Consider the following 55,517-nt stretch of genomic DNA (forward strand, 5'->3'; position numbering starts at 1 on the left):
GCAGCTCGTCGTCAGCTCGCTGCGGTCGGGCTTCTCGCTGACGCAGGCGCTGGACGCCGTGGTCCGCGACGGCTCGCCGGGCCCGCTCGTCGACGAGCTCGGTCGCGCGCTCGGCGAGGTCCGGCTCGGCGCCGACCTGGCGGACGCGCTGGAGCGGGCCGCCGCGCGGGTCGACAACCAGGACCTCGGCTGGGCGGTGATCGCGATCCGGATCCAGCGCGAGACCGGTGGCAACCTCGCCGAGACGCTCGAGACCGCGGTGGACACGCTGCGGGAACGCGACCGCCTGCGCCGGCACGTCCACGCCCTGTCGGCCGAGGGCCGGCTCTCGTCGTACATCCTGATCGGCCTGCCGTTCGTGCTCGCCGGGTGGATGTTCCTGATCCGGCGCGAGTACCTCAGCGTCCTCTGGACCACGTTCCCCGGCCTGGTGATGCTGGTCGGGGCCGGGCTGCTGATGGTGCTCGGCGCGTTCTGGATGTCCCGCTGGCTGAAGGTCGAGGTCTGAGCATGCTGCTGTTGATCGGTCTGGTCGCGATGGCCGGCGGGCTCGCGATCGCGGCGGTCGTGCTGGCCGCGGGGCCGAACGACGCGGTCGCGCGCACGATCAAGACGGTCGACCAGGGGTACCGCGTCGCGGGCGCGGACACCGTGCCGGGCGCGGCGCGGCCCGGCGTGCTGCCCCGGCCGGCCTACGCCCTCGGGCGCGCCGTGGGCCGGGGCGGGGTGTCCGCCTGGCTGACCCGGCGGCTGGACCAGGCGGGCAACCCGACCTGGCTCGGCGTCGAGACCGTGACCGCGTACCAGGGACTGCTCGTGGTCGTCGGTGCTGTCGTCGGGCTGGGCCTCGCGGTGCTGGCGGCGGCGCCGGTGACCTGGCTCGTGTGGGCGGTGGTCGGCGCGGCCGTGGGCTATGCGGCCCCGGCGCTGCTGGTGCTGCACCTCGCGCAGGAGCGGCAGGAGCTCGTGCGGCGCACGCTGCCGGACGTGCTGGACACCCTGGTGGTCACCGTCGAGGCGGGGCTCGGCTTCGAGGCCGCACTGGCCCAGGTGGTGCGCAACGGCCGCGGGCCCATGGTCGGCGAGTTCGCCCGGGTCCTGCACGAGATGCAGATCGGCCGGGCCCGGGTCGACGCCCTGCGCGAGATGGCCGCGCGGACGACCGTCACGGAGCTGCGGGCGTTCTCGTCGGCCGTCGTGCAGGCGACCACGCTGGGCATCCCGATGGGCAAGGTCCTGCGCGCGCAAGCGGCCGAGATGCGGCTGCGCCGCCGGCAGCGGGCCGAGGAGCTCGCGCAGAAAGTGCCGGTGAAGATCCTCTTCCCGATGGTCTTCTGCATCTTCCCGGCGCTGTTCGTGGTCGTGATCGGGCCGGCGATGGTCAAGATCCTGGAGGCGTTCCGTGGCTGACGCGCGCGTCCGGTCAACCCGCCTGGGGCAGGTCACCGCCGCCGGTGGTCTTGGCGCGCACGCGGGCGACGTAGGTGCGCACGGTCGACTCGCCCACGCCGAGCCGCTTCGCCACGGCGGCCTGGCTGAGCCCGGCCCGGACCAGCTCGTAGACCTCGCGCTCGCGCGGGCTGAGCACCGCCGCCCGGTGGTGCCGCAGAGCCGCGTTCAGCGTGTGCGCCGAGTAGCTCACGCCGCCCGCGAGGCAGGCGCGGATGGCCGCCGCGACCTCGACGACACCGGCACCGCGGTCGACGTACGCCGCGACGCCGGCGGCCATCGCACGCTCCAGCAGCGCGTGCCGGGCCGGGCCGACGAGCAGCACCGGCAGGCGCGGCCGGGTGGTGCGCAGCTGCTGGGTGAGCGTGATCCCGTCGCCGTCGGGCAGCCGCAGGTCGACGGTCACGACGTCCGGGGCGAGCGTCGCGACGACCCGCCGGGCCTCGAGCGCGGACGCGGTGCGACCGGCGAGCTCGGTGTGGGCGAGGGTGGCGACGGCGCGGCTGATCGTGAGCTGGGTCGTCGCGTTGGCGTGGATCGCGAATACCGTCGCCAATGCACCACTCCGATCCGGTCGGTCCCTTCCTTAGCCCCGTATGAAGTCCTGTCGACGGTACTTGACGCCGCCGTTCGTACGCCTATCGCAGGCTTAGGTGGTGGTTAGGTCTTGCTTAAATCGCCTGGGTGATCCATTGCGGACAGCGGGAGGGAGGGATTGTGGACGAGGGCACGCTGCTCGGCGCGCGGTACCGGCTGACGAGCCGGCTGGGCGCCGGGGGCATGGGCGTCGTGTGGCAGGCGTACGACCGCGTCCTCGACCGAGATGTCGCGATCAAGCTCCTCGCGCCGCAGTTCGCCCGGGACGCCGAGTTCCGCCGCCGGATCCTGGCCGAGGCGCGGGCCGCCGCGCGGCTCAGCCACCCGCACATCGCGAGCGTGTACGACTACGGCGAGAGCGACCGGCGGCCGTACGTGGTGATGGAGCTGCTGCACGGCCGATCGCTGGAGCAGCGGCTCAAGCGGGGCGCGGTCGGCGTGGAGCCGGCGCTGCGGATCTGCGCGGAGGTGGCGTCCGCCCTGGCGGCCGCGCATGCCCGCGACGTGGTGCACCGCGACGTCAAGCCCGGCAACGTGATGCTGCCGGCCGGCGGCGCGAAGGTCGTCGACTTCGGACTCGCGGCGGTGGCGGGGGCGCACGACGTGATCGAGGGCGACCAGCTCCTCGGCACGCCCGCCTACCTCGCGCCGGAACGGCTCGACGGCCGCCCGGTGGTCGCCGCCACCGACGTGTACGCGCTCGCCCTGCTGCTCTACCGCCTGCTCGCGGGCCGGTTGCCGTGGACCGCCGAGACCAGCACCCAGATGCTCGAGGCACACATCTATCTGGAGCCCGCGCCGTTGCCGAACCTCCCCGGCGTGCCGCCGGTCGTCCGCGACCTGCTCCAACGCTGCCTGCGCAAGGAACCCGACGACCGCCCCGTGAGCCGCGAGGTGACCGTCACGCTGGCCCGGGCGGCGGGCGTGCGGGTCCCGCTGGACGGACTCGAGGAGCCCGAGGACGACGGCGAGGAGCCGGGGCCGGAACCGGCCGCCGGCTCCCGGACGACCGCCGACCGCCGCCTGCCAACCCGCGGTGCGCCGCGGACGGGCCGGGAGCCGTTCGCGGCCCGGGTCGGCACCGACCTCGACATGTCGCTCGACCACGTCAGCCTGCGCCGGCAGGCGAGCGCGATGCTGCGCGGTACGGTCGGGTTCGACCTGGCGATCTGGGCGGTGCTCGACCCGGCGACGCTGATGTGGGCGGCGTGCGTCGTCGACGGTGGACCGCACGACCACTCGCTGGAACGGGAGCTGTTCGCCAACGAGTACGGGCAGGACGACGTGCTGCGGCTCGTCGACCTGGCCGGTGACCAGCGGATCGGCACGCTGGACGACGCCACCCGTGGCGATCCGGAACTGAGTCCCCGGTTCCGGTCCGTCCTGCGGCCGCGCGGGTTCACCGACGAGCTGCGCCAGTCGTTCCACGACGCCGACGGGACGTGGGGCGCGCTGCTCGCCTACCGGGCCGGTGGCCGGTTCTCGGCCGAGGACGTCGCCCAGCTCGCGCCGGCCGGGCGGCTGCTCGGAGCGGCGCTGCACAACGCCCTCGCGCGGGGAAACGCGGCCACCTCGCCGCAGGCCGAGCCGCCCCGACCGGCGCCACCGCCGCAGCCGCCCCGGGTCGCCCGGTTCCGCCTGCCCAGGCAGCGCCGCGCCCGCCCCGACCTGGCGCCCGCGCCCGTCTCACCGGCGACGCCCGAGGCACCGGACTCCGAGTCGGGCCGCCTGGTGCTGGCCGCGGACGGTCGCCTGCTCGACGTGACCGCGTCCGCCCGCGGTGTCCTCGACGCCGTGGAGCTGGACCGGGTCGGCAGCGCGGTCGCGAAGGGCCGCCGCACCGGCCTCATCGACACCTCCGGCGGCCTGCGGTTCGACGGCCGCTGGTTGGCCTTCCACGCCGTCGACCTGGAGAGCGCGATCGCCGTGACCGTGGGCCGGATCCGCCCGCACGAGATCAGCGCGTTCGTCGTCCGGGCGCGTGGCCTGCAGCGCTGGCACGGCAGGCTGCTCGGCGCGGTCGCCCGCGGCCGCAACACCCGCCAGATCGCCCGCGAGCTGAGCCTGTCCGTGTACGCGGTCGAGGACGGCCTGACCGAGCTGCTCACCGCGTTCCGCGCGGGGAGCCGGGCCGAGCTGCTGTCGAGCCTGTTCTTCGACCACTACGTGCCGTTCCACGCCTCGGACGTCATCCTCTCGGGTTGACGACGGGAGTCGCGGCGACGGCCTCCCCGTCGTCGTCGGGGGCCGAGGTCTCGGTCGGCTCCGGCGACTCCGGTGCCTCCGCGGACGGCGTCGGTTCCGGTTCGGGCTCCGGCGACTCCTCCTGCGCCGGCGGGTCCCCGCCCTCCGCCGGCGGCGGATCCGCGGTCGGCTCGCCGGCCGGCGGCGCCGTGGCGCCCGTGGCCGGCCCGCCGCCGGCGGCCGGCCGGCCGGTGGGGGTCGAGGTGGCCCCGGCCGGGCCGCCGGTGACCGGCTGCTCCCCGCCGGTGCCGCCGGACGGGTCGACGCCGGTGGGCGGCTCCGCGCCGCTCGTCGTCGCTGGGTGGTCGGGCGGGTTGGCCTCGCCGGGCTGCTGAAGGAGGCCGCCAAGTCGGCCAGCAGGACCTCGTCGTCGTCGACGGCGTGCGTCACCGCGGTTGCCCCTCTCATTCGTAGCGCAGCGCGTCGATCGGGCGCAGCCCCGCCGCGCGGTGGGCCGGGACGCTGCCGAAGAACAGTCCGATCGCGACGGACACGCCGAGCGCCAGTGCGATCGAGCCCGGCACCACGGCGGGTTGCACCCCGGCGATGGTGAACCGGCTGCCGGCCAGCGCGACCAGCACACCCAGGCCGCCGCCGAGCAGGCTGAGCATCGTCGCCTCGGCCAGGAACTGGGTCGCGATCGCGCCGCGCGGCGCGCCGAGCGCCTTGCGGATGCCGATCTCCCGGGTTCGTTCGGTGACTGTGACGAGCATGATGTTGGTGACCCCGAGCCCGCCGACGAGCAGCGAGATGCCGGCGACCGCGCCGAGCAGCGTGGTGAACGTCTGCGCGGTCTCCGACTGGGTCTCCAGGAGCTGGGCCGCGTTCTGGATCCGGTACGGGCTGGCGTCGCCGGTGGCCGGCAGCTTGGCGGCGAGGATCGCGTCGACCTGGGCCTGGGCCGCGTCGACCCGCTCGGGGCCGGCGGCGCGGACCAGGATCGAGGTGATCGGGCCGTACCCGGTCAGCGTCTGCCGCACCGCGGTGACCGGCGCGATCGCGATGTCGTCGGCGTCGGTGAAGCCGGCGGCCGAGTTCCGCGGCGCGAGCACCCCGCTGACGGTGTAGAGGGCGCCGCCGACCGTGACCTCCCTGCCGACCGGGTCCGTGCCCGGGAACAGCTCGTCCGCGGCGGTCCGGCCGAGCACCACCACGCGCCGGGCGCGGGCCAGGTCGTCGGCGGTGAAGGCGGCGCCGCGGGCGACCGGGGTGTTGGCGGCGGCGAAGTACGCGGCGTCCGTGCCGACGAACTGCGGCACGGCGTGGTCCGTGCCGGCGTAGGTGACCGTCGTGGCGGCGCTGACCACCGGCGAGGCGGAGAGCACGTCCGGGGCGAGCACCGGATCGGCCAGCGCGGCGGCCAGCGGCATGGTCAGCACCCCGTTGCCCTGCACGGTCAGCGTGTTCGTGCCCAGCGCCTCGATCCGGGCGCTGACCTGGCGGGCCGACCCGGTGCCGACGGCGACCAGCAGGATCACCGCGGCGACCCCGATCAGGATGCCGAGCATGGTCAGCCCGGAGCGCAGCTTGTTGGCGGCGATGCCGCGCAGGGCGAAGCGGAGGGTCTCGCGGACGGTCACGCCGGCACCCGCGCGTCCTGCCGGTCGTCGGCGACCACGGCGCCGTCGCGCAGCCGCACCAGCCGGCTCGCCCGGTTGCCGACCTCGACCTCGTGCGTGATCACCACGATGGTCCGGCCGGCGGCGCTGAGCTCGTCGAAGATCGCGAGCACGTCCTCGGTGGCACGGCTGTCGAGGTTGCCGGTCGGCTCGTCGGCGAGCAGCAGCGCCGGCTCGGTGACCAGCGCCCGGGCCACCGCGACCCGCTGGCGCTGGCCGCCCGACAGCTCGCCGACCGGCCGCCCGCCGAGCCCGTCGAGCCCGACGGCGCCGAGCACCGCCTCGAGGTCGCCGCCGCTCACCCGCGGGCCGCCGAGCCGGGTCGGCAGCAGCACGTTGCCGGCGACGGTCAGCGTCGAGAGCAGGTTGTAGGACTGGAACACGAAACCCACGCGGTCGCGGCGCAGGCGGGTCAGCGCCGCCTCGCGCAGCCGGGTGATGTCCCGTCCCGCGAGCCGCACCCGGCCCGCGGTCGGCCGGTCCAGCCCGGCCAGGCAGTGCAGCAGCGTGCTCTTGCCGGAGCCGGTCGCGCCCATCACCGCCACGAACCGACCCGCGGGTACGGCCAGCGACACGTCCCGCAACGCCCAGAGCCGCTCGCCGTACCGCCGCCCCAACCCCTCCGCCACCACCGGTTCCTCAGTCATGCGACCAGCGTCGCGGCCCGCGCCGGTCGGGACGACCGGGCCGGCCGGCCAACCGGTGGTGCGGTCAACCGCACCGCCGATCGGGTTTCCGGCTCCCTGCCGCTGGGCAACGGAGTCCGGCATGACGTGGGTCGACTCGGTGCGCGATCGGGCGCGCGACACGCTGCGCACCGCCGGACGGCGGGGCAGCCCGCCGCCGTTCACGCCCGACCAGCGGCTGGCGCCGCCCGCACCGCCGGCGGTCGTGGTGGTCGACAACAAGGAGCCCACCGTCGACGACGGCATACCGCGCGGCGTCCGGGTCGCGGGCGCCTGGGCGTGGCGGATCGTCCTGTTCGTCGCGGCCGCGTACCTCCTGTTCCGGGTGATGGGACTCCTCCGGATCGTGCTCATCCCGGTGGTCGTCGCCATCCTGCTGGCGGCGCTGCTCGAACCGGTCGCCGCGGCGATGCGCCGGCGCGGGATGAACAAGTCGCTGGCCGCGGCGCTGGTGCTGTTCGGCGGCCTGATCGTGGTCTTCGGTGGGCTCAGCCTGATCGTCCAGACCTTCATCTCCCAGTTCGACGACCTCTCCGACCAGGTCGGGCAGGGGATCGACGAGGTGCAGACCTGGCTCGCCAACAGCCCGCTGCACATCTCGCAGAGCCAGGTCAGCGAGGCGATCGAGCAACTGCAGAACCAGTTCATGGACAACCGGGACAGCCTCGCCACCGGCGCCCTGAGCACGGCGACGACGATCGGCGAGGTCGCCACCGGTTTCCTGCTCGTGCTCTTCACCCTCTTCTTCTACCTGCGCGACGGCGAGTCGATCTGGACGTTCCTGTGCCGGCTGCTGCCCCGGGGCGCGCGGGTGCCGGTGGCCCGGGCCGGCCACTACTCCTGGCACACCCTCGTCTCGTACGTCCGGGCGACGGTCCTGGTCGCGTTCATCGACGCGGTCGGCATCGGGATCGGGCTCGCGGTGATGCGGATCCCCCTCGCCCTCCCGCTGGCGGCGCTGGTCTTCCTCGGCGCGTTCATCCCGGTGATCGGTGCCACCGTCAGCGGCGCGGTCGCGGTGCTCGTCGCGCTGGTCACCCAGGGGCCGATCAGCGCGCTGATCGTGCTGGCCATCGTGATCGGGGTGCAGCAGCTCGAAGGGCACGTGCTGCAGCCGCTCATCATGGGTCGCGCGGTGGCGCTGCACCCGCTCGCCGTCATCCTGGCGATCGCGACCGGCGTCGTGGTCGGCGGCATCGTCGGTGGCCTGGTCGCGGTGCCGATCCTCGCGGTGGCCAACACGGCGGTGCGCTATCTCGCCGACCACCCGACCGGGGAGCCGACGCCGGACCGCGAGCCACCCGGCACCGAGCCCACCGACGACGACGAAGCCGACGAGGGCGACACGACCGCCGAGACGGCGGCCGTGCCCGACGTCGAGTCGTCGGTCGACCCGCCACCGGCCCGGGCCTGAGCGGTCAGAGCGCCGCGATCGCCTCGTCGATCGGGGTGTCGCCGCCGGTCACCTCGAACTGGCGGCGCACGGCCAGGTTGCCGGTCACCAGCGCGGCGATCACGGCGGCGACGTCGGCGCGCGGGATGCTCGCGCGGCCCACCGTCTCGGCGACGGTGACCTTGCCGGTGCCGGGCTTGTCGGTGAACCCGTCCGGCCGCAGGATCGTCCAGTCGAGCTCGCTGCGGCGCACCGTGGCGTCGGCGGCGCTCTTGGCCTCCAGGTAGACCTCGAAGTCGTCGTCGAGGGTCGGATCGAACTCGTCGGCGCCGATGGCGGAGAGCAGCACGAACCGGCGCACGCCCGCAGCGGCCGCCGCGTCGGCGAGCAGGATCGCCGCGTCCCGGTCGACCGTCCACTTGCGAGCGGGTCCGCTGCCCGGGCCGGCGCCCGCGGCGAACACGGCCGCGTCGGCGCCGGAGAGCACCGCGGCGACCGCGTCGCGGGACGCCTTCTCCAGGTCGAGCACGACGGGCTCGGCGCCGGACGCCGCCACCTCGTCGGCCTGCGCGGCGTTACGGATGATGCCGACCGGCGTGTGGCCGGCGTCCGCGAGCCGCCGGTTGAGCAACCGGGCCACCTGCCCGTGGCCGCCGGCGATGACGATCCTCATACCGGCGACGCTACCCCGGCGGCGGTGCGGCTCCGGGCTGGGCACGCGCGTAGCGGGCGGGCGGCTCGCCGACCACCGCCGTGAAGTCGCGGGTCAGGTGCGCCTGGTCGGCGTAGCCCAGGCGGGTGGCCAGGGCCCCGACGTCGAGCCCCCCGCCGTGCGCCGCGGCGGCGGCCGCCGCCTCGTGGAGCCGGTAGCGGCGGATCACCCACTTCGGTCCGACTCCGACGTGGTCGGCGAAGAGCCGCTGCATGCTCCGCGCGCCGATGCCGAACGCGGCGACGAGCTGGTCCACGCGGGTGACGGTGCTGTCCGCGGCGGCGCGCGCGGCGATCGCCTCGACGGTCAGCGCGGCGGGGTCGGGCCGGGCCGGTGCGCGCCCGCCGAGGAAGCCGTCCAGCAGGGCGGCGGCGCCCGCGTCGTCGGCCGCCAGCACCGCGTCCGGGTCGAGGCCGGTGCCGAACACCTCGTCGACCCGCAGGACGCGGTCGGTGATCGTCGCGACCGGCGCGCCGAGGAAGGGCCGGAAGCCGGTGGGCCGGAACCGCACCCCGAACACCCGCCCGGTGCCGGTCAGCACCTCGGTGAAGCGGCCGCGGGGCACACCGGTGACCCGGCAACGCCCGGGCAGGAAGGTCAGGTTCACCGCGGGGTACGGCAGCACGTGCTGCTCGTGCGCCGGCTTCCCGCGCAGGTCCCAGTGGATGATCCAGTAATGCGCGACGTACGGCGCGAGGACCTCGGCCGGCGGCCTGGTGCTGAACCGGAACGCCCGGTGCGCCCGGTCGGCGTGCAGGATCCCCGACATCGACCCAGCGTATGTCGCGTTTGTTCAAGCGGTCCGCGCGCCCGCCCGCCTAGCGTGACCCGTATGCACCTCGACTCCGTGATCTCCGAAGCGGCCGGGCGCACCGGCGCGGTCCTGCACGCCGTCCGCCCGACCGACCTGGCCGCGCCCACGCCGTGTGTCGACTGGGACGTCCGCACGCTGGTCAACCACGTGCTCCAGGTGGGCAGCGCGCTGGCCCTGGCCGGGCGGGGCGGGCCGGTGCCCAGCGAGCTGTGGACCGCGGAGCTGATCGACGCGGGGTTCGCCACCCGCTTCGACACGGACTCCGCCGCCGCGCGGACCGCCTGGGCGATGCCGCCGGCGGGCCCGATCACGTTGGGCACGTACGAGATGCCGCCCGGCGCCGTCGCCTCGATGCTGGTCACCGACCTGACCATCCACGGCTGGGACCTCGCCCGGGCCACCGGCCAGGACTACGAACCGGATCCCGCCGCGGTCGAGCTGACCAACCGCTTCATGGTGGAGATGGCCGAGCAGGGCCGCGCGATGGGCATCTTCGCCCCGCCGGTGCCGGTCGCGCCGGACGTGGGTGCGTTCGCGTCGGTGCTCGCGGGCAGCGGTCGCGACCCGGGGTGGCGGCCCCGCTAGCAGCGAACCGGACGCGGAGGGACAAAGCTCGCGCGGTACGCTTGTGTCGGATATGACCGAAATCCGCACGCCCGACCAGCGGCTCCGCGTCTTCGTCAGCTCCACGATGAACGAGCTGGCGGATGCCCGCGTCGCCGCGCGCCGGGCGATCGAGCAGCTGCACCTCACGCCGGTCATGTTCGAGCTGGGCGCCCGGCCGTACCCACCGCGCGATCTCTACCTGGCCTATCTGGCGCAGAGCGACGTGTTCGTGGCGATCTACGGCGAGAGCTACGGAACGGTCGAGCCGGGCCGGGACGTCTCGGGCCTCGATGACGAGTTCCTGGCCGCCGGCGACATGCCGCGGCTCGTCTACGTGCAGCGTCCCGCACCGCACCGCGAACCCCGCCTGGCGGAGATGCTGGAGCGGGTCGCCCGCAGCGGGCCGGCGCCGCAGATCTGGGCGGCGGACGTGTGCGACGCGCTGAGCCCGTGGCGCGAGGAGATCGACAGCCTCGCCTCCGGCACCGAGCAGCAGATGACGGCGAAGACCGCCCCCGCGCAGGCGAAGGAGAACCTCGTGCGGCTGCTCGGCGGCGCGGAGAAGGCCAGTGAGGACGCCCGGGCGCTGGTCGCACGGGCCGGGGTGCCCGACGTCGACGAGGGCGACGTGGTCGCCGACGGGTTCGTCGGCTCGCTGGCCGGGGTGCGCGACGCCTACGGGAAGGCCAAGCGGCAGATCGAGGGGCTCGACACCGGCCCCGCGTTCTACGACGGCGTCGCGGCCACGGTCGAGACCCTCAACAAGGAGTACGACGCCAGCGCGCTGGACACCAGCAACCTCGACTCACCGGAGCTGGCGCGCGCCTTCGACGAGGTCCCGGAGTGTCGCTGACGCCGCGGCAGCTCTCGCTGTTCGGCGTCGAGGCCCGCGAACCCACGCCGGGAGACCTGGCGGGCCTGCTCGCCGGGCCGGGCCAGGTGGTGCGGATGGGCGGGACGGCCCGCGTCTCGGTCGTCGTCGACGCCGGCTGGCGGGTGCACGTGCTGGTCGCGGAGCTCACCCTGCGCGGGCTGGCACCGACCTGGTCACCGACCGAGGTCGAGGGGCACCTGGGCGTGCGTACCTCCTATTCGACCGCGTTGGCCGCCCTCGGAGTGGCGTGGTTGCGGGGCGCGGTGAAGCGACCACCGCCCAATTTCTTCCTCGATGGGCGAAGACTGCGCCTTTGGGCGGCTGCTGCCGGTGCGCCGGATGAAGCCGGATATGCCCTGCGGCTCGGCGCGAACGACGAGGGACAATGGGATCAGGTCGGTGCCGCGCTGGCGGCCGTCGGCCTGCCCGCGGCGTTGCTCGGCCCGCGCGCCGGCGGGCCGGCCTACCGGGTGACCGGCCGGCGCCGGCTGGCCCGGCTCGCCGAATTGGTCGGAGATCGTCCAGCACCCGCCCCGCAGGAATGCTGGCCTGGGTGAACGCGTTGTTCAGCTGTTCGATCGACACCGGTTCCGGTGCGGTGGCACCCGTCACCCTTCGACCTGGGTGTACGGTGTCGCCGTCCACCGTGACGCTGCGCCGTGGTATGGGTCGCCTGCGTATCGCGACCTTCCCGCCGGGCCGCGCGTTACCTTGGACATCCACGAACATGTGAGGGAGTGCAGTGCCGAGCAATGCCAGGAGCACCCGTCTGGTCATCGTCGAGTCACCGGCGAAGGCCAAGACGATCTCGGGCTATCTCGGCCCGGGCTACGTGGTGGAGGCCAGCCTGGGCCACATCCGTGACCTCCCGCGCAACGCCGCGGACGTGCCCGCCAAATACAAGGAGCTGCCCTGGGCCCGGCTCGGCGTCGACGTCGACAACGGGTTCGCCGCGCTCTACGTCGTCTCCGCCGACCGCAAGCAGCAGATCAGCAAGCTGACGAAGCTGGCCAAGGAGGTCGACGAGGTCTTCCTCGCGACGGATGAGGACCGCGAGGGCGAGGCGATCGCCTGGCACCTGCTCGAGACCCTCAAGCCCAAGGTGCCGGTCAAGCGGATGGTCTTCCACGAGATCACCCGCCAGGCGATCCAGGCCGCCGTGGCCAACCCGCGCGACATCGACCGCGACCTCGTCGACGCCCAGGAGGCGCGGCGCATCCTCGACCGCCTCTACGGCTACGAGGTGTCGCCGGTCCTCTGGAAGAAGGTCATGCCGAAGCTCTCGGCCGGCCGGGTCCAGTCGGTCGCGACGCGCATCGTGGTCGAGCGCGAGCGCCAGCGGATGGCGTTCCGTTCCGCCGACTACTGGGACATCCAGGCGCTGCTGGCCGTCGACGCGGCCGCCGCCAAGGAGGGCCCGCGCACCTTCACCGCCAACCTGGTCGCGCTCGACGGCGACCGGGTCGCCACCGGCAAGGACTTCGAGCCCACGACGGGCCGGGTGAGGCCGGGAGCCGCGGTGGTGCATCTCGACGCCGACGGCGCTCGGGGCCTGGCCGCCCGCCTCGACGGGCGGCCGTTCACTGTCACCCGGGTCGAGGAGAAGCCCTACCGGCGCAAGCCGTACGCGCCGTTCATCACCTCGACGCTCCAGCAGGAGGCGGCCCGCAAGCTGCGCTTCTCCTCGCAGCAGACGATGCGCACCGCGCAGCGGCTCTACGAGAACGGCTACATCACCTATATGCGTACCGACTCGGTCAACCTGTCGGAGACCGCCATCGCGGCGGCCCGCCGGCAGATCGCCGAGCTGTACGGCCAGGGCAGTGTCCCGCCGGAGCCGCGCCGCTACACCGGCAAGGTGAAGAACGCCCAGGAGGCGCACGAGGCGATCCGCCCCTCCGGCGACACCTTCCGCACGCCCGGTGAGCTGGCCAACGAGCTGTCGGCCGAGGAGTTCAAGCTCTACGAGCTGATCTGGCGCCGGACCATCGCGTCCCAGATGACCGACGCGGTCGGCCAGTCGGTCTCGGTGCGCATCCGCGCCGTCTCGACCACCGGCGAAGAGGCCGACTTCGCGGCGACCGGCAAGACCATCACCGACCCCGGCTTCCTGCGCGCCTACGTGGAGTCGTCCGACGACGAGCACGCCGAGGCCGAGGACGCCGAGCGGCGCCTGCCGACCCTGGTCAAGGACCAGCCGCTGACCGCCGAGCAGCTCGAGGCGCTGGGCCACAGCACCCAGCCGCCGGCCCGCTACACGGAAGCCTCGCTGGTCAAGGCCCTGGAAGAGCTGGGCATCGGCCGCCCGTCGACCTATGCGTCGATCATGGCGACCATCCAGGACCGGGGCTACGTCAACAAGCGCGGCCAGGCGCTGATCCCGTCGTTCCTCGCGTTCGCGGTGGTCGGGCTGCTGGAGGGCCACTACCCACGGCTGGTCGACTACAACTTCACCGCGGCGATGGAGAACGAGCTCGACGAGATCGCCGGCGGCGACATGGCCGCCAACGACTTCCTGACCTCGTTCTACTTCGGCAGCGACGTCTCCGCCGACGGCACGATCGCGGCCTCCGGCGGCCTGAAGAAGCTGGTCACCGACAACCTCAGCGAGATCGACGCCCGCAGCGTCAACTCGATCCCGCTGTTCCGCGACGACCACGGCCGCGACGTCGTGGTCCGGGTCGGCCGCTACGGTCCCTACCTGCAGCGCGGCGCCGACCACGCGGCCGCCAACGGCAACGGCGACGGCACCGACCACGAGGACCGCGCCTCGATCCCGGAGGGCCTGGCTCCCGACGAGCTGACGCCGGAGAAGGTCGACGAGCTGTTCCTCGGCGGCAGTGGCGAGCGCACGCTGGGCACCCACCCGGAGACCGGCGAGGACATCGTCCTCAAGTCCGGCCGCTACGGGCCGTACGTCTCCAGCGGCGAGCGCAAGAGCTCGCTGTTCCGGTCGCACTCGCCCGAGACGCTCTCGCTCGACGAGGCCCTGCGGCTGCTCTCGCTGCCCCGGGTGGTCGGCAAGGACGACGACGGCGTGGAGATCCTCGCCGCCTCGGGCCGCTACGGCCCGTACGTCAAGAAGGGCGACGAGTTCCGCTCGCTGGAGACCGAGGAGCAGCTCTTCACGGTCACCCTCGAGGCGGCCAAGGCGCTGCTCGCGGCGCCGAAGACCCGGCAGCGCCGGGCCGCCGCGCCGCCGCTGCGGGAGATGGGCCCCGACCCGCTGACCGAGAAGCCGCTGGTGATCAAGGACGGTCGGTTCGGGCCGTACGTCACCGACGGCGAGGTCAACGCGTCGCTGCGGCGCGGGCAGACACCGGAGTCGCTCTCCATCGAGCAGGCCTCGGAGATGCTCGCCGAGAAGCGGGCCAAGGGTCCGGCGCCGCGCAAGAAGGCGACGAAGAAGGCGGCCACCAAGACCGCCGCCAAGACCGCCACGAAGGCCACCAAGACGGCGGCGAAGAAGACCACGGCCAAGAAGGCGACGGCCGCCAAGAAGACCACCGCCGCGGCGAAGAAGGCGGCACCGAAAAAGGCGACTGCGGCCAAGAAGACGACCGACTAGCGTCTGTTCGATGTGGTCGACCACGTCGGACGCCGATGAGTTCCGGACCGTGGTGGGCGCCGCCCTGCGCGCTCGCCCCGTCGAGAACACGCTGCTGCTGACCATCTCGGCGAAGGTGGCCGAGGTCGGTCCCGGTGCCGTCGGCGGTGCCCGGCCGGTGTTCGGCTGGCACACCGACGGCAGCGCCTACGTCTGGACCCCACCCCGGCCGTTGTTGCTCGGCGGCCCGGCGACGCCCGCGGCCGCGGTGGAGCTGGCCGGCCAGCTGGCCGACGTGCCGGGCGTCAACTCGACCGACGAGGTGGCCAAGGCGTTCGCCGAGGCCTGGTGCCGGCGCACGGGCGCCACCGCCCGGCCCGGCCTGCGGTCGCGGCTCTACTGCCTCGGCGACCTGGTCGTGCCGGAGGTGGCGGGCCACGCCCGGGTGGCCGGCCCGGCCGACCGCGACCTGCTGATCGCGTGGCTCACCGCGTGCGGCGCGGAGCTGCACGAGCCGCTCACCGCGGCCGGTGAGACCGTCGACGCCGGCCTGAGCTACGGCGCCTACCACCTCTGGGAGGACGGCGGTGCTCCGGTCGCCCTGGCCGGGATGCGCAAGCCGGCCGGCGGCGTCGTCCGGGTCGGTCCCGTCTACACGCCGCCCGAGCACCGCGGCCGCGGCTACGGCTCGGCCGTGACGGCCGCCATCAGCGCCGCCGCGCGCCCGCACGAGGTCGTCCTCTTCACCGACCTGGCCAACCCGACCAGCAACTCGATATACACGAAGATCGGCTACCACCCGGTCGAGGATCGCCAGGTCTACGAGTTCTGACGGCCCGGGTCCGGCATCCTGTCCGCATGCCCCCGAAGTTCGCGAGTGTCGACGACTACATCGACGCGCTGCCCGCCGAGCAGCAGGAGATCACCCGGCGGATGCGGCGGACGGTGCTCGACGCGCTGCCGAACACCGGCGAGAAGATCAGCTACAACATCCCGGCGGTCACCGTCGACGGCAGGGTGCTCGTCTACTACGCCGCCTGGAAGAAGTTCGTCTCGCTCTACCCCGCTCCCCGGGGCGATGAGGACTTCGAGCGCGCCGTCGCGCCGTACCGCGGCGCCAAGGACGCCCTGCAGTTCCGGTGGAGCGAGCCGATCCCGTGGGACCTGGTCGTGCGCGTCGTCCGGGTGATGCACGACCAGCGGAGCTAGCGAAGGGGCCCCCGGATCGACCGGGGGCCCCTCGTCTCGCGGTCAGCTCAGCCGAGCAGGTGTCGCACGGCCCGTTTGACCAGGTCGTTGCGCTCCGCGGGCGCGAGGCCCTCGAAGCCGAACCCGGTGTAGACGCTGTCCTGCGTGGTGATCACGGCGCCTTCCTCGAACCCGAGCTGGGTCCGGCTCCAGTCCGTGACGTTCGGTGCCGAGCCCGGCGGCGGGCCGAGCACCGTGAAGCCGCCCAGGTCCGTCTCGAACCCGGTCGACGCCACCGGCGCCCCGTTGGCCGTGATCCGCACGTCGTCGACGAACGCGGCCAGTCCCTCGGTGCCCCAGTCGGTCATGTAGGTGATGGAGACCTCGACCTGCTTGCCAGCGAACTGGGACAGGTCGGCCACCCACTCCTTCCAGCCGCCGGAGGAGCCGGTCGCCGCGTTCCAGGTGCCGGTCGTGCCCTCGGGCAGGCACGGCTCCGTGGTCGAGACGAACTCGACGTAGTGGTTGAGCTGCGGGTGCAGCCGGGCCGGCGAGTTCGCCGTGCAGCTGTCGCCCGCGTTGTTGCTGGTCTTGCCGTTGACGTCCGGCAGCGTCGTCCAGTTGTCGGTGCCCACCTCGTGCGCCTCGACGAACATGAAGTCCCAGTTCGTCTCGATGTCGTACGAGGTCATGAAGCGCAGCTCCGCCGTCGTGGCCTGGGTCAGGTCGATCGTCCGGCCGAGCCGCTTGTACGCCTCGTCACCGCGCCCGCTGAAGGCGTAGTAGTCGCCCTCGAACGGGTCGAACGGCGGCGCACCCGGTCGGACCCAGCCGACCGGCGCGGCGCTGTTGCCGAACTGCGGGAACTCGTCCTCCGGCAGGATGCTCGACGTGGCCAGGAACGACGCGGTGTGGTCCTGGTTCTGCGCGGAGCCCGGCGCGTTGAGCGTGCCCGTGAAGCCGGTGAACCGGCCGCTGCGGCCGCTCAGCGGCTGCGGGTTGCCCTCGTCGTCGGAACCCGAGCCGTCGATGTACGCGTACGCGCCCAGGTAGTACTGCTGGAAGTCGTTGAACAGCGGCAGGCACGGCGGGTCGTTCGGGTCCGTGCACTCCGGCTGCGTCGGGAAGTCCGGCTCGTAGTAGTAGGAGCCGTTGATCCCCTGTGCGTACATCGCGTACTTGCCGGTGATGAAGATCTTGCCGCCCTCGTTGACGTAGTCGCGGACCGCCAGCTCGGTGTCCAGCGCCGACTTCGCCGCGGTGCCGCCCACCTGGCCGGTCGCCCGCGGGATGATGTCGTCACCGGTCTCCCACACCACGGCCTTGTAGTGCGAGAGCACGCCCAGCGGGTGGGGTGCCTTGCGGCCGCGGGTGTCGAAGTCGTAGACGTCGCTGCTGCGCCCGGCCGCGGTCAGCGCGGCCTGCATCTCGTCGGCATACTTCGCTGACGTGCCCGTCTGCGCCGGGCTGATGCCGGTCACGTCCTCGGCCGCCAGCACCAGCACGTCGCCACCGATGTCCTGGGACACCGTGTAGGTGAAGTGCTCGCTGGCCACGTTGCCCTTGCCGGGCTTCCGGCCGGTGAACCAGACCTCGACCGAGTCGCCCTTCTTCGTGCCGGTCACGTTGCCGCGCAACTCGGCGTAGTAGTCGTGGCCCTCGTTGCCGTAGCGTTCGCCGCCCCGCCACTCGCGTACGCCCGTGGTGCGCGGGCGGCCGCCGTTGACGGTGTAGTGCATCTCCACGTCGCGCAGCGCGCGCCGGGCGGTCACCGCGACCGGCTGGCGGGTGCCGTACGAGACGTCGAACGTGTCGACGACGAAGTCCGGCGTGGAACGGCCGACCGAGGAGACCGGGTCGTCCGGGTCCAGCGCCGAGCGGCCCGTGGCGATGGCGAACGGGATGTTCTTCTCGAACTCCGCCTGGATCAGCTCTTCGTCGTCCGGGAAGATGAAGTCGCTGACGCAGTCTTCCGCCAGCCACTCGTCGTCGGGCACGGAGTTGGCCGCGGCCGCGCAGGTGCTCATCTCAGGCGTGAAGCCCAGGCCGCCCCAGCGGTGCGACAGGCCCGAGTCGGCGTCGCCGTTGGTGGTGTAGAGCTCGGCCGAGATGTCGGGGTCGTAGCCCGGCACGGCGGGGTGCTCGTCGTCGCCGGCCATCGCGATCGAGATGACGTCGTCCGGTGACGGCGTGCTGACCTGCCAGCCCACGCCGTAGAGCAGGAGCTGGGCGGCCGAGTGGTAGTTGATGAAGAACTCGGGCCGGATCTTGCTGTAGAGCGAGTGCAGCGCCTTGGTCTCCGGCTCGGAGTCCGGGCCCGGGCCACGGTAGGTGTCGCTGGTGATCTGCGGCGACGAGCCCTCGTTGTCGTAGCCCCACTTGTAGCCGAAGTTCCGGTTGAGGTCGACGCCGTCGAGGGAGGTGATCTGCCCGTCACCGTCGTTGTCCCGCAGGTTCTTGCGCCACAGCCGGTTGTCGGGGGTGAACGTGTAGTCGTAGCCGTCGGGGTTGGCCACGGGCGCGAACCACAGCTCGGTCGTGTCGACCAGCTTGGTGATCACCGGGTCCTTGCCGTAGTTGTCGAGCACGTAGTGCAGCAACCGGCGGGTCATCTCGACCGTGATCCACTCACGCGCGTGCTGCGCGCCCATGTAGAGCGTCGCGGGGCGGGAGCCGTCGCGGACGTTCTTCGCGTTCTTGGTGACGCGTACCGCGGTCATCGTCTTGCCCTGGGTGGTCTTCCCGTAGTTGACCACCTCGGCGAGCTTGGGGTAGCGGGCCGCGGTGGCGACCAGTTCGTCGCGGATGCCCCCGGGCTCGTTGTAGGGCCGGAACGCCTCCCAGCCGGCCTTCGCCTGCTCGCGGAGCACCTGCGACGCGGCCTTGCCGCGGACCTTCTTGACCTCGAGCTTGACGCCCTGGTCAGCGAGCCGGTCGGCGGACCGCTTGCTGAGCACGGCCTCCACGCGGGTGTTCGTGCCCGCGGCGCCCACGGTGACCTCTTCGGCGTCGACGCCCGCCGCGCGGAGGTCGTCAAGCTGGGCCGGTGTCACGGTCCCGACGTAGACCTCGAGGCGGTCACCCGGTTCGGGTGCCTTCGCCTGGGCCGGTGACGCCGCCATCAGCGCCGCGACCAGAGTGGCGGCGGTCGCCGCCCCCAGCCATCGTCTAGATCTCATCCATCCCCCTCGCTCATGACAAAGGGGCTCCTCGACGTCGAGGAGCACCAATGTGGAGCCTGCCGACTGTGTAGGCGTCGGTCAATGGATGGCGACCCTTGACGGATCCCTACGGTTTACGGGCGGCTACGGGAGGTCAACGACGGAGCGTGCGGACTGTGGCGGACGGCCCAGAGCGCCGCCTCGGTGCGCGACGCGGTGCCGGTCTTGCGCAGCAGGTTGGAGACGTGCACGGTGACGGTACGCACCGAGATGCCCAGCGCCCGCGCGATCTGCTTGTTGGCCATGCCGTCGCGCAGGCAGACCAGCACCTCGACCTCGCGCGCGGTGAGCTCGACGGTCGGCTCGGTCGGCGGCTCGCCCGCCGGCGCGACCAGCAGGTCGGCCACGTCGTCGGCCGGCGTGGTGGCGACCAGTTCGGTCAGCCGGTACGCGTTGCCGCCGGTGCGGTTCCACACCTCGTGGGCCGCGCCGGGCGTGATCTCCCGGTCCGGGTAGACCTGCGCCAGGACGCCCGCCACGTCGGCCGGCCGCAGCGGCCCGAGGTGCGCCCGGACCGCGCCGGGCGTGCCGGTGAGCCGGGCCAGCGTGCGCGCGACCAGCGGGTCGGCGCTCGGCCGGCTCGTGACCAGCAGCAGCGCCGGCAGGCCGGTCGCCGCAGCCAGCTCGCCGACCAGGTTGAGGCTGGCGGGGTCGAGGGCGTGCAGGTCCTCGACGACGAGCACGGCCGGGCCGGTGCCGGCCAGCGCGCGGACCACCCGGGTGGCGACGCGCAGCAGGGCGCCCGGCGCGAACCGCTCGACCGGGGCCGCGTCGTGCTGCGCGAGCCACGCCAACGCGGGGGTCGGCGCGGGCAGGCCGCGGGTGTCACGGCCGCTGAGCACGGCGGCCAGCCAGTCGTACGGCGCCGGCGAGTGGATCCGGGCCTGGCCGGTGAGCACCGTCCCGGGTGCGGGGTCGAGCTCGCCGAGCACGGCCGCGACCAGCGCGCTCTTGCCGGTGCCGGCGTCGCCGGTGACGACCGCGACCTGCGGCCCCGCGCCGTCGCTGAGCGCGGTCCAGGCGGCGGCCAGCTCGGCGCGTTCCCGCGCTCGACCGACCAGCGTCACCGGCATCACGCGCCTACCCTACGAAATACTGCGTAGAGACTGCGATCGACGGGTTTGAGATGCTCGTACGCATGCCCCGCTTGATCTTGCAGGCCGTGACCGTGACCGACGTCGGGCCGGCCCGGCCCAACAACGAGGACGCCGCGTTCGCCGGGCAGCGCCTGGTGGTGATCGCCGACGGGGTCGGCGGCATGCCGGCCGGCGAGACGGCCAGCCAGATCGTCATCGAGACCTTGCGCGGGCTGGAGAACGCGGACAGCGCCGATCCGGCGGCCGCGCTGGCCGGCGCCGTCGAGCAGGCCAACGCCCGGATCGCCGCCGAGGGCCAGGGCGCCGGCACGACCGTCACCGCGGGCCTCCTGCACGGCGACCAGCTCGGTCTGCTGCACGTGGGCGACTCCCGCGGCTACCTGCTCGCGGCCGGTGCGCCCGACATGGTCCGGCTGACCCGCGACGACACCTTCGTGCAGCTGCTCGTGGACCGGGGCGCGCTGACGGCCGAGGAGGCCCGCGGCCACCCGCGCCGCTCGGTGATCACGCAGGCGGTGCAGGGCGAGTCCTACCAGGCGGCCACGGCCCTGCTGCCGGTCGAGGCCGGCGACCGGCTGTTGCTGTGCAGCGACGGGCTCTCCGACTACGTCGAGGACGCGACGATCGGGCGTACGCTGCGCGAGGTTGCTGATCTTGATGCGTGCGCCAAGGAGCTCGTGGCGCAGGCACTCGCCGCGGGCACCTACGACAACGTCACCGTGGTGGTCGCCGACGTCGTGGCGGTCTAGACCCCGAGAACCCGCTCGGTGTACGCGTTGGCGAACACCCGCCGCGGGTCGAGCCGGTCGCGCAGCGCGACGAACTCGTCGAACCGCGGGTAGACCGGCCGCAGCGACTCGGCGTCGCGATAGTGCAGCTTGCCCCAGTGCGGCCGGCCGCCCAGCTCACGGGCGACGCGCTCGACCGCCCGGAAGTAGGGCTCGTAGGGCGCACCGACGAACTGGTGCACCGCGACGTAGACCGAGTCTCGCCCGTAGCCGTGCGACAGCGGGATGTCGTCGGCGGCGGTGAACCGCACCTCGACCGGGAACTGCACCTTGAACGGCAGCCCTTCGACGATCTTGGGCAGCTCGCTCAGCATCGTCGGGAACGCCTCGCGCGGCAGGCCGTACTCCATCTCCGTGAACCGCACCCGGCGCGGCGTGCAGAAGACCGCGTCGGACCGTCCCGTGTAGACCCGCTCGGTGAGCGCCCGCGCGGAGATCGCGTTGATCGGACCGACCGCCGCCGGCACCGCGCGGCCCAGCCGGCAGGCGCCGGCGAACACCGTGTTGGCGAGGAAGTCGTCGTCGAGCCAGCCGCGCCAGCCGGGCAGCGGGCGGTCGTCGGCCGGCACCCGGTTGTTGGTCTTGATCTGGACCCGATCGGTGTACGGGAACCAGTAGAGGTCGCAGTGGTCGTTGTCGGCGACCAGCTCCGGCCAGCCGGTCAGCACGTCGGCCAGCCGGCCGGGCCGCTCGTGCGCGCGCAGCGTGAACGCCTCGACGCACTGCAGGGTCACCTCGGTGAGCACGCCCAGCGCGCCGAGCCCGACCCGGGCGGCTTCGAACACCTCGGGCGCGTTGTCCGCGTCGCAGGTCAGCACCTCACCGTTGCCGGTGACCAGGGTCAGACCGACGACGAACGTGGACAGGCAGCCGTAGGCCGCGCCGGTGCCGTGCGTACCCGTCGAGATCGCTCCGGCGATGGTCTGCGCGTCGATGTCGCCGAGGTTGGGCAGGGCGAGGCCGTGGGTCGCGAGCAGCGCGTTGAGGGTCGCGAGCGTCATCCCGGCGGGCACGGTCACCCGGCGCCGCCGCGGGTCGACGTCGACCGGTCCGGCCAGCGCGCCCAGGTCGACCCGCACACCGTCGGTGACGGCGATGTCGGTGAAGGAATGCCCGGAGCCGACCGGCTTGACCCGCTCACCGCGGTTGGCGGCGGCCACGACGACCTGGGCCAGCTTGTCGACGCTGCCGGGTCGTGCGACGCTCCCGGCGGCCCGCTGATTGCCCGCCCAGTTGCGCCATTGGGGCACGCTGGTCATGGCTGCTCGACTCGCGGTCATGGCGGCCTCCACAATATGAACAGCATTCATATCAGTGTTCGGGGCCGCGCGTAAGAGTGTGCTCGAGATAGTCCGCGCAAATACCGCCCTTCTGCTGAATACCTCTCATCCGGGTTGCTCGTTGATCCGAGTAACGTTCCCCCCGCGCGGGGCCGAAAGAGGAAGGATGTGGTGAGGCATGACGACATCAGCCGTCACCACGGGCCCGCTGCGCCGGGTGCCGGTGCAAGGCCGCAGTGTGGCCCGTGTCCAGCGGATGCTCGACGCGTGCGCCGAGATCGTCGACGAGGTCGGCTACGAGGGCCTGACGACCACTTTGCTCGCCGAGCGGGCCGAGGTGGCGATCGGCTCGGTCTACCAGTTCTTCCCGGACAAGCGGGCCATCGTCCAGGCGCTCACGCTGCGCAACATGGAGGCCTACCTGGAGCGGCTGGCCAACCGGTTCGGCAGCGGCACGTTCGCCGACTGGTGGGAAGGCGTCGACGCCGGCATCGACGAGTACATCGAGATGCACCGCACCGTGCCCGGCTTCCGGACCCTGCACTTCGGCGACGTCGTCGACGTGCACCTGCTCGACGAGGAGCGCGACAACAACGCGGTCATCGCCGAACAGCTCGCCCGGCTGCTCGTCGAGCAGTTCCACGTGGCCGACGAGCCACGCCTGCGGTTCGCCCTGGAAATCGCGGTCGAGGCCGCCGACGCGCTGATCAAGCTGGCGTTCCGCCGCCGCACCGACGGAGACGAGCAGGTGCTCGCGGAGGCCAAGGCGCTGATCCGCGAATACCTGCACCGGCACGTCTCGGTGTAGCGCGGCCGTCAGCCGCTGTCAGAGGAAGGCGTGGCCCTCGCCGCGGTAGGTCGCCTCGGCACCCACCACGGCGTCCCCCTCGACCAGGTGCAGCTCGTTGACGTGCTCGCACAGCTCGCCGGCCTTCGCGTGCCGGAACCAGACCCGGTCGCCGATCCGCAACGGATCGGCGGCCGGGCCGCGTAGCGGGGTCTGCACCTCGCCGGCGCCCTCGGTGCCGATCAGCGTGAGCCCGGCGGGCAGCCACGGAGTCGGCTGCCGGCTCGGCTCCGTCGGTCCCGACGCGATCCAGCCGCCGCCCAGCACGGTGACCAGGCCGTTGCCCGGTCGCCGGACGACCGGCTGCGCGAAGAACGCGGCCGGGGTCGGGCGCCAGGCCGTGTAGGCGTCGAACAGCGTCGGGCCGTAGAGCCCGGAGCCGGCGGTGATCTCGGTGACCGCCGGGTCGGCGCCGGTGAGCCGGACGCTGCCGGTGCCGCCGCCGTTGACGAACTCCAGGTCGGCGACCTCGCGGACGGCGTCGACCGCGGCACCGCGGCGGGCCAGCAGCTCGCGGTAGGAGCGGCGCTGGATCGCCCGGATCGCCAGGCCCCGTGCGCGGCGGCCGGGTGGTGCGTCGCCCAGGCCGGCGATCTGTGCCTCGTACGACATGATCCCGACCAGCCGGAACGCGGGGCGCTTGGCGATCGCCTCGGCGAGCGCGCGGGCCTCGCCGGGCGCGTGCACCGGCGAGCGGAACACGCCCAGGTGGACCCGCCCGCCGGCGAGCCGGTAGGACGCGTCGAGGTCGATGCAGAGCCGGATCTCCGCGGCTCCCGTCACCGACTCGACGAAGTCGAGCTGTTCCGCACTGTCCACCATCAGGGTGACACCGGCCCGCAGCCGGTCGTCGCGGGCCAGGTCACGCAGGGCGGCGCGGTCGGCGGTCGGATAGGCGACTACGGCGTCGTCCGTAACGCCGCCGCGGACCAGCCAGTTGGCCTCGGCGAGTGTGAAGGCGAGCACACCTTGCCAGCCCGGCCGGCGCAGCACCCGGGTGAGCAGGGCGCGGCAGCGCACCGACTTGCTCGCGACCCGCAGCGGCTTGCCGGCAGCGCGTGTGACCAGGGCATCCGCGTTGGCGTCGAACGCCGCGAGGTCGACGACGGCGAACGGCGGATCGATTTCCGCGGTCGCCAGGTCGAGCCTTGCCCTTTGCGAGGTTTCGGGGGTTTTACCGGACACATCTGCACGGTAGCGGGTGGGAATGCAATGCGAAACACCCTCGTGTATTACGGGTCCTCCAGGGTGAATCGCTGCAGCTAGGGTCAGGGGAATGTCGGGGTGGGCGTGATCGTCCGCGCCGCTAAAGTGTGGTTCGGGGGAGCCCAGCGATGGGCCGGCACGCGGAGGTACGGCCATCGACACGAATGTCAGCGGCGAAGAGCTAGATCCGCCCGCCGAACGATCCCGCGCGTCCGCCACCAACCGTTCGCAGCAGGTCGACCTCTCCGGTGCGAGCGCCCTGCGGGCCGTGCTCCGCATCCGCCCGTTCCGCCGGCTGTGGCTGGTGCTCGGCGTCGCCTCCCTCGGTGACTGGCTGGGCCTGCTGGCCACCTCGATCTTCGCGTCGGCACAGGTCAGCGGCGACACGGCGAAGGGCCTCGCGTTCGGCGGCGTGATCGCCGTACGCCTGCTGCCGGCTCTTGTCCTCGGCCCCGTTGCCGGCGTGCTGGCCGACCGGTTCGACCGCCGCTACACCATGGTCATCTGCGACCTGCTGCGGTTCGTGCTGTTCGCGTCGATCCCGCTGGTCGCGCTGCTCGGCTTCTCCGGCGGGCTGGTCGTCGGGTGGGCGGCGATCGCCACCTTCATCATCGAGGCGATCACGCTGATCTGGATCCCGGCCAAGGAGGCCGCGGTCCCGAACCTGATCCCCAAGGCCCGGCTCGAGGTCTCCAACCAGCTGACCCTGATCACGACGTACGGGCTGACGCCGGTGCTCGCGGCGATCGGCCTGGCCGCGCTGGACGCCAGCGTCCGGGGCATCACCGGCACCGAGCCGGCCAACTGGGCCGAGCCCGCCCAGCTCGCGCTCTGGTTCAACGCGTTCTCCCGGCTGGCCACCGCGATCGTCGTCTTCTACGGCATCAAGGAGATCAGCGGCCGCAGCTCGCAGGAGGACCGCGAGAACACCAGCATGCTGCGGCAGTTCGTTGACGGCTGGAAGTTCATCGGCAACTCGCCGCTCGTCCGCGGCCTGGTCCTGGGCATCTTCGGCGCGTTCGCCGGCGGTGGCGTGGTGATCGGCACCGCCCGGTTCTTCACCCAGTCCCTCGACGCCGGTGACGCCGCCTTCTACCTGCTGTTCGCGTTCCTGTTCGTCGGGCTCTCGGTCGGCATCGGCCTCGGTCCGGCGATCATCAAGGACCTGTCGCGGCGGCGCTGGTTCGGCATGAGCATCGTGCTGGCCGCCGCGTCCGTGATCGTCCTGGCCGCCTCGATCCACCTGTCGATGGCGATCGTCGGCGCGGTCCTGGTCGGCGCCGGCGCGGGCATGGCGTTCCTCGCCGGCATCACGCTGCTGGGTCAGGAGGTCGCCGACGAGGTACGCGGCCGCGTGTTCGCGGTGGTCCAGACCGGCACCCGCGTGGTCCTGATGATCGCGATCGCGCTGTCCAGCCTGCTGGTCGGCGTCGGCGGCTCGCGCAAGCTGGAGCTGGCCTCGCTGGGCGTCTCGATCTCCTCGACGCGGCTGCTCCTGCTGATCGCGGGCGTGGCCGGCATCCTGTCCGGGATCAGCGCCTTCAAGCAGATGGACGACAAGCCCGGCGTCGGCGTGCTGGCCGACCTCTGGGGCTCGATGCGTGGCCGCCCGCTCTCGCCGGCCGAGCCGTCCGCCTGGCGCGGCGTGTTCGTGGTCTTCGAGGGCGGCGAGGGCAGCGGCAAGTCGACCCAGGTCACCGCGCTGGCCGAGGCGCTGCGGGCCGAGGGGCGCGACGTCGTCGTGACCCGCGAGCCCGGCGCCACCGACGTCGGGGTCCGGATCCGCGAGATGGTGCTGTCGGGCGACACCGACCTGTCGCCCCGGGCCGAGGCGCTGCTCTATGCGGCCGACCGGGCCCACCACGTGGCCACGGTCGTGCGGCCGGCGCTGGCCCGCGGCGCGGTCGTGATCAGCGACCGGTACGTCGACTCGTCGCTGGCCTACCAGGGCGCCGGGCGCACGTTGCCGGTCGAAGAGGTCTCCTGGCTCTCGTCCTGGGCGACCGGTGGGCTCAAGCCCGACCTCGTGGTGCTGCTCGACATCGACCCCACGGCCGGCCTGGCCCGGGTCGCCGCGCGGGGTGCGCACGACCGGCTCGAGACCGAGTCGCTGGCGTTCCACGAGCGCGTCCGTTACGCGTTCCTCGACCTGGCCGCCGCGGACCCGCGGCGCTATCTGGTTCTCGACGGCACGCGGCCGGCCGACGAGATCGCGCTGGCGGTGTTCGACCGGGTGACGCCGATGTTGGGTGATCCGGGCCCGGAGCACCCCGGGCCGGCCAAACAGCCCGACACCTCGACCGAGCCGGAGTTGTCGGAGCAGGAGATAGCCTCGATTGCCGAGGCGGCGCAGCGGGGCGAGCCCGACTCCGGCCCGACCGAAACGGACGAACCGGACGAAGGCCAGCCCCGGATGTCCGTGCAGCGGGCCGTACCGCCTGATCGGGAGTTGGAACCACGTGGCTGACGTCTTCGCCGACCTGGTGGGCCAGCAGGAGGCCGTCGACACCCTGCGCCGCGCTGCGGCGGGTGCGGTGGCCATCCTCGACGGCTCGGGCACCGGCGCGGCGATGACGCACGCTTGGATCTTCACCGGCCCGCCCGGCTCGGGCCGCTCGGTCGCGGCCCGCGCGCTCGCCGCGGCGCTGCAGTGCGCGACCGGGGTCGGTTGCGGCGACTGCGCCGGCTGCCGCACGACCCTCGGCGGCACCCACGCCGACGTGCGGATGGTCACCCCCGACGGCCTGTCGATCGGCGTCAACGAGATGCGCGCGCTGGTGCTGCGGGCGGCCAGCGCACCGACCGGCGGGCGCTGGCAGGTCGTGGTCATCGAGGACGCCGACCGGCTCACCGAGCAGGCCGGCAACGCGCTGCTGAAGGCGATCGAGGAGCCGCCGCCGCGGACGGTCTTCCTGCTCTGCACGCCGTCGACCCACCCGGACGACATCTCCGTGACGATCCGGTCCCGGTGCCGCGTAGTCACGCTGCGGCAGCCGCCGGCACTGGCGGTCGCGTCGGTGCTGACGTCCCGCGACGGCATCGACCCGGACACGGCGGCCTGGGCGGCCGCGGCGGCTCAGGGCCACGTCGGCCGGGCCCGCCGGCTGGCCCGCGACGTCGACGCCCGCCGCCGCCGCGAGGCGGTGCTGGCCGTGCCGCGCCGGCTGACCGGCGTGGGCGCCTGCTTCGACGCCGCGTCCGCCCTGATCGAGTCGGCCGAGGCCGAGGCGGAAGCCGCGGTGTCCGAGATGGACGCCGCGGAACGCACCGCGCTGGAGACCGCCCTGGGCGCGGGCGGCACGGGCCGGGGCGCCTCGGGCGCCATCCGCGGCGCGGCCGGGCAGCTCAAGGACCTGGAGAAGCGCCAGAAGTCCCGGGCGACGCGGGCGCAGCGGGACGCGCTCGACCGCGCGCTGGTCGACCTGGCGGGCTTCTACCGCGACGTGCTGGTCCGCACGATGGCGGCCCCGGTCGACCCGGTGCACACGGACGCGACGTCGCTGGCCGAGGCCGCGGCTCGCAAGTGGAGCCCGGACGACGCCCTCCGCCGCCTGGAAGCGGTGCTGGAGTGCCGCACGGCCATCGAGGCGAACGTCAAGCCCCGCATCGCCGTCGAAGCGATGATGCTCTCCCTCTGGAACTAGGCCCTGTTTCGTATCTGACGCCGGGCTGCGGCGGGCCCAGCCGGCGGCTGGACGCACGGCGACTTCACCCGGATACAACACCGGTATCCGGGCAAAGCCGCCGCACGCCCAGCCGCCGGCTGGACTCCGCCTCGCCTCGACCCCAGATACGAAACAGGGCCTAGTTATCCACAGGCGGACTTTCGCGTTGGTGGACGCAGCGGTACGGTTCGATGCCTGGACGACGTGTGGTGGTGGTCGCGACACGGTCGGTGAGGGAGCCGGATGCCGCCAGAGATCGACGAGAGCTGGGTCGAGAAGGCGATCGACCGCTACCGCCGCATCGAGTCCTTACGCGACGAGTTCGACCGGGCGGCGCGGGCGACGGAGGTGACGGTCCGCTCGTCCGACGGCCTCGTCGAGGTGGTCGTGACGGCGGCGGGTGAGGTGACGGAGGTGCGCGTGGTCGGCAGCCTGCACGGCCGCGGCAACCGCGACCTCTCGGTGTCCCTGACCACCACGATCGCGGCAGCTGCCGACGCGGCGCGCTGGGCGCGCGACAAGCTGCGGGCGGAGACGTTCGCTGATTATCCGCCGCTGGGGGAGCCATGACGTCGCCGTTGGAGGCGGTCGCACGCCGCCTCGACGAGCTGGCCACGGACCTGATCGGCGGCTCGGCGGCTGGGGCCGCGTCTGGCGGGGCAACCTTGGCCGGCACGGACCGACGCCCGGCCTCGGCGGGCCTGCGCACCGGGGTGGACCTCGCTCCGGCCGCCTTTGGCGGCGATCTGCCCGGTCGGCTCGGCACGTTGGGTCGGGAGCTCTATGCGCGCTGGTCGGGCGAGTTGGCCGAGCACGACCGCGCCGCAGGCGCGCTGGCCGCGCGGCTGACCGACACGGCGGCGACGCTACGCAGCGCCGGCGGCGGTTACGCCGGCGTGGAGGACGAGGCTGTTCGCCGCGGCAACGAGGCGGGTGGGTCATGACCGACGCCCTCGACCATGTCGCCGTGCCGGCGGGCGATCTGCTGGGCCGCGTCGATGACCTGCTGGCCCGCTTCGGCGCGCCCGACGACGACCCCGTCTGGCCGCTGCTGCGCCGGGTGCGTGCGCTGCCGGGTGAGGCGGTAAGCGCGCTCGCCGCCGCGTTGCGCGCGGCACCTGTCGCGTCGGCCGGCGATGAAATGCGGGCCCGCTCGGCCGCGTTCGCCGGCGCCCAGGCCGTCGCCGCCACGCCCGTGCCGTGGGATGGGCCCGCGGGCGAGGCCTACGCGGCCCACGGCGGGCGGTTGTCCGCGGACCTGGCCGCCGCCGGCGACGCCCTCTTCGCAACCGGCCGGTTGGCCGACGAGGTCGCCGACTGGATCGACCGCACCCGAGCGCGTCTGGCCCGGGTCCTCGCGGACGTGCTCGCCTCCGCGGAGGCGGTTTCGGTCGTGCTGGGCGCGGACGACGCCGCGCGGGCGGCGGCGACGATCGCGACGCGCGTCCTGTCCACCCTGGACGTCGCGATCAGCGACGGCGAAACCCTGTGGCGCCCGCCCACCGTTGGCCGCGGTGCGACGGCGGGGGCACAGTTCCCAGCCAGCTATGAGCGCATCACCCGACTGGGCGGCTGACTACCCAGCGAGATCGGGTGCGGGGTAGGGGAGCGGATGGGCCGCGGCCGGGCGTAGGCCGTCGAAGATGATGGCCAGGTAGCGCTGCCACAGGTCCGGCGGTGCGTTGGGGACGTAGCTGACCACGTAGTTCGGTGCGCACATCAGCAGGATGACGTCCGCGCCGGTCACGTCCGTGCGGATCGCGCCATGCTCGCGGGCCCGCTCGACGAGCTTCTCCACCGTGTCGAACATGCGGGTCCGCGTCTGCGTGACCTCGGCGCTGATGTCGCCGGCCTCCTGCAGGAACGACAGGTCGCGTTGCTGCCGTTGGTGTGCGGCCGCCGTCAGGAACTCGAGCAGTGCGGCTCCCGCGTCCGGGGCGCTCAGCAGCCGCTGGCCGATCGCGTCCAGCGCGTCGATGCGGTCGATGACGATGGCGGCGAGCAGGTCGTCCTTGGTGGCGAAGTGGCGGAACACCGTGCCCTTGCCGACCCCGGCCCGCCGGGCGATGTCGGCGACCGAGGCGTCCAGGCCCCGCTCGGCGAACTCATCCGCTGCCGCCGCCAGCAGGGACCGCCGGTTGCGGGCGGCATCGGCGCGGAGCGGGCGGGGCGCGGCGGTCACGCCCGCCACCGTAGCAAAGTTGACCGCCCGGTCCGGTTATTGCTAGCTTCATGACGCTAACCTGACCGCCCGGTCCGTTTATGGGAGCTCGCACATGAAGGCAGTCGTCGCCACCAGCTATGGCCCACCCGAGAGCTACACCGTGGCCGACGTGCCCGTGCCGCGACCCGGGCCCGGGCAGATCCAGGTCCGGGTCGCCGCCGCCTCGATCAACCCGGCCGACGTGCGGCTGCCGAGCGGCGACTTCCGCGACACCGTGCCGCTCGAGTTCCCGCACGTGCCCGGCAACGACTTCGCCGGCACGGTCAGCGAGGTCGGGCCGGGCGTGTCCGCGTACCGCGTGGGCGACGAGATCTTCGGCCAGGCCGTGCCGCGCGCGCTGCGGGCGATGGCGGGCGCCGCGCGGCCGTCCCTGAGCACGGGGTCGCTGGCCGAGTACGCCGTCTTCGAGGCCGACACCCCGTTCCTGGCCCACCGCCCACCCGCACTCGACGTCGAGGTGGCCGCCGCGCTGCCCACGGTCGGCCTGACCGCCCGCGCGCTGATGGCGAACGCCGCCGTGCGGCCCGGCGAGACCGTCCTGGTCGTCGGCGCCACCGGCGGCGTCGGCACCGCGGTGGTCCCGCTCCTCGCCCAGGCGAAGGCCCACGTCATCGCCACCGCGACCGACGCGGACACGGCCATCCTCCGGGCGCTCGGTGCCACCGAGACCATCGGGTACGCAGAGTCCGGCTACCCCACCGACGTCGACGTCGCGCTCAACCTCACCCTGCCGAGCGACCGGCTCACCGGCGTCGCCCGCGCCGTCCGGCCGGGTGGCAGGCTGTTGACGATCACGTACCCGGTGCCCGAACAGGCCTGGCTCGACCGCCCGGACGTCGCACTGCGGTTCGTGCTCGACATGGACGGCGCGTTCGGCGGCATGCGCGAGGTCGGCGAGCTCGCGGCCGACGGCCACCTGCCGGCCACGATCGGTCGCCGCTACCGGCTGGCCGACGGGCCGCAGGCGTGCGTCGACTTCCTGCGCCGCCACACCACCGGCAAGCTCGTGGTCACGATCGACTAGCGGATCAGCGACTCGAGCGGCGTGCCGGTATCCGCCAGCCGCGCCGGGTCGACGATCGCCCGCGAACGGATCAGCTCCTGAATCGGCGTCACGACGTCCCAGACGTTCACGTTCATGCCGGCCAGCACGCGGCCACCGGCCAGCCAGAAGGCGATGAACTCGCGCTTGTCGGTGTCGCCGCGGAAGACGACCTGGTCGTAACCGTCCGGCTCGACGTAGCCCGTGTATTCCATGCCCAGGTCGTACTGGTCCGTGTAGAAGTAGGGCAGGCGGTCGTACGCGACGTCCTGGCCCAGCATCGAGCGAGCCGCCGCCTGTGGCTGGTTGAGGGCGTTGGCCCAGTGCTCCACCCGGATGTGGCGGTCCAGGAACGGGTGGCGCGCGTTCGCGACGTCGCCCGCCGCGTAGACGTCCGGCGCCGACGTGCGCAGGCGCTCGTCGGTGACGATGCCGTTGTCGACCGCGAGGCCGGCGGCCGCCGCCAGGTCGGTGTTCGGCGTGATGCCGATGCCCACGAGGACCGCGTCGGCGTCGATCCGCGTGCCGTCCGCGAGCAGCACGCCGGCGACGCGGCCCGCGCGGCCCTCGATCGACGCGACCTGCGCGCCGGGCCGTAGGTCGACGCCGTGCTCGCGGTGCAGGTCGGCGAAGACCCGCGCCACCTCGCGGCCGAGCACCCGCAGCAGCGGCAGGTCCGCCGCCTCCAGCACCGTCACTCGCGCGCCCGCCGCCCGGCCGGCCGCGGTCGTCTCCAGGCCGATCCAGCCCGCGCCGATCACGACGACCCGGGCGTCCGGGCGGAACACGTCCTTGAGCCGCTCGCTCTCCTCGACGCGCCGCAGATAATGCACCCCGGGCAGGTCCGCGCCCGGCACCGTCAGCGGCCGCGGCGAGGAGCCCGTCGCCAGCAGCAGCTTCGCGTAACCGAGCCGGGTGCCGTCGGCGAGCGTCACCTCGTGACCGGTCGGGTCGAGGGCGGTGACCCGGGTGCCGAGGCGCAGGTCGACGTCGTGCGACTCGTACCACGATGCGGGGTGGACGTAGATCTTCTCTTTCTCGTGCGCGCCCTGCAGGTAACCCTTGGACAGCGGCGGGCGCTCGTAGGGCCGCTCACCTTCCTCGCCGATCAGCACCACCGGGCCGGTGAAGCCTTCCGACCGGAGGGTCTCCGCGGCCTTGGCGCCGGCCAATCCCGCTCCGACGATCACGTGCGTGCTGGTCATTGCCGTCCTCCCGGGTTCGTGAGCGCGAGGAACTCGCTGCGTGAGCTCGGGTCGTGGCGCAGCGAGCCGAGCAGGGTGGAAGTGATGGTCGACGAGCCCTCGGCCCGTACGCCGCGCAAGGTCATGCAGGTGTGCTCCGCCTCGATGACGACGCCGACGCCCTTCGGGTCGAGGTGGGCCTGCAGCCAGTCGGCGATCTGCTTGGTGAGCCGCTCCTGCACCTGCGGCCGGCAGGCGAAATGCTCGACGACGCGGGCCAGCTTCGACAGGCCGAGGATCCGGTGACCCGGCAGGTAGCCGACGTGCGCGGTGCCGACGAACGGCAGCAGGTGGTGCTCGCAGACCGACCGCACCGGGATCGCCCGGGCCAGCACGAGCTCGTCGTAGCCCTCGTCGTTGGGGAACGTCGTGAGGTCGAACGGCCGCGGGCTGAACAGCTCGGCGTAGGCGTGGGCCATCCGGCGCGGCGTGCGGCGCATGCTCTCGGTGTCGGTGCTGACCCCGAGCGCCCGCAGGAACTGCCCGGCCGCCAGCTCGGCCGCGTCGAGGTCGATGCCGTCGGGTTCGTGCGCCACGCGTGGAGCAGGGGGCACGAGCGTCAGGTCCGGGCGCCGGGTGGCGCGCTCCAGCTGCTGCGGCTCGATCGACACGATGGCGCCTCCTCGTCGGTATTTCACCAACAAGTATTAGTCTTATTCGCTGGATCGGTCAAGGAAAGTGGTTTCACCAGCAGGAATTGGCGTTACTCTGGGAGGGTGACCGACGACATGGCGGCCGGCACCCCCGTCGAGACGGTGGCGGTGCTCGCCGACGGCCAACGACGCAGCCTCTACGGCTTCGTCCGCCGCGTCCGTGGTCCGGTGACCCGCGAGGAGGCGGCCGCCGCCACGGGCATGTCGGCCAAGCTCGCCGCCTTCCACCTCGACAAGCTCGTCGCGGCCGGCCTGCTCCGTGCGCGCCCCGAGAGCACCGGCGAGACGCGCAAGGTCGGTCGCAAGCCGCTGGTGTACGAGGTGACCGAGGCGGACATCCGCGTCAGCATCCCGGAGCGCCGCCCCGACCTGATCGCCGAGATCCTGCTCGACGCGGTGCTGACCCACGAGGCGGGCGAGGACGCCCGGGCCGCGGCGCTGCGGATGGCCCATCAGCGCGGTGCCGAGTTGGGCGCCCGCGAGCGCGACCGGGTCCGGCCCGGCCGGCTCGGCCCGGAGCGCTCGCTGACCCTGACCGAGGCGACGCTGGAGCGCTCGGGCTTCGAGCCGCGCCGCACCACGCCGAGCGAGCTGCGGCTGCTCAACTGCCCGTTCCACCAGCTCGCCCAGCGCGAGCCCGAGCTGGTCTGCGGCATGAACCACGCCTACGTGAGCGGCTTCCTCGCCGGCCTGGAGACCACCGGCGTCGACGCGGTGCTCGCGCCCCGGCCGGGTGAATGCTGCGTCGAGCTGCGCGCCGGCCAGATCAGCGGCGGGCCCGGGCCAGGTGCGCCAGCGCGCCGATGATGGTGGCGTTGACCAGCGCGCCGACCACGACACCGACCAGCTTGAGCGTGGCCAGCAGCGAGATCGGCGCGGTCAGGATCAGCATCCAGATCGACGCGAACGACGCGTCCGGGCGGGTCACGGCGGAGTCGATCGCGAAGTAGGCGACTGCGGCCACGACCAGCAGCAGGTAGATCCGGCTCGGCCAGTTGTCGATCGGGAAGCGGATCCAGGCCCGCCACGCGGGGGCGTCGGTCATCGATGCATTGTGCCGGACGCGAGCAAACTTCCCAGAATGGCGACGGCGTCGCGCTCGGGAGCTTCCGCTCCGGCTGCGACGCCGTGGCCCTTTCCTGCACCCCCCGCAGGCTTGGTTCCACTCAACGCCACCCGGTCCCGGCTTGTCCCGCGATCGGGCGACCTTTCAACCGTCCGGATGGCAGACATCGATACGAATCGGGGGCCGGCACGACCCGAGTGTGCCGACCCCCGAAGCCTGACGCATCACTGCCAACGAGGGCTCGCGAGCGCGGTTGCGGTGCGGAAAGGTGTCCCATTCGTACGGACAATGCAATTCGTCCAAAAGTCTCATGGTCGTGTACGCCACACCGGCCGACGTAAGGTGACGGACATGGGCATGCTGTGCGCGGTCAGTTTCAACCGTTACGGCCGGCTCTACTACCTCGATCCGGTCGACCTGACACCCGCGGTCGGCGACCGGGTGCTCGTCCCGACCGACGACGGGCCAGAGGTGGCAGAGTGCGTCTGGGCCGCGCAGTGGGTCGACGACGACACGTCGGGCTTTCCGAAGCTGGCCGGGATGGCCACCGACGCGGACCTGAAGCGCGACGAGACCCAGCGCAAACGCAAGGCCGAGGCCAAGGCGGCGGCCAAGAAGCTGATCCGCGAGCACAGCCTGCCGATGAAGGTCGTCGCGGTCGACCACGTGCTCGACGCGTCGGGTGCGAGCGCCCGCACCACGATCTACTTCACCGCGCCGCACCGGGTCGACTTCCGGTCGCTGGTGCGTGACCTGGGCGCGACCCTGCACTGCCGGGTCGAGCTGCGGCAGCTCTCGGCCCGCGACTCGGCGCGGGTGCAGGGCGGCATCGGCTCGTGCGGCCGCGACCTGTGCTGCGCCACGTTCCTGACGGACTTCGAGCCGGTCACGATCCGGATGGCCAAGGACCAGGACCTGCCGCTGAACCCGCTCCGCATTTCCGGCGCGTGCGGACGGCTCATGTGCTGCCTGAAATACGAGCACCCCTTGTACCAGAGCTTCCAGGCGAGCGCGCCGGCCGTGGGCTCCCGGGTGTCCACTCCGGAGGGTGACGGCCGGGTCGTCGCACACAGCGTGCCCCGCGACTCGGTCGTGGTCCGCCTGGACGCGGACGGCTCCCGCTGCTCCTGCAGCCGCGCCAGCGTCTGCGGCCCGCGCAAGGCCCACGACGCCCAGTACAACGCGAGCTGACCGCGGGCGCGTGGCACGCCAGGGCAATCGCGCGCGGACAGCCTGCGTGGCGGCGCTGACACGGAAGGCCGCGACGGCGGTGACACGCCACCGCACGCGGACGCGACCCGCGCGCCGATGGCAGCCCGGCGGGCGGAGCCAACCCCAGGCGGCCCGGGGTCAGCGCAGCACGAACGGTTTGTCAGCGGGGCGGACGACCAGGTTCTGGGCCGGCTCCAGCCAGGGCCGGTCGTCGGGGGCCGACGGGTTCGGGCGCCACTCGCGGCAGATGCGGTCGACCGCTACCGGGTAGACCGTGAGCGCGCCGTCGGCCGCGATGTGCAGGCGCAGGAAGCTCTTGACGTCGTCGATGCCCTGGCCCGCGTACAACTCGTTGATGTTGACCTTGAATTGGCCCGCGATCAGTAGGTAGAGCGCCACCACCTGGGAGCCGACCAGGCCCGCCAGCGGTGCGTAGAGCGCGATCGCGATCAGCAGCGACAGCGGCCACGGCCAGTCCGGGAACGGGGTCATCAGCCACAGCCAGGTGCCGAGCGCGGCCAGGGCGATCTGGGCCAAGCCGTGGCCGCCGCCGAGGATGATGTGGCGCCAGGAGCGTTTGCCCGTCGCGGTCGGTGGCTTGGCGAAGAACGCGGCACCGAGCAGCGTGACGATCAGGATCGTGACCAGCGGGATGCTGAACAGCCGCAGGCCAGTCTCGTTGCGCTGCTGGGTCGCGATGCCGGCCATGGCCAGCATCAGCAGCGTCTGGAGCCCGCCGATCAGCGTGGCGAAGCCGGCGTTGCGGGTCGGTAGCCGGCCGAAGATGCCCCAGCCGAGGCGGCGCGAGGTCGCCGCGTCGGGGTACGTCGCCGCGAGCTGGTACGGCCGCGACTGGCTGGACCGGCGCGCCAGCGTGTCCGGCGGCGGCACCGTGATCTCCTGCGGGAGCTGGTGCGTCGGGTAGAGGTAGGCGCCGCCGCCGCCGCAGGTGACCAGCTCGCGGTCGGCGCCGCTGTAGCGGGCGTAGTGGTGCAGGTCGCCGGAGAGCATCAGCCGCACCCGCGCCCCGGTCGGCGCGATGATGGTGCGGACGAAGTAGTCGACGGCGTCGTACGCCTCCGCGCTCTTCTCCACCGCGGCCTTGACCCACGACGGCTCCGGCACCGCCAGAATGATCTTGGCGTCCGGGCCGAACTGTCTGGCCGCCGCCTCGAAGTAGTTGAGCTGCGGGTCGTCGACGTACGCGCCGAACTGCTCGTCGAGCGCCAGCAGCCACCAGTCGGCGGGCAGGCGGACCGCGAAGTAGGAACGGGACTGCTTTGTCCGCCAGCCGCCGAGCGAGGCGTCCCGCTGCCGGGCGAACAGGCGCAGGAACGCGGTCAGGCCGTCGTACCAGTCGTGGTTGCCGGGCACCGCGTACAGCGTCGGCTGGGGCGCTCCGTCCGGCGGGCAGGGCATGGCCGCGGTGTACGGCCCTTTGCAGCGGTCCTCGTACGCCGGCGCGCTCGCCGTCGGATAGACCTGGTCGCCGCCCATCACCAGCACCTGGCCGCGGGGCAGCGACCGGCCGTCGACGTCGAGGTCGGGTTGCGCCAGCAGATAGGCCACCGAATAGGTGGAGTTGAACCCGTCGCCCAGGTCGGCCACGTAGTCGAGCCACAGCTCGCCGTCGGTGCCCGGCTCCTCCAGCACGTCGCCCGGCAGCGCGTTCTGCAGCTCGCGCTTGTCGAGGTAGGCGCCGAACAGGATCGCCAGCAGGGTCCGCACCCCGGTGCTCAGCAACAGCAACGGGCCCAGCCAGGGCACCGGCGGGCGCGGCTTGAAACCGAGCTCGATCGGATCCATGGTCCGCGGGCGGGGTCGCCGGGTGGGCATGGCCTCGGCCTGCGGGAGGCGCTGGACGGGGGGAGACACGGTGGCATCATCCGTCACGCGCGAGAGCCTAGCCCCGGCCCAGGCGGGACGCACAGCCGTCGATCGGGAGTCTGACCGGTGGCGTGACACCCGTACCGGTGCCGTATGCTTGGCGGGCCGCACGACGGCACGCCGCCTTAGCTCAGTCGGTCAGAGCGACGCACTCGTAATGCGTAGGTCGACGGTTCGATTCCGTCAGGCGGCTCCAGGCAGCGTTCTGACCAGGGCAAATGCGGGTCAGGAAGGCTGGGTGCCCCGCACGATCGCGTCGACCACGGCGTTCGGATCGTCACTCATCGGCACGTGTCCGCAACCCTTCAGCGACAGCTCTCGCCTGGTGGCCGGGAGCTGATCCAGGTTGTACGAGCCGGGCAACAGGAACCTGTCGCTGGCGCCGATGGCGACCGTGACCGGCGCGGTGATCCGCTTGCCGTCGAGGAACCGCCGGTCCTGCGAGGCGCGCATCGTCGCCTTGAACGCGGGACACCGCGCGTACGCGAGAATCGTGCCGCGCGCGTGGTCGACACTCATCGCTCCCGCCCGCGCATGCGTCTGGCCGAGCACCGCGGCGCGGCCGGGCGTGGTCGCGACCATCCGCAGCACCGGGCGGGTCAGCAGGCGCGTCAGCCACCAGCTGACCCAGATGCTGGTGCGGGTGTAGAGCGGTGAGCCGCGCCGCCACAGGCCGGCCGGCGACAACAGGGTCACCGATCGGACGGGAGAGATCTTGGCGAATTCCAGCGCCACCCAACCGCCGATCGAGTGTCCGACGAGGTGCACCGGGCCGACGTCGAGCTGCTCGACGAAGGCCGCGAGAGCGGCGGCGAGGGCGGCGGGAATGGGCTCGATATCGGCTGGCAGCGCGGCGGAGTCGCCGTGACCGGGCAGATCGACCACGATGACGTCGAAGCGCTCGGCGAGCTTCTCGACAACCGGCTGCCAGACGAGGTTCGACATGCCAAGGCCGTGCACGAGAACGAGCGGCTCGCCGCGGCCGACGCGGTGGTAGGCAAGATCAGTCATGGTTACCAGCTGTTCCTCTCCTCGGGCGAGCGCCAACGAATGACAGACGACGAGGACGTGCCCGGCGTGACATCAGTGTCACGCGGATGCGGGCACCGTCGTCGTTATTCAGTAGGGGTTTTGAGCACCAGGAGGAGGGCATGACCGACGAGCCATGGGAAGCGCATCGGCCGCATCTAATGTCGGTCGCCTACCACCTAATGGGGAGCGTCACCGAGGCTGAGGACGCCGTGCAGGAGACGTTTCTGCGGCTGGTGCGCACCGACACATCCGACGTCCGTGATCTGAAGTCGTGGCTCACCACCGTGGTGACCAGGGTCTGCCTCGACCTGCTGACCTCGGCCCGGGCACGCCGGGAGCAGTACGTCGGTCCGTGGCTGCCGGAACCGATCGTGGCCGCCGCGACAACACCCGACCCGGCGGACCGGCTGACCCTGGACGAGTCGGTGAGCATCGCGATGCTGGTCGTGCTGGAGTCGCTCAGCCCCGCGGAGCGCGTCGTGTTCGTGCTCCACGAGGCGTTCGGCTTCTCCCACGCCGACATCGCGCGCGCGGTGGGCCGGCAGGAGGCCGCCTGCCGACAGCTACTGGCTCGAGCGCGCCGGCATGTCCGCAGCCGCGCACCGCGCTTCACCCCGGACCGTGCGGAGCATCAGGCGGTGGTCACCGCCTTCCTGCGGGCAGCCTCGAACGGCGATCTCGACGAACTCGCCGGTGCGCTGGATTCACGCGTGGTCCTGCGTTCCGACGGCGGCGGAAACTTCCCGGCCGCCCGGCGCCCGGTGATCGGCGCGTATCCCGTCGCCCGACTGCTGCTGGGTGCGGCGGAGCGCCGGCCCGCGGCCTGGGGCGTGACCGCGGTCAACGGCATGCCGGGGGCGGTCTTCACCGCCGGGGGAAAGGTCGTGGGTGTCATGGCGTTCACCGTTCTCGGCGGGCGGATCACCGAGATCGACTTTGTCGTCAACCCGGAGAAGCTGCGCCACCTCGCCCCCGGCACCTGGCCGACGCACCCCATGCGGGCCTGACCGGGGCGGCGGTCGGTCGCGTGTGGACGGTCGGCGCCGGGACCGGCACCGCCACCCGGCTCGCCCGTACCAGCGTATTGAGCGGCTCCAAGGTTTCGCCTCCCGGAGCGCGGGTAGCGCCAAGGTATGAACAGTCCCGAACGACGTTGGGATCCCTTCGCCGAGCTGCAGTCGTTGCGGGCCGAGCTGAGCCGGCTCGTCGGTTCCGGGTTCGGCGGCCGCAACGCGACCGGCGACATCGACCTCGATCAGACCGACGAGGCCTTAACGGTGACCGCGCGGCTGCCCGGTGTGGCGCCCGAGGAGGTGGCGCTCGACGTCGACGTCCGGGAGGTCGTCGTGCGGGCGCGCACCGCGCCGGAGGCCGGCGCCCGGCGGGCCTTCGAGTACCGCGTCGTGCTCCCGGCCGACGTCGACCCCGACCGGGTGGACGCGACCATGGACCACGGCCTGCTGAAGGTCACGCTGCCCAGGGTGGTCAAGGCCGGGCGCCGGACGATCACGCTCGGGCCCCAGGGTGCTCTCGAGGGCACGCCGCCGTCGCCGGCCGATCCGGACGCCGCTCGGGAGATGCACACGCCTGACGCGAACAGTTAGCAGGAGGACCCTAATGCTGGACGGCAAGCGGATAGCGTTCCTGGCCACCGACGGTGTCGAGGAGGCCGAGTACGTCGAGCCACGCGACGCCGTGGAGAAGGCCGGTGCCACGGCCGAGCTGATCTCGATCAAGACCGGCTCGATCCAGTCGATGGACCACACCGAGAAGTCGAAGCAGTACGAGGTCGACCGCGAGGTGGCCGCGGCGGACGCGGCCGACTACGACGCGCTCGTGCTGCCCGGCGGCGTGCAGAACCCCGACAAGCTGCGGATGAACAAGGACGCCGTCGCGTTCGTCAAGGCGTTCGCCGACGCGGGCAAGCCGATCGGCGTCATCTGCCACGGCCCGTGGACCCTGGTCGAGGCGGGCGTCCTCAAGGGGCGCACGATCACCTCGTACCCCAGCCTGCACACCGACCTCGTCAACGCCGGCGCCAACTGGGTCGACCAGGAGGTCTGCGTCGACGGGAACCTGGTCTCCAGCCGGAACCCAGGTGACATCCCGGCCTTCAACAAGACCATCGTCGAGAAGTTCGCCGGCTAGCACGGCCGCAAGCACCCCCTGATCGGGTTGATCAGGGGGTGTTTCGCTGCACATTTCATGGCAGATGCAGGTTCTCGGGGAGAAGACTTTGCGCAATGAGCACCGCCGCCCCCGCTCGCCCCCAGCTGAGCCACCGCCAGATCCTGCTGCTCATGTCGGGCCTCATGCTCGGCATGCTGCTGGCCGCCCTCGACCAGACGATCGTGGGCACCGCGCTGCCGACCATCGTCGGCGAACTGGGCGGCATCAACCACTACTCGTGGGTGGTGACCGGCTACCTCCTGGCGTCGACCGCGTCGACACCTCTGTACGGCAAGATCTCCGACCTGATCGGCCGCCGCCCGGTCTTCCTGTTCTCGATCGGCACGTTCCTGGTCGGCTCGCTGCTGGCCGGCCTGTCGCAGAACATGACCGAGCTGATCTTCACCCGGGCGATCCAGGGTCTGGGCGCCGGCGGTCTGATGACGTTGGCCTTCACGATCATCGGCGACGTCGTCTCACCCCGTGAGCGCGGCCGCTACCAGGGCCTGTTCGGCGCCGTGTTCGGCCTCGCCTCGGTCGCCGGCCCACTGGCCGGTGGCTACTTCGCCGAGACCAACTGGCGCTGGATCTTCTACATCAACGTGCCGCTGGCGATCGTCGCGATCATCGTCGCGTACCGCGTGATGCGGTTGATCCCGTTCCACAAGCGCGAACACAAGATCGACTGGCTGGGCGCGATCCTGCTGGTGGTCGGCGTGAGCTCCCTGCTGCTCGCCCTGAGCTGGGGCGGCACCGAGTACGCGTGGGGTTCCGGCACGATCATCGCCCTGTTCGCCGTCGGCGCCGTCTTCGCCGTGCTCTTCCTGATCCAGGAGGCCCGCGCGGCCGAGCCGATCCTGCCGCTGCACCTGTTCCGCCGGTCGACGTTCGCGCTGGCCAACGGCGCGGGCTTCATCCTCGGCCTGGCGATGTTCGGCTCGATCATCTTCATCCCGCTCTATCTGCAGATCGTCAAGGGCGCGTCGCCGACCGAGAGCGGCCTGCTGATGCTGCCGATGATGGCCGGCATCATCGTCACCTCGGTGCTGGCCGGCCGGGCGATGAGCCGGATCGGCCGCTACAAGTGGTTCCCGGTGGTCGGCGCGGTGCTGCTCGGCCTGGGCATCCTGCTGTTCACCCAGCTCGACGTGAGCACGTCGCTCGGCATCGCGTTCGTCTTCATGATCGTGATCGGCGTCGGCCTCGGCCTGTCGATGCAGTCGCTGGTCATGGCCGTCCAGAACGCGGTCGAGCTGCGGGACCTGGGCGCCGGCACGAGCGCCGCGACGTTCTTCCGGTCGCTCGGCGGCTCGTTCGGCGTGGCGATCCTCGGCACGATCCTGAGCAGCCGGCTCGCCACCGAGACGGCCGCCCGCGTGCCGGGCGCGTTCAGCCAGCTCACCCCGGAACAGGCGGCAAGTGCACAGGCGTCCCTGGGTACGGGCAGCATCTCGATCAACGAGCCGTCGAAGATCCTCGCGCTGCCGGACGCCGTCCGGAACGCGATCCAGGTGTCGTTCGTCGACTCGCTGCACACCGTGTTCCTGGTGGCCGGCCTGGTCGCGCTCGTCGCGGTGGTGCTCACCGTGCTGATGCCGGACCGGGAGCTGCGCGGCGCGTCCGCGCCCGAGCAGCGGACGCCCACGCCGGAAGAGATGGAAGCGCGCGCGGAAACTCTCATCTGACCTGGCCGGTTGTGAGCTGCGCCACTAGGTTGACGGTATGCGCAGCACGATGATGGACGCCCCACTCCTCGTCTCCCGGATCCTCGACCACGGCGCGACCGTGCACGGCGCCTCCGAGGTGGTGACCTGGACCGGGGCCGAACCCAGGCGGATGACGTACGCCGAGGTCGGCGCGGCGGCGGCCCAGTTGGCCCATGCCCTCCGCGACGACCTCGGCGTGACCGGCGACCAGCGCGTCGCGACGTTCATGTGGAACAACAACGAGCACCTGGTCGCCTACTTCGCGGTGCCGAGCATGGGCGCAGTGCTGCACACGCTGAACATCCGGCTGTTCCCGGACCAGGTGGCCTACATCGCCAACCACGCCGAGGACCGGGTGATCATCGTCGACTCGACGCTGATCCCCTTGTTGGCCAAGGTGCTCAAGGACATGTCCACTGTGGAGCACGTGGTGGTGGTCGGCGGTGGCGACCCCGCGCCGCTGGCCGGCCGGGTGACGGTGCACCACTGGGACGAGCTGCTCGCCGGCAAGCCGACAGTCTTCGACTGGCCGGCTGTCGACGAACGCGACGCGGCCGCGCTCTGCTACACGTCGGGCACGACCGGCAACCCGAAGGGCGTCGCCTACTCGCACCGCTCCATCTGGCTGCACTCCATGGAGGTGTGCATGCCGGAGGCGTTCGGCCTCGCCTCCACCGACCGCGAGCTGGCCATCGTGCCGATGTTCCACGCGATGTCGTGGGGGATCCCGTTCGCCGCGTTCATGTCCGGCGCCTCACTGATCATGCCGGACCGGTTCCTGCAGGGCGAGCCGATCGCGCGGATGATCGCGGCGCTGCAGCCGACCAAGGCCGGCGCCGTGCCGACGATCTGGAACGACGTGCTCGGCCACCTCGAGGCGGGCTCGTCGCTGCGCGAGGCGATCGTCGGTGGCTCGGCCTGCCCGCCGGCATTGATGGACGCGTACGCCGAGCGCTTCGGCATCCACATCGTGCACGCCTGGGGTATGACCGAGATGTCGCCCCTGGGCTCGGTGTCCCGCCCGCCGGCCGGCGTCACCGGCGACGCGCTGCTGCCCTACCGCGACAGCCAGGGCCGCTTCCCGGCGGGCGTCGAGGCCCGGATCATCGGCCCGCTGGGCGAGCAGGTCCCGGCCGACGGCGAGTCGGTCGGCGAGCTGGAGGTCCGCGGCCCCTGGGTGACCGCCCACTACCTGGGCGAGGACGAGCCGGACCCGGAGAAGTTCCGCGACGGCTGGCTCCGCACGGGCGACGTGGGCACGCTGTCGTCGGACGGCTACCTCACGCTGACCGACCGCGCGAAAGACGTGATCAAGTCCGGCGGCGAGTGGATCTCGTCGGTCGAGCTGGAGAACGTGCTGATGGCCCACCCGGCGGTGATGGAGGCCTGCGTGGTCGGCGTGCCGGACGAGCGCTGGGACGAACGCCCCCTGGCCACGGTGGTGCTGCGCGAGGGCGCCACAGCGACTCCCGACGAGCTCCGCGCCTTCCTCGCGGACCGGGTGCCGAAGTGGCAGCTGCCGGAACGCTGGAGCTTCATCGAAGCGGTCCCGAAGACGTCGGTCGGCAAGTTCGACAAGAAACGCGTCCGAGCCGACTACGCCGACGGCGCCCTGGAGGTCAGCACGCTGGGCTCGGACGCCTGAGTGAGCAGCGTCCATTTTGGCATGACAATCATGGGCATCCGGGAGGTCACCCGGAACCTCCAAGGTGATTCACCGGGCCGCCGCTGGTGAGACGGTGGTGATCACCGAGCACGATCGGCCGATCGCCATGCTCGTGCCGTTGCCCTCCACCGGCGATCCTGCCGTGGACGAGTTGATCCGCTCTGGTGCGCTGACGCCGGCGAGCAACCCTTGCGGGGTTGACGCGCTGCTAGCGGTGACCCCGGTCGAGGGGGAGGGGGATGCCGCGCAGGCCGTTTCAGACCTGCGCGAGGAGCGGTTGTGATCTACCTCGACACGTCGGCCGTAGTGAAGCTTGCGCACCGCGCGACCCAGAGACGGACGCCCTCCGCGCCTGGCTCGAGGCGCACAAGCAGCGGCTGGTCTCGTCCGCCCTTCTTCGAACGGAGTCGCACCGCGCCCGGTTGCGGATCAACGTGGCCGCCATCCCACCGTGCGGGCGCTGCCGGCAACGATCCATCAGCGGCCGCTCACCGATGACCTACTCGACGCGGCTGCCGCGCCCGGTGAGCGTGCCGTCCTGATCGGCTAGGCCGACTTGCGGGTGGTCTTCTTGGCGGGTGCCTTCTTCGCCGCGGGTTCGGCCTTCTTGGCTGCTGTCTTCTTCGCCGGGGCCGCCTTCTTGGCCGCCGGCTCTGCCTTCTTCGCCGTCTTCTTGGCCGAGGTGATCGGTGTCGCCGGGCGGGCATCGCCCTCGTCCGCGTCCGCCGGGGCCTCGCCGCGGGCCGCGCGGGCGCGTTCCACCGAGGCCTTCAGGGCCGCCATCAGGTCGACCGCTGCCGACGGGGCCTCTTCCTGCTCCTCCGGCTGGACGATCTCGCGGCCCTCGACCTTCGCGTCGATGACCTCCTGGAGGGCCGCCCGGTAGTCGTCGGTGAAGGCGTCCGGGACGAAGTCGCCCGCCATCGAGTCGATCAGGGAGCTGGCCATCGCCAGCTCGGGCGGGCGGACCGAGATGTCCTCGTCCAGGAAGCCGAAGTCGGCCTTGCGGATCTCGTCGGGCCACAACATGGTGTTGAGCAGCAGCACGCCGTCGCGGACCCGGAGCGTGGCCAGTTGCTCGCGCTGGCGCAGGGCGACCTTGACGATCGCCACCCGGTCGGAGTCGGACAGGGCGTCCCGGAGCAGGACGTACGGCTTGGTCGCCGTGCCCTCCGGCTCCATGAAGTAGGCCTTGTTGTAGAGGATCGGGTCGACCTGGTCGGCCGGCACGAACTCCAGCACGTCGATCGAGCGGGACGTGGAGAGCGGCAGGTCGGCGAAGTCCTCGTCGCTCAGGATGACCATCTCGCCGCCGCCGATGTCGTAGCCCTTGGCGATGTCGTCGTAGGTGACCTCTTCACCGCAGACGGAGCAGGTGCGCTTGTAGCGGATCCGGCCGCCGTCCTCCCGGTGCACCTGGTGGAACCGGATGTCCTTCTCCTCGGTCGCTGAGTAGAGCCGAACCGCGATCGACACCAAGCCGAACGAAACGGCGCCCTTCCAGATTGCGCGCATGTCGCTCCCATCGTGCTGCCGGAAACCCCCGCCGCCGGATAGCAGCCCGGTCACGGACCATGCTCGCACCGTTGCCATGCTTCTGACCAGCGCGGCTTGCGCATATGACCGGAAACCGGCATGCCGCGACAGCGGCATGACGGGTGAGGACCTCGGGCATAAGGTAAACAGCGTGCCGGGGGCGCCGATCAAGCCGATGCTTGCCACCACGGGTGAGCTGCCGTCCGGTGCCGACTGGATTTACGAGTTCAAATGGGACGGCGTACGCGCGATCGCCGATATATCGCAGGGAAACCGGCGAATCTGGGCCCGTTCCGGCGCGGAGATCACCGCCGCCTACCCGGAGCTGGCCGGGCTCGCTGACGTCGCGAAAGACGCCCTGTTGGACGGCGAGGTCGTTGTCTTCGACGACAAGGGTGTGCCCTCCTTCACACTTCTCGCCGAGCGGATGCACGTCCGCGACAAGGCGCGCGCGGCCCGGCTGGCCTCCACCCTTCCCATCACCTACATGATCTTCGACGTGCTGCGGCTCGACGGCGAGGACCTGACCGGGCTCCCGCTCGCCGAACGACGGGGGCTCCTGGACGGCCTCGGGCTCGCCGCCAACCGGTGGACCGTCCCGCCCACCTTCACCGACGGCGAGGCCACCCTGGCCGCCGCGGAGGAATACCAGCTCGAGGGCGTCGTCGCCAAGCGCGCGACCTCCCTTTACCGCCCGGGCCTGCGTACGCCCGACTGGGTCAAGGTCAAGTTGGAGAGCACCGCCGAGTTCGTGATCGGCGGCTGGCGCCCCGGCGTCCGCAAGATCGGCGGGCTCCTGGTCGGCACGCCCACGGACCACGGCCTCGCGTTCCGGGGTCGGGTCGGCGGCGGCATCAGCGCCGCGGCCGAGCGGGCCCTGCTCAAGGTGCTGGAGCCCCGGGTCACGAAGGCCAGCCCGTTCGTCACGGGCGACCAGGCCGTGCCCAGGGAGGATGCCCGGGGCGCTATCTGGGTAAAGCCCGACATCGTGCTAGAAGTGCGATATGGCCAGCGGACACCCGACGGACGCCTCCGGTTCCCGCGGTACCTCCGGCTGCGCCCCGACCTGACGGCGGAGGACGTGACGGATGCCTAGCCAGCCCACCCGGATCCGGGTCGACGTGGAAGGCCAGGACGTGGAGCTGTCCAACCTGGACAAGGTGCTCTACCCGGCGGCCGGGTTCACCAAGGGCGAGGTGATCCACTACTACACGCAGGTCGGCCCGATCCTGCTGCCGCACCTGCGCGACCGGGCGCTGACCCGGATCCGCTACCCGAACGGCGTCGACGGCCCGTCGTTCTTCGAGAAGAACGCGCCCGGCGGCACGCCGAAATGGGTGCGGCTCAAGCGGCTGCCCACCCCGGGCTCCAGCAAGGACCGCGAGACCATCGACTTCGTCGTCTGTGACGACCTGCCCACGCTGGTCTGGGTGGCCAACATGGCGGGCCTCGAGTTGCACACTCCACAGTGGCGGATCGGCCGGAGCAAGGAGCCCAAGCCGGACCTGCTGGTCGTCGACCTCGACCCGGGCGCGCCCGCCGGCCTCGCCGAATGCGCCGAGGTCGCGATGCTGCTGCGGGAGCGCCTCGCCGAGGACGGCATCGACAGCTACCCGAAGACCTCCGGCAAGAAGGGCATGCAGCTGTGCTGCCCGATCGCCGGCGCGCAACACTCCGAGATCGTCACCGGGTACGCCAAGGTGGTCGCCGAGGAGCTGGAGAAGGCCCACCCCAAGCAGATCACCTCGAAGATGGCCAAGAACCTGCGACCGGGCAAGGTTTTCATCGACTGGAGCCAGAACAACGCCGCGAAGACCACGGTCGCGCCCTACTCGCTGCGCGCCCAGCCCACGCCGACCGTCTCCACGCCGTTGACCTGGGACGAGATCGAGGACGGCGCGGTGCGCCAGTTCACGGCGAGCGAGGTGCTCGAGCGCGTCGAGGAGCTCGGGGATCTGCTCGCCCCGCTGCTGGAGAAGGGCCCGAAGGTGCCGGACAGCCCGCCCGCGACCGGCCCGAGGGTCCCGGAACGGCCCTCGGGCGGCCGCGTGCGTTAGGCGAGCACGTCGTCGGCGTCCACGATGGTGTACGCGTACCCCTGCTCGGCCAGGAACCGCTGCCGGTGCGCCGCGTACTCCGTGTCGATCGTGTCCCGGGAAACCACCGTGTAGAAGTGCGCCTGCCGCCCGTCGGACTTCGGCCGCAGCACGCGACCGAGCCGCTGCGCCTCCTCCTGCCGTGAGCCGAACGTGCCCGACACCTGGATCGCCACCGCCGCCTCGGGCAGGTCGATCGAGAAGTTGCCGACCTTGGAGATGACCAGCGTCGGGATCTCGCCGGAGCGGAACGCGTCGAACAGGCGCTCGCGCTCCTTGTTGGTGGTGGCGCCCTGCACGATCGGCGCGTCGAGGTAGTCGCCGATCTGGTGGAGCTGCTCGATGTACGCGCCGATCACCAGGATCTGGTCGCCCTGGTGCTTGTCGACCAGCGCGCGGACCACGGGCAGCTTCGTGCGCGCCGTCGCCGCCGCGCGGTAGCGCTCCTCGGTCTCCGCCGTCGCGTACGCCATGCGCTCCTCGTCGGTGAGGGTGACCCGCACCTCGGTGCACTCGGCCGGCGCGATCCAGCCCTGCGACTCGATGTCCTTCCACGGCGCGTCGTAGCGCTTCGGGCCGATCAGCGAGAACACGTCGCCCTCGCGCCCGTCCTCGCGGACCAGCGTCGCGGTCAGCCCGAGCCGGCGGCGGGCCTGCAGGTCGGCGGTGAACCGGAAGATCGGCGCGGGCAGCAGGTGCACCTCGTCGTAGATGACCAGGCCCCAGTCGCGCGCCCCGAACAGGTCGAGGTGGCTGAACTGCCCGCCGCGCCGCGTGGTCAGCACCTGGTAGGTGGCGATCGTGACCGGGCGGATCTCCTTGCGCTCGCCCGAGTACTCGCCGATCTCCTCCTCGGTCAGCGACGTGCGGGCGATCAGCTCGCGCTTCCACTGCCGGCCCGCGACCGTGTTGGTGACCAGGATCAGCGTGGTCGCCTTGGCCTCGGCCATCGCGGCCGCGCCGACCAGCGTCTTGCCCGCGCCGCAGGGGAGCACCACGACGCCCGAGCCGCCGGCCCAGAAGGACTGGACCGCTTCCTCCTGGTACGACCGCAGATGCCAGCCGTCCTGCGCGAGGTCGATCTGGTGCGCCTCGCCGTCGACGTAGCCCGCCAGGTCCTCCGCCGGCCAGCCGAGCTTGAGCAGCGCCTGCTTGAGCCGGCCGCGCTCCGACGGGTGCACCGCGATCGTGTCGTCGTCGAGCTTGGCGCCGAGCATCCCGGCGAGCTTCTTGCTCTTCGAGACCTCGATCAGCACGACCCGGTCCGTGGCCTCCAGCACCAGGCCGTGGGTGGGGTGGTTGACCAGCCGCAGCCGGCCGTAGCGGTCCATCGTCTCGGCGACGTCGACCAGCAGCGCGTGCGGCACCGGGTAGCGGGAGAACTTGATCAGTGCGTCGACCACGCTCTCGGCGTCGTGGCCGGCGGCGCGGGCGTTCCACAGGCCCAGCGGGGTGAGCCGGTAGGTGTGCACGTGCTCCGGTGAGCGTTCTAGCTCGGCGAACGGCGCGATGGCCATCCGGCAGGCGACCGCGTCAGGGTGGTCGACCTCGAGCAACAGGGTCTTGTCGGACTGGACGATCAGCGGGCCGTCGTTCACGCGGGCACTCCCCGGAGGTGTCTGGAAGGCGACCCTCCAGTCTTGCACGGAAGAAATCGCCAGGCGATCCGCAACCTGTGGAGGTTCCCATACGTCTATGAAAGGACAACAGCTCTGGGGAGGGCCTCGATGCACGGTGTGCGCGCTACGACCATGCGTCTCGTTGCCGTTGCTGTTGTCACGGTGGTCGGTGCCGGCGCGTGCACGTTCGCGCCGTCGCAGCCAACGGCGGCGGGTGGGGATCCGGTGCCGGTGAGCGCGACGGGCGCAACGGGGGCGAGCGGCCCGCCGGAACCGGCTGCCACGCCGTCCCCAACTCCGTCGAAAACCACCCAAAAGCCTAAGCCCAAGCCCAAGCCCAAGCCGAAACCCAAGCCGGCGGGCTGCCCGACCGGCGAGCGGCAGCGGGACGTCGAGGTGGCGCTCGTCGACCTCGGTTCGTTCGGCCCGCTCACCGTCGACGGCAAGCAGTCGGCGGCCGACTGCAAGGCGATCAAGAGCTTCCAGCGGCGGTACGGCATCTCGCCGGCTGAAGGCCGGGCCGGCCCGACCACGGCGAGCGTGGCCAAGCGGTTGGCGGCGACCGACCCGGCCAAGTGTCGCGCCGGCTCCGGCCTGACCTTCTGCGTCGACCTGACCCACCAGACCGTCTTCGCGCTGCGCGGCGGCAAGGTGGTCCTCGGGCCGACGGTGACCCGCACGGGGATGGCGGGCGGCTACCAGACCCCGGCCGGCAACTACGAGATCAACTTCCGGAACATCAAGGAATGGTCCAACCCGTACGAGGTCTGGCTGCCCTACTGGCAGCACTTCGTCGACGGGATGGGGTTCCACGAGACGACCACCTACATCCACAACGGCGCGATCGGCTCGCACGGCTGCGTCAACCTGCTGCCCGCCGACGCGCGCAAGCTGTGGAGCATGGGCAAGGTCGGCACCCCGGTCCACGTGTACGGGCGGCGCCCGGGCACGTAGGCCCTGCCCAGCCGTCGGGCTCGGCACGTCCGCGGTCCGGCCGGCCTGGCGGCCCGTCCTCGTCGGTGTCACCCTGGGCGCATGGGTATCGATGAGTTGGATCGAGCGGTCGCACCCGTCTCCCGCCTGACGGTCGCGTCGTACACCCTGCTGGTCGTGCTGCTCTTCGCCTGGTTCCTCTACGGCTGGCTCGTGCAGCGCCAGGGCCTGGTCGCCTCGATCGGCGAGTCGGCCGGCACCGGGTTCGCCACCCTCGTGGTCGTGTCGATCATCGGCAGCATCCGGAAAGCGCGCGGTTAGGCCAGCCCTACCCCCAAGACGCTGGCGGGCGTGACTGATTCGGGGCGTTCCGGCCGGTGGAATTGAGTGCGTGGACACACAGACGACACGACTGCCGGCGGACGTGCCGGTCGCGACCGCGGCGGCGGTCGAACTGCACGGGGTTTCCCGGGTGTACGGCAAGCAGAGCGCTGCCGTCCACGCATTGGACAACGTGGACATCAGCTTCCCGGCGGGATCCTGGACGGCCGTCATGGGCCCGTCGGGATCCGGCAAGTCGACGCTGCTGCACTGCGCCGCCGGGCTCGAGCGGGTCACCGACGGCCGGGTGCTGATCGCCGGGCAGGACATCACCAACGCCTCGGACGCCGAGTTGACCCGGCTGCGTCGCACCGCCGTGGGCTTCGTCTTCCAGAGCTTCAACCTGATCAACGCGCTCACCGCCGAGCAGAACGTGGCGATGCCGCTGCGGCTGGCCGGCCGCCGGCCCAAGCGCCGTGAGGTCCGCGAGGTGCTCGCCGCCGTCGGCCTGGGCGACCGGGTGCGGCACCGCCCCGCGGAGCTTTCCGGCGGCCAGCAGCAGCGCGTCGCGATCGCCCGGGCGATGGTCACGCGGCCCGCGGTGCTGTTCGCCGACGAGCCGACCGGCGCCCTGGACACCCGCTCGGCGCGGATCGTGCTGCGCATGCTCCGGTCCATGGTCGACACCAGTGCGCAGACGATCGTGATGGTCACCCACGACCCGGCCGCCGCGGCGAGCGCGGACCGGGTGGTCTTCCTCGGCGACGGGCGGGTGGTCGACACCCTCGACCGGCCGACCACCCGCGAGGTGGCCGACCGGCTCGCCCGCTGGGAGGAGTAGGGCCATGCTGCTGATGGCATTGCGCACGTTCCGCGACCGCTGGCCCGTCTTCGTGGGCGCGATCGTCACCGTCTGCCTGGGCGTGGCGCTGGTGCAGTCCTCCCTGCTGACGCTCGTGTCGGCGGCCGTCGCCAAGGTGCCGCCCGGCCTGCCCGCGGCCGAGGCGCGCGCGACCAGCGACGGTTACGCCGCGGCGATCACGCTGCTCGGCATGACGTTGGGCCTGGCGTTCTTCGTCGCCATCTTCGTGGTCAGCTCGACCTTCGCGTTCACCGTCGCGCAGCGGCGGCGGGACCTCGCCCTGCTGCGGCTCACCGGAGCGGGCCGCCGTCAGGTGCGCACGCTGCTGGTCGGCGAGGCGCTGCTGCTCGGCATCGTCGGCTCGGCGATCGGGATCGTCCTCGGCCTGCCCGTGATGCGGCTGCAAGGGACCATGCTGACCGAGTTCGAGTTGGCACCCGCGGGGTTCACCGGCCAGTGGCGCGACTGGATCATCTACGTCTCCGCCGGCACCGGCATCGGCGTAGCGGTCCTGGGCGTCCTCGCCGCGTCCCGCCGGGCGTCCCGGGTGCGGCCGCTCGAGGCCCTGCGTGACCTGGGCGCGGCGGCGAAGGTGATGACCGCGAGTCGCTGGGTGATCGGCCTGATCTTCCTGGCCGGCAGCATCGCGCTGCTGATCCTGGTGCCCGCCGTGGGCGGCGAGGCGGCGCTGCCGCTGTCGATCAACGCGACGTTCACCCTGGTCACGGCGTTCGCCGTGCTCGCGCCCCTGGTCGTGCCGCTGGTGGCCGCGCCGTTCGGCGCGCTCTTCCGCGGCAAGCTGGGCGTGCTCGCTCACGCCAACCTGCGCACCGGTGTACGCCGCAGCGCCTCCACCGCCGCACCGATCATGGTGCTGGTCGCGTTCGCGGTCGGGATGGCCGGCATGACCGGCACGATGAGCGAGGCCGGGCGGCAGGAGATCGTCCGGGACCTGCGGGCCGACTACGTGCTCGAGGCCGACCGGCCGGTCGCCGACCAGGTGGCCGCGGTGCCCGGCGTGACCGCGGTGTCCGAAGAGGCCCAGGTCAGCTTCGACATCGCGGAGACGGGTGACCCCGACGGGCTGGAGTGGGAGTCGACCGGCGCCATCGCCGTCGACCCGGCCGCGTACGCCAGGACGCACCAGGTGGCGCCCCGGTCCGGCAACCTGGCCGACCTGCACGGCGCGACGATCGCGCTGACGCCCAGCGCGGCCACGGGCTTCCGGGTCGGCGACATGGTGCCGGTGCGCATCGACGGCGGCCCGGACCAGCTCCGGGTGGTCGCCCTGCTGCCGGACACGCTGGTCGGCCCGGCCGCGCTGCTGCCGGCGGACCTCGCACCCGACGGCCCGCGCCGCTACGTGGTGCAGGCCGCCGACCCGGCCGCCGCGGTGGGGCTCGCGGGCCTCGGCCAGGTGGCGACCGCGGCACAGTGGGTCGACGCGTTCAGCGCCGAGCAGGACGAGATCAGCGCACACATCATGGTGGCACTGATCGGCATGGCGATGCTCTACACGGTCATCGCAATGATCAACGCGGTCGTGATCGCGGCCTCGGACCGCCGCTCGGAGTTCGCGGCGGCGCGGGTCACGGGCCTCACCCGCGCCCAGGTGGTGCTCGCCGCGCTGGGCGAGTCGCTGGCCGTCGTCGCGATCGGCGTGCTGCTCGGGTCGCTGGCCGCCATCGCCTCGGTCATCGGCATGGCGTCCGCGGTCCGCGACATGGTCGGCGTCGCGGTGGTCAGCGTGCCGTGGACGATGTTCGGCGGCGTGGTCCTGCTCGCCACGGTGGTGGTCGGCCTGACCAGCGTGCTGACGTCGCTGACGGCCACCCGTACGCCGGCGATCCGGTTGGTCGCGGCCCGCGACTAGCGACGGCCCGTCCTGGGTCCCAGGCGGGCGGGTCCGTCCCGGGTGCTCTGCCGCGGCGGAGCACCCGTATGGCGGCTAGTCCAGGACCGCGGCGCTGATGCGGTGGAGGGCGAACGTGTGGAGCATCTCCGTGCGTTCGTCCTCCGCGCGTAGGTAGCCCGCGCCGATCGAGACCGGGCGGACCAGGCGCGACGTGGTCGAGCCGTGGGCGTCCACGTAGCCCACCCAGACCAGCGCCTTGTCGCGGATCGCCTGCTGGAGCACCGCCAACGCCTGGGTGTGGGTCTGCACCGCGACCGGGCCCGAGCCGTTGCCCGGCCGCACCGCCGCGGGTGCGCGTCGGGCCGTGCGGGCCGCCGCGTCGCCGCGCCGGATCTGCTCGACGATGCCGAGCAGCCGCGGCTGGGTGAGCTGGACCCCGGCGATCGCGTCGACCGTGCCGCCCCCGCCCAGCCGCGCGAGGCCCGTGCCCCGCGCCGGCGCTCGGCGCGCCTTGACCCGGCCGCGCACGGTGGCGCCGGTCGCGTCCTCGGGCACCGGCGCGTACCCGGCCTCGCGCAGGTCCTGCAGCAGCCGCGCGCTCGGCATCGGGGTGACCAGCACCGTCGGCGCCAGCTTGCGCAGCCCGAGCCCGGCCAGCCGGCGGTCGGCGAGCACCTCCGCGACCAGCGCCTCGTCCTCGCTGCGCAGATAGGAGCCGGCACCGCCGACCCGCAGGCCGCCATGCCGGCGGGCCACGTCGTCGATCAGGTACGTCAGCGCCTGCGGCACCGGGGTGCGCGACCGGCGGCGGAACAGGCGGTGCAGGTCGTCGGCGGCGTACCCGGTGTCCAAGGCGTGCCGCACGGCCTCCGGCGTCACCCGGTAGACGCTCGCGCCCCCGGCCGACTCCGGCTCGGCCACCACCTCCAGCTCGGCGGACAGCTCCGGCTCCGGCGGGCCGGGCACCACGACGCTCAGATCGGCCTGCAGCAGGAAGTGGTCGACGGGCGCGGGCAGCAACGCGTCGAGCACCTTGACCGCGGTCGGCGGGTCGTCCGGCGCGCGGTTGCCCTCGGCGCGCATGCCGAGCGGGTCGGCCGCCGCCCGCTCATCGTGGCCCAGCTCGGCGGCGTCGTCGGCGAGCAGCGCTCGGCCCGGGGCGGTCAGCGCGCCCAGCCCGGTGACGCCGAGCACGGCGGCCTCGGTGAGTACCTCGCGATAGGCGTCTTCGCGGCCCCGGGTGCGCCGCGGCGCCGCCCAGTCGAGGCGGGCGAGCAGTTCGTCGGCGCTCGGCGCGGTGCCCGGCGGCTGGTCGCCGAGGATGGCCAGCACGGCCCGGCGGGCGGCGGGCGCGCCGGACCGCTCGACCTCGGGAGCCAGCACGGTGATCGGGCGGTCCCGCTCGTCGCGCTGGCCGACCAGGCCGGGCTGGCGGGTCATGGTCAGCCAGGCGGCCGCGAGGTCGGTCCAGCGGCGCGCGATCGAGGACGCGCGCCAGGCGTCGAAGCGGGAGGTCGGCAGGACCTGGCTCTCCGGCGCGGGCCGGCCCACCGGGGCGGTGTGTGCCTCGGCCTCGCCGGCCAGCCCGGCGGCGTACGCGGCCTCCAGCAGCGTCGCCGCGGTGCCGTCGTCGAGCCCGGCCGCGCGGGCGAGCCGGCGCAGCTCCCGGACCCCGATGCCGCCGGAGCGCAGGACCGCCGCCGGCTCCGCCTCCAGGGCGAGCAGCAGCGTCTCGGTGTGCCGTACCGCGTCCATGGCCTGGCCCGCACCCGCCGAGTCGACGAGCTTCGGCTCCCGGACGGACGCGTCGATCTTGGGTGGGGCCGCGTGCAGCGTCCCGAGCGGCCCGGTGTCGCGGCGCAGCAGCAGGCCGACCTCGCGCGGCAGTTCGAAGCCGCCGCTGGGCACCGGCACGAGCAGGGCGTTGTCGACCAGCCAGCGGACCGGCGAGCCGGCCTCCCCGCCGCCGGCCAGCGTGCCGACCGGGGGACCGGCGGCGAGCCGGTCGAGCACCGCGCGGGCCGGCGGCGGCGCGGCGAGCACGGTGCGGCGCAACCGGGCGGGGTCCGCGACCAGCTCGGCCGCGCCCGCGTCGAGCAGGGCGGCGGGCCGGCCCAGCCCTGCCGGGTACGGCGAGGAGACCTCTTCGACCCCGGTGGCCACGGACAGCGCGATCTCGGGCCCGTAGAGCACGAACCGGGCGCGCAGCCGGTCGACGGCGGCGCGGACAGCCTCGCGGTCCACGGCGGCGGTCAGCGTGAAGATCGCCTCGAGGCTGGTGGTGCCGTCGGACTGGCCGCGGCTCAGCCGGGCCGCGTCGAGGATCTCCAGGGTGAACCGGTCGAAGCCGTCGAGCACGCGGGCGATCGACATCCGTGACTGGGCCCGCAGCGCCAGCGCGGACAGGTCGGACGGGACCGGGACGACCAGATCCGGACGCATGCGCAGCAAAGCCGCGAGCGCCTCGTCGGGCAGCGACCGGAATTGGTCGACGAGCATGTTCATCGCCTTCCCACGCTATCCGGCAACCTGCTTTTATGCCGATAGAGTCCACCGCGTGA

General features: G+C 72.5%; 52 protein-coding genes, 1 tRNA gene and 1 pseudogene (1 of these 54 running past the window's edge). 36 read left to right on the forward strand and 18 right to left on the reverse strand.

Annotation, left to right across the window (positions count from 1 at the left end; genetic code table 11):
- Both AB0H87_RS02145 and AB0H87_RS02150 read left to right on the forward strand, forming a co-directional pair.
- The coding region (locus tag AB0H87_RS02145) for a type II secretion system F family protein (RefSeq protein ID WP_360138145.1) at positions 1–508 on the forward strand (508 nt) is incomplete at its 5' end.
- A gap of 2 nt (positions 509–510) precedes the next feature.
- Positions 511–1,410 carry a type II secretion system F family protein gene (locus tag AB0H87_RS02150; RefSeq protein ID WP_360138148.1) on the forward strand — a complete coding sequence of 300 codons (900 nt, stop codon included), beginning with the start codon at positions 511–513 and terminating at the stop codon, positions 1,408–1,410.
- Between the two features lie 13 nt (positions 1,411–1,423).
- Here the strand turns inward: AB0H87_RS02150 and AB0H87_RS02155 are convergent, their stop codons facing one another.
- Positions 1,424–2,005, reverse strand: a complete 582-nt coding sequence (locus tag AB0H87_RS02155) for a response regulator transcription factor (RefSeq protein ID WP_360138151.1) — start codon at positions 2,003–2,005, stop codon at positions 1,424–1,426.
- Between the two features lie 161 nt (positions 2,006–2,166).
- Here AB0H87_RS02155 and AB0H87_RS02160 point away from each other — a divergent pair, with 161 nt between their 5' ends.
- Positions 2,167–4,251 carry a serine/threonine-protein kinase gene (locus AB0H87_RS02160; protein ID WP_360138154.1) on the forward strand — a complete coding sequence of 695 codons (2,085 nt, stop codon included), beginning with the start codon at positions 2,167–2,169 and terminating at the stop codon, positions 4,249–4,251.
- The gene (locus AB0H87_RS02165) at positions 4,248–4,625 is read left to right on the forward strand and encodes a hypothetical protein (RefSeq protein ID WP_360138157.1); all 378 of its coding nucleotides are present in this window, start codon (positions 4,248–4,250) and stop codon (positions 4,623–4,625) included. The genes AB0H87_RS02160 and AB0H87_RS02165 overlap by 4 nt, the downstream gene beginning before the upstream one ends.
- A 69-nt stretch (positions 4,626–4,694) precedes the next feature.
- Here the strand turns inward: AB0H87_RS02165 and AB0H87_RS02170 are convergent, their stop codons facing one another.
- Both AB0H87_RS02170 and AB0H87_RS02175 read right to left on the reverse strand, forming a co-directional pair.
- Positions 4,695–5,870 carry an ABC transporter permease gene (locus AB0H87_RS02170; RefSeq protein ID WP_360138160.1) on the reverse strand — a complete coding sequence of 392 codons (1,176 nt, stop codon included), beginning with the start codon at positions 5,868–5,870 and terminating at the stop codon, positions 4,695–4,697.
- Positions 5,867–6,556 carry an ABC transporter ATP-binding protein gene (locus AB0H87_RS02175; RefSeq protein WP_360138163.1) on the reverse strand — a complete coding sequence of 230 codons (690 nt, stop codon included), beginning with the start codon at positions 6,554–6,556 and terminating at the stop codon, positions 5,867–5,869. Before AB0H87_RS02175 ends, AB0H87_RS02170 begins: the two co-directional genes overlap by 4 nt.
- Positions 6,557–6,677: 121 nt before the next feature.
- Here AB0H87_RS02175 and AB0H87_RS02180 point away from each other — a divergent pair, with 121 nt between their 5' ends.
- Positions 6,678–8,009: an AI-2E family transporter gene (locus AB0H87_RS02180; RefSeq protein ID WP_360138166.1), complete on the forward strand. Its 1,332-nt coding sequence runs from the start codon at positions 6,678–6,680 to the stop codon at positions 8,007–8,009.
- Between the two features lie 4 nt (positions 8,010–8,013).
- On the opposite strand, the gene AB0H87_RS02185 is transcribed toward AB0H87_RS02180, so the two are convergent.
- Positions 8,014–8,661, reverse strand: coding sequence for an NAD(P)H-binding protein (locus AB0H87_RS02185; RefSeq protein WP_360138169.1), 648 nt, complete (start codon positions 8,659–8,661; stop codon positions 8,014–8,016).
- Positions 8,662–8,671: 10 nt separating this feature from the next.
- Positions 8,672–9,469 (reverse strand): helix-turn-helix domain-containing protein, encoded by a 798-nt coding sequence (locus AB0H87_RS02190; protein WP_360138172.1) that lies wholly within the window; start codon positions 9,467–9,469, stop codon positions 8,672–8,674.
- Between the two features lie 63 nt (positions 9,470–9,532).
- On the opposite strand from AB0H87_RS02190, the gene AB0H87_RS02195 reads away from it, so the two are divergent.
- The 7 genes and pseudogenes from AB0H87_RS02195 to AB0H87_RS02225 all read left to right on the forward strand — a co-directional run bounded on the left by AB0H87_RS02195 (position 9,533) and on the right by AB0H87_RS02225 (position 15,750).
- Positions 9,533–10,099: a TIGR03086 family metal-binding protein gene (locus AB0H87_RS02195; RefSeq protein WP_360138175.1), complete on the forward strand. Its 567-nt coding sequence runs from the start codon at positions 9,533–9,535 to the stop codon at positions 10,097–10,099.
- A 52-nt stretch (positions 10,100–10,151) separates the two neighbouring features.
- Positions 10,152–10,415: pseudogene (locus tag AB0H87_RS02200) on the forward strand (DUF4062 domain-containing protein); the annotation flags it as partial.
- 81 nt (positions 10,416–10,496) lie between these two features.
- Positions 10,497–10,973 carry a hypothetical protein gene (locus tag AB0H87_RS02205; protein WP_360138315.1) on the forward strand — a complete coding sequence of 159 codons (477 nt, stop codon included), beginning with the start codon at positions 10,497–10,499 and terminating at the stop codon, positions 10,971–10,973.
- Positions 10,964–11,551: a hypothetical protein gene (locus tag AB0H87_RS02210; protein WP_360138178.1), complete on the forward strand. Its 588-nt coding sequence runs from the start codon at positions 10,964–10,966 to the stop codon at positions 11,549–11,551. Before AB0H87_RS02205 ends, AB0H87_RS02210 begins: the two co-directional genes overlap by 10 nt.
- A gap of 185 nt (positions 11,552–11,736) precedes the next feature.
- A complete protein-coding gene (gene topA, locus AB0H87_RS02215) occupies positions 11,737–14,562 on the forward strand; it encodes a type I DNA topoisomerase (protein WP_360138180.1) in 2,826 nt (941 codons plus the stop codon).
- A gap of 10 nt (positions 14,563–14,572) precedes the next feature.
- Positions 14,573–15,373, forward strand: a complete 801-nt coding sequence (locus tag AB0H87_RS02220) for a GNAT family N-acetyltransferase (RefSeq protein ID WP_360138182.1) — start codon at positions 14,573–14,575, stop codon at positions 15,371–15,373.
- Between the two features lie 26 nt (positions 15,374–15,399).
- Positions 15,400–15,750: a DUF1801 domain-containing protein gene (locus AB0H87_RS02225; RefSeq protein WP_360138185.1), complete on the forward strand. Its 351-nt coding sequence runs from the start codon at positions 15,400–15,402 to the stop codon at positions 15,748–15,750.
- A 47-nt stretch (positions 15,751–15,797) separates the two neighbouring features.
- On the opposite strand, the gene AB0H87_RS02230 is transcribed toward AB0H87_RS02225, so the two are convergent.
- Both AB0H87_RS02230 and AB0H87_RS02235 read right to left on the reverse strand, forming a co-directional pair.
- Positions 15,798–18,908: a M14 family zinc carboxypeptidase gene (locus tag AB0H87_RS02230; protein WP_360138188.1), complete on the reverse strand. Its 3,111-nt coding sequence runs from the start codon at positions 18,906–18,908 to the stop codon at positions 15,798–15,800.
- Between the two features lie 116 nt (positions 18,909–19,024).
- Positions 19,025–20,023, reverse strand: coding sequence for an AAA family ATPase (locus tag AB0H87_RS02235; RefSeq protein ID WP_360138318.1), 999 nt, complete (start codon positions 20,021–20,023; stop codon positions 19,025–19,027).
- Positions 20,024–20,088: 65 nt separating this feature from the next.
- Between AB0H87_RS02235 and AB0H87_RS02240 the strand changes: the two genes are divergently transcribed.
- Positions 20,089–20,796: a protein phosphatase 2C domain-containing protein gene (locus tag AB0H87_RS02240; protein WP_360138191.1), complete on the forward strand. Its 708-nt coding sequence runs from the start codon at positions 20,089–20,091 to the stop codon at positions 20,794–20,796.
- Here the strand turns inward: AB0H87_RS02240 and AB0H87_RS02245 are convergent.
- Positions 20,793–22,094, reverse strand: a complete 1,302-nt coding sequence (locus AB0H87_RS02245) for a D-arabinono-1,4-lactone oxidase (RefSeq protein WP_360138194.1) — start codon at positions 22,092–22,094, stop codon at positions 20,793–20,795. The two genes, AB0H87_RS02240 and AB0H87_RS02245, sit on opposite strands and share 4 nt — an antisense overlap.
- Positions 22,095–22,293: 199 nt before the next feature.
- On the opposite strand from AB0H87_RS02245, the gene AB0H87_RS02250 reads away from it, so the two are divergent.
- A complete protein-coding gene (locus AB0H87_RS02250) occupies positions 22,294–22,923 on the forward strand; it encodes a TetR family transcriptional regulator (RefSeq protein WP_089252532.1) in 630 nt (209 codons plus the stop codon).
- 18 nt (positions 22,924–22,941) lie between these two features.
- Here AB0H87_RS02250 and AB0H87_RS02255 read toward each other — a convergent pair whose 3' ends face one another.
- Positions 22,942–24,147, reverse strand: a complete 1,206-nt coding sequence (locus AB0H87_RS02255; protein WP_360138198.1) for an amino acid deaminase/aldolase — start codon at positions 24,145–24,147, stop codon at positions 22,942–22,944.
- 289 nt (positions 24,148–24,436) lie between these two features.
- On the opposite strand from AB0H87_RS02255, the gene tmk reads away from it, so the two are divergent.
- From tmk to AB0H87_RS02280, 5 genes are all read left to right on the forward strand, one after another.
- A complete protein-coding gene (tmk, locus tag AB0H87_RS02260; protein ID WP_360138201.1) occupies positions 24,437–26,635 on the forward strand; it encodes a dTMP kinase in 2,199 nt (732 codons plus the stop codon).
- On the forward strand, positions 26,628–27,812 hold the full coding sequence (locus AB0H87_RS02265; RefSeq protein WP_360138204.1) for a DNA polymerase III subunit delta': 1,185 nt from the start codon (positions 26,628–26,630) through the stop codon (positions 27,810–27,812). The genes tmk and AB0H87_RS02265 overlap by 8 nt, the downstream gene beginning before the upstream one ends.
- Before the next feature lie 264 nt (positions 27,813–28,076).
- Positions 28,077–28,403 (forward strand): YbaB/EbfC family nucleoid-associated protein, encoded by a 327-nt coding sequence (locus AB0H87_RS02270; protein WP_360138208.1) that lies wholly within the window; start codon positions 28,077–28,079, stop codon positions 28,401–28,403.
- A complete protein-coding gene (locus AB0H87_RS02275) occupies positions 28,400–28,777 on the forward strand; it encodes a hypothetical protein (protein WP_360138211.1) in 378 nt (125 codons plus the stop codon). Before AB0H87_RS02270 ends, AB0H87_RS02275 begins: the two co-directional genes overlap by 4 nt.
- Positions 28,774–29,409 carry a hypothetical protein gene (locus tag AB0H87_RS02280; RefSeq protein WP_360138214.1) on the forward strand — a complete coding sequence of 212 codons (636 nt, stop codon included), beginning with the start codon at positions 28,774–28,776 and terminating at the stop codon, positions 29,407–29,409. Before AB0H87_RS02275 ends, AB0H87_RS02280 begins: the two co-directional genes overlap by 4 nt.
- Here the strand turns inward: AB0H87_RS02280 and AB0H87_RS02285 are convergent, their stop codons facing one another.
- On the reverse strand, positions 29,410–30,015 hold the full coding sequence (locus tag AB0H87_RS02285) for a helix-turn-helix domain-containing protein (RefSeq protein ID WP_360138217.1): 606 nt from the start codon (positions 30,013–30,015) through the stop codon (positions 29,410–29,412).
- 94 nt (positions 30,016–30,109) lie between these two features.
- Between AB0H87_RS02285 and AB0H87_RS02290 the strand changes: the two genes are divergently transcribed.
- Positions 30,110–31,081, forward strand: coding sequence for an NADP-dependent oxidoreductase (locus AB0H87_RS02290; protein WP_360138220.1), 972 nt, complete (start codon positions 30,110–30,112; stop codon positions 31,079–31,081).
- Here AB0H87_RS02290 and AB0H87_RS02295 read toward each other — a convergent pair.
- Both AB0H87_RS02295 and folE read right to left on the reverse strand, forming a co-directional pair.
- Positions 31,078–32,304 carry an FAD-dependent oxidoreductase gene (locus AB0H87_RS02295; RefSeq protein ID WP_360138223.1) on the reverse strand — a complete coding sequence of 409 codons (1,227 nt, stop codon included), beginning with the start codon at positions 32,302–32,304 and terminating at the stop codon, positions 31,078–31,080. The two genes, AB0H87_RS02290 and AB0H87_RS02295, sit on opposite strands and share 4 nt — an antisense overlap.
- A complete protein-coding gene (gene folE / locus AB0H87_RS02300; RefSeq protein ID WP_360138321.1) occupies positions 32,301–32,879 on the reverse strand; it encodes a GTP cyclohydrolase I FolE in 579 nt (192 codons plus the stop codon). The genes AB0H87_RS02295 and folE overlap by 4 nt, the downstream gene beginning before the upstream one ends.
- A gap of 180 nt (positions 32,880–33,059) precedes the next feature.
- Between folE and AB0H87_RS02305 the strand changes: the two genes are divergently transcribed.
- Entirely contained in the window at positions 33,060–33,803 is a 744-nt protein-coding gene (locus tag AB0H87_RS02305; protein WP_360138226.1) for a hypothetical protein, read from the forward strand.
- Here AB0H87_RS02305 and AB0H87_RS02310 read toward each other — a convergent pair.
- A complete protein-coding gene (locus tag AB0H87_RS02310; RefSeq protein ID WP_360138229.1) occupies positions 33,763–34,041 on the reverse strand; it encodes a hypothetical protein in 279 nt (92 codons plus the stop codon). The genes AB0H87_RS02305 and AB0H87_RS02310 overlap by 41 nt on opposite strands.
- Before the next feature lie 372 nt (positions 34,042–34,413).
- Between AB0H87_RS02310 and ricT the strand changes: the two genes are divergently transcribed.
- Complete coding sequence (gene ricT, locus AB0H87_RS02315) at positions 34,414–35,253, forward strand: regulatory iron-sulfur-containing complex subunit RicT (protein ID WP_360138232.1); 840 nt, start codon at positions 34,414–34,416, stop codon at positions 35,251–35,253.
- A 159-nt stretch (positions 35,254–35,412) separates the two neighbouring features.
- On the opposite strand, the gene AB0H87_RS02320 is transcribed toward ricT, so the two are convergent.
- Positions 35,413–37,110 (reverse strand): metallophosphoesterase, encoded by a 1,698-nt coding sequence (locus AB0H87_RS02320; protein WP_360138324.1) that lies wholly within the window; start codon positions 37,108–37,110, stop codon positions 35,413–35,415.
- 170 nt (positions 37,111–37,280) lie between these two features.
- Here AB0H87_RS02320 and AB0H87_RS02325 point away from each other — a divergent pair.
- Positions 37,281–37,357: transfer RNA gene (locus AB0H87_RS02325), tRNA-Thr, on the forward strand.
- 29 nt (positions 37,358–37,386) lie between these two features.
- Here AB0H87_RS02325 and AB0H87_RS02330 read toward each other — a convergent pair.
- A complete protein-coding gene (locus AB0H87_RS02330; protein ID WP_360138235.1) occupies positions 37,387–38,172 on the reverse strand; it encodes an alpha/beta hydrolase in 786 nt (261 codons plus the stop codon).
- An 86-nt stretch (positions 38,173–38,258) separates the two neighbouring features.
- On the opposite strand from AB0H87_RS02330, the gene sigJ reads away from it, so the two are divergent.
- From sigJ to AB0H87_RS02360, 6 genes are all read left to right on the forward strand, one after another.
- Positions 38,259–39,200 (forward strand): RNA polymerase sigma factor SigJ, encoded by a 942-nt coding sequence (gene sigJ / locus AB0H87_RS02335; RefSeq protein WP_360138238.1) that lies wholly within the window; start codon positions 38,259–38,261, stop codon positions 39,198–39,200.
- Between the two features lie 126 nt (positions 39,201–39,326).
- A complete protein-coding gene (locus tag AB0H87_RS02340; RefSeq protein WP_360138241.1) occupies positions 39,327–39,797 on the forward strand; it encodes an Hsp20/alpha crystallin family protein in 471 nt (156 codons plus the stop codon).
- 13 nt (positions 39,798–39,810) lie between these two features.
- Entirely contained in the window at positions 39,811–40,341 is a 531-nt protein-coding gene (locus AB0H87_RS02345) for a type 1 glutamine amidotransferase domain-containing protein (RefSeq protein ID WP_360138244.1), read from the forward strand.
- A gap of 95 nt (positions 40,342–40,436) precedes the next feature.
- The gene (locus AB0H87_RS02350; RefSeq protein ID WP_360138248.1) at positions 40,437–42,047 is read left to right on the forward strand and encodes an MDR family MFS transporter; all 1,611 of its coding nucleotides are present in this window, start codon (positions 40,437–40,439) and stop codon (positions 42,045–42,047) included.
- 37 nt (positions 42,048–42,084) lie between these two features.
- Positions 42,085–43,713: a fatty acid--CoA ligase gene (locus tag AB0H87_RS02355; protein WP_360138251.1), complete on the forward strand. Its 1,629-nt coding sequence runs from the start codon at positions 42,085–42,087 to the stop codon at positions 43,711–43,713.
- A gap of 94 nt (positions 43,714–43,807) precedes the next feature.
- Positions 43,808–44,017: a hypothetical protein gene (locus AB0H87_RS02360; protein ID WP_360138254.1), complete on the forward strand. Its 210-nt coding sequence runs from the start codon at positions 43,808–43,810 to the stop codon at positions 44,015–44,017.
- A gap of 263 nt (positions 44,018–44,280) precedes the next feature.
- On the opposite strand, the gene AB0H87_RS02365 is transcribed toward AB0H87_RS02360, so the two are convergent.
- Positions 44,281–45,249, reverse strand: a complete 969-nt coding sequence (locus tag AB0H87_RS02365; RefSeq protein ID WP_360138258.1) for a Ku protein — start codon at positions 45,247–45,249, stop codon at positions 44,281–44,283.
- 172 nt (positions 45,250–45,421) lie between these two features.
- On the opposite strand from AB0H87_RS02365, the gene ligD (AB0H87_RS02370) reads away from it, so the two are divergent.
- Both ligD (AB0H87_RS02370) and ligD (AB0H87_RS02375) read left to right on the forward strand, forming a co-directional pair.
- Positions 45,422–46,366, forward strand: a complete 945-nt coding sequence (gene ligD, locus AB0H87_RS02370; RefSeq protein ID WP_360138261.1) for a non-homologous end-joining DNA ligase — start codon at positions 45,422–45,424, stop codon at positions 46,364–46,366.
- On the forward strand, positions 46,359–47,327 hold the full coding sequence (gene ligD, locus AB0H87_RS02375) for a non-homologous end-joining DNA ligase (protein ID WP_360138264.1): 969 nt from the start codon (positions 46,359–46,361) through the stop codon (positions 47,325–47,327). Before ligD (AB0H87_RS02370) ends, ligD (AB0H87_RS02375) begins: the two co-directional genes overlap by 8 nt.
- Here ligD (AB0H87_RS02375) and AB0H87_RS02380 read toward each other — a convergent pair.
- Positions 47,324–48,964: a DNA repair helicase XPB gene (locus tag AB0H87_RS02380; RefSeq protein ID WP_360138267.1), complete on the reverse strand. Its 1,641-nt coding sequence runs from the start codon at positions 48,962–48,964 to the stop codon at positions 47,324–47,326. The genes ligD (AB0H87_RS02375) and AB0H87_RS02380 overlap by 4 nt on opposite strands.
- 417 nt (positions 48,965–49,381) lie before the next feature.
- Here AB0H87_RS02380 and AB0H87_RS02385 point away from each other — a divergent pair, with 417 nt between their 5' ends.
- From AB0H87_RS02385 to AB0H87_RS02400, 4 genes are all read left to right on the forward strand, one after another.
- A complete protein-coding gene (locus tag AB0H87_RS02385) occupies positions 49,382–49,939 on the forward strand; it encodes a L,D-transpeptidase family protein (protein WP_360138270.1) in 558 nt (185 codons plus the stop codon).
- A gap of 81 nt (positions 49,940–50,020) precedes the next feature.
- Entirely contained in the window at positions 50,021–50,239 is a 219-nt protein-coding gene (locus AB0H87_RS02390) for a hypothetical protein (protein ID WP_360138273.1), read from the forward strand.
- A 70-nt stretch (positions 50,240–50,309) separates the two neighbouring features.
- Complete coding sequence (locus AB0H87_RS02395) at positions 50,310–51,080, forward strand: ABC transporter ATP-binding protein (protein WP_360138276.1); 771 nt, start codon at positions 50,310–50,312, stop codon at positions 51,078–51,080.
- Positions 51,081–51,084: 4 nt separating this feature from the next.
- The gene (locus AB0H87_RS02400; protein WP_360138279.1) at positions 51,085–52,974 is read left to right on the forward strand and encodes an FtsX-like permease family protein; all 1,890 of its coding nucleotides are present in this window, start codon (positions 51,085–51,087) and stop codon (positions 52,972–52,974) included.
- 75 nt (positions 52,975–53,049) lie between these two features.
- Here the strand turns inward: AB0H87_RS02400 and AB0H87_RS02405 are convergent, their stop codons facing one another.
- Positions 53,050–55,455, reverse strand: coding sequence for a helicase-associated domain-containing protein (locus tag AB0H87_RS02405; protein WP_360138282.1), 2,406 nt, complete (start codon positions 55,453–55,455; stop codon positions 53,050–53,052).
- Positions 55,456–55,516: 61 nt separating this feature from the next.
- Between AB0H87_RS02405 and AB0H87_RS02410 the strand changes: the two genes are divergently transcribed.
- Position 55,517, forward strand: a 1-nt sliver of a protein-coding gene (locus tag AB0H87_RS02410; RefSeq protein WP_360138327.1) for an HAD hydrolase-like protein. Its footprint extends 617 nt past the window's final position; just 1 of its 618 coding nucleotides falls inside the window; the start codon is cut by the window's right edge — 1 of its three bases falls inside, at position 55,517; its stop codon lies beyond the right edge, outside the window.

Source organism: Asanoa sp. NPDC050611, assembly GCF_040654855.1.
GTDB lineage: Bacteria > Actinomycetota > Actinomycetes > Mycobacteriales > Micromonosporaceae > Asanoa.

What these genes read in the sequence shown, in the direction of transcription:
- AB0H87_RS02150 (WP_360138148.1), top strand. Translation starts at nt 511, where the DNA reads ATGCTGCTGTTGATCGGTCTGGTCGCGATGGCCGGCGGGCTCGCGATC.
- AB0H87_RS02175 (WP_360138163.1), bottom strand. Translation starts at nt 6,556, where the DNA reads ATGACTGAGGAACCGGTGGTGGCGGAGGGGTTGGGGCGGCGGTACGGC.
- AB0H87_RS02180 (WP_360138166.1), top strand. Translation starts at nt 6,678, where the DNA reads ATGACGTGGGTCGACTCGGTGCGCGATCGGGCGCGCGACACGCTGCGC.
- AB0H87_RS02185 (WP_360138169.1), bottom strand. Translation starts at nt 8,661, where the DNA reads ATGAGGATCGTCATCGCCGGCGGCCACGGGCAGGTGGCCCGGTTGCTC.
- AB0H87_RS02190 (WP_360138172.1), bottom strand. Translation starts at nt 9,469, where the DNA reads ATGTCGGGGATCCTGCACGCCGACCGGGCGCACCGGGCGTTCCGGTTC.
- AB0H87_RS02195 (WP_360138175.1), top strand. Translation starts at nt 9,533, where the DNA reads ATGCACCTCGACTCCGTGATCTCCGAAGCGGCCGGGCGCACCGGCGCG.
- AB0H87_RS02205 (WP_360138315.1), top strand. Translation starts at nt 10,497, where the DNA reads ATGCTGGAGCGGGTCGCCCGCAGCGGGCCGGCGCCGCAGATCTGGGCG.
- AB0H87_RS02220 (WP_360138182.1), top strand. Translation starts at nt 14,573, where the DNA reads ATGTGGTCGACCACGTCGGACGCCGATGAGTTCCGGACCGTGGTGGGC.
- AB0H87_RS02225 (WP_360138185.1), top strand. Translation starts at nt 15,400, where the DNA reads ATGCCCCCGAAGTTCGCGAGTGTCGACGACTACATCGACGCGCTGCCC.
- AB0H87_RS02230 (WP_360138188.1), bottom strand. Translation starts at nt 18,908, where the DNA reads ATGAGATCTAGACGATGGCTGGGGGCGGCGACCGCCGCCACTCTGGTC.
- AB0H87_RS02235 (WP_360138318.1), bottom strand. Translation starts at nt 20,023, where the DNA reads ATGCCGGTGACGCTGGTCGGTCGAGCGCGGGAACGCGCCGAGCTGGCC.
- AB0H87_RS02240 (WP_360138191.1), top strand. Translation starts at nt 20,089, where the DNA reads ATGCCCCGCTTGATCTTGCAGGCCGTGACCGTGACCGACGTCGGGCCG.
- AB0H87_RS02245 (WP_360138194.1), bottom strand. Translation starts at nt 22,094, where the DNA reads ATGACCAGCGTGCCCCAATGGCGCAACTGGGCGGGCAATCAGCGGGCC.
- AB0H87_RS02250 (WP_089252532.1), top strand. Translation starts at nt 22,294, where the DNA reads ATGACGACATCAGCCGTCACCACGGGCCCGCTGCGCCGGGTGCCGGTG.
- AB0H87_RS02270 (WP_360138208.1), top strand. Translation starts at nt 28,077, where the DNA reads ATGCCGCCAGAGATCGACGAGAGCTGGGTCGAGAAGGCGATCGACCGC.
- AB0H87_RS02275 (WP_360138211.1), top strand. Translation starts at nt 28,400, where the DNA reads ATGACGTCGCCGTTGGAGGCGGTCGCACGCCGCCTCGACGAGCTGGCC.
- AB0H87_RS02280 (WP_360138214.1), top strand. Translation starts at nt 28,774, where the DNA reads ATGACCGACGCCCTCGACCATGTCGCCGTGCCGGCGGGCGATCTGCTG.
- AB0H87_RS02290 (WP_360138220.1), top strand. Translation starts at nt 30,110, where the DNA reads ATGAAGGCAGTCGTCGCCACCAGCTATGGCCCACCCGAGAGCTACACC.
- AB0H87_RS02295 (WP_360138223.1), bottom strand. Translation starts at nt 32,304, where the DNA reads ATGACCAGCACGCACGTGATCGTCGGAGCGGGATTGGCCGGCGCCAAG.
- AB0H87_RS02310 (WP_360138229.1), bottom strand. Translation starts at nt 34,041, where the DNA reads ATGACCGACGCCCCCGCGTGGCGGGCCTGGATCCGCTTCCCGATCGAC.
- ricT (WP_360138232.1), top strand. Translation starts at nt 34,414, where the DNA reads ATGGGCATGCTGTGCGCGGTCAGTTTCAACCGTTACGGCCGGCTCTAC.
- AB0H87_RS02320 (WP_360138324.1), bottom strand. Translation starts at nt 37,110, where the DNA reads ATGCCCACCCGGCGACCCCGCCCGCGGACCATGGATCCGATCGAGCTC.
- AB0H87_RS02330 (WP_360138235.1), bottom strand. Translation starts at nt 38,172, where the DNA reads ATGACTGATCTTGCCTACCACCGCGTCGGCCGCGGCGAGCCGCTCGTT.
- sigJ (WP_360138238.1), top strand. Translation starts at nt 38,259, where the DNA reads ATGCGGGCACCGTCGTCGTTATTCAGTAGGGGTTTTGAGCACCAGGAG.
- AB0H87_RS02340 (WP_360138241.1), top strand. Translation starts at nt 39,327, where the DNA reads ATGAACAGTCCCGAACGACGTTGGGATCCCTTCGCCGAGCTGCAGTCG.
- AB0H87_RS02345 (WP_360138244.1), top strand. Translation starts at nt 39,811, where the DNA reads ATGCTGGACGGCAAGCGGATAGCGTTCCTGGCCACCGACGGTGTCGAG.
- AB0H87_RS02350 (WP_360138248.1), top strand. Translation starts at nt 40,437, where the DNA reads ATGAGCACCGCCGCCCCCGCTCGCCCCCAGCTGAGCCACCGCCAGATC.
- AB0H87_RS02355 (WP_360138251.1), top strand. Translation starts at nt 42,085, where the DNA reads ATGCGCAGCACGATGATGGACGCCCCACTCCTCGTCTCCCGGATCCTC.
- AB0H87_RS02365 (WP_360138258.1), bottom strand. Translation starts at nt 45,249, where the DNA reads ATGCGCGCAATCTGGAAGGGCGCCGTTTCGTTCGGCTTGGTGTCGATC.
- ligD (WP_360138264.1), top strand. Translation starts at nt 46,359, where the DNA reads ATGCCTAGCCAGCCCACCCGGATCCGGGTCGACGTGGAAGGCCAGGAC.
- AB0H87_RS02390 (WP_360138273.1), top strand. Translation starts at nt 50,021, where the DNA reads ATGGGTATCGATGAGTTGGATCGAGCGGTCGCACCCGTCTCCCGCCTG.
- AB0H87_RS02400 (WP_360138279.1), top strand. Translation starts at nt 51,085, where the DNA reads ATGCTGCTGATGGCATTGCGCACGTTCCGCGACCGCTGGCCCGTCTTC.
- AB0H87_RS02405 (WP_360138282.1), bottom strand. Translation starts at nt 55,455, where the DNA reads ATGCTCGTCGACCAATTCCGGTCGCTGCCCGACGAGGCGCTCGCGGCT.